This is a genomic window from Litoribacter ruber (assembly GCF_018449405.1).
Taxonomy (GTDB): Bacteria; Bacteroidota; Bacteroidia; order Cytophagales; family Cyclobacteriaceae; genus Litoribacter; species Litoribacter ruber.
Genome location: NZ_JAHCMY010000007.1, coordinates 115,344 through 172,267, shown reverse-complemented (window position 1 = coordinate 172,267; position 56,924 = coordinate 115,344). Strand labels below are relative to the sequence as shown.

General features: G+C 44.1%; 59 protein-coding genes, 1 other RNA gene and 1 pseudogene (2 of these 61 cut by a window edge). 33 read left to right on the top strand and 28 right to left on the bottom strand.

The features are described 5' to 3' along the window. Positions 1-61 carry the end of a replication-associated recombination protein A gene (locus KI659_RS13405; protein ID WP_213945860.1) on the top strand. Its footprint begins 1,202 nt before the window's first position, so the window shows 61 of its 1,263 coding nt (coding positions 1,203-1,263); the start codon falls outside the window, past its left edge; its stop codon occupies positions 59-61. A 169-nt stretch (positions 62-230) separates the two neighbouring features. On the opposite strand, the gene KI659_RS13400 is transcribed toward KI659_RS13405, so the two are convergent. Next, the gene (locus KI659_RS13400) at positions 231-1,466 is read right to left on the bottom strand and encodes a hypothetical protein (RefSeq protein ID WP_213945859.1); all 1,236 of its coding nucleotides are present in this window, start codon (positions 1,464-1,466) and stop codon (positions 231-233) included. 159 nt (positions 1,467-1,625) lie between these two features. On the opposite strand from KI659_RS13400, the gene KI659_RS13395 reads away from it, so the two are divergent. From KI659_RS13395 to KI659_RS13380, 4 genes are all read left to right on the top strand, one after another. Next, a complete protein-coding gene (locus KI659_RS13395; protein WP_213945858.1) occupies positions 1,626-3,116 on the top strand; it encodes a DUF5687 family protein in 1,491 nt (496 codons plus the stop codon). Further along, a complete protein-coding gene (locus KI659_RS13390; RefSeq protein WP_213945857.1) occupies positions 3,113-3,805 on the top strand; it encodes an ABC transporter ATP-binding protein in 693 nt (230 codons plus the stop codon). Before KI659_RS13395 ends, KI659_RS13390 begins: the two co-directional genes overlap by 4 nt. A 315-nt stretch (positions 3,806-4,120) precedes the next feature. After that, positions 4,121-4,327, top strand: a complete 207-nt coding sequence (locus KI659_RS13385) for a hypothetical protein (protein WP_143962024.1) — start codon at positions 4,121-4,123, stop codon at positions 4,325-4,327. A gap of 294 nt (positions 4,328-4,621) precedes the next feature. Further along, on the top strand, positions 4,622-5,563 hold the full coding sequence (locus tag KI659_RS13380; RefSeq protein ID WP_246535411.1) for a fasciclin domain-containing protein: 942 nt from the start codon (positions 4,622-4,624) through the stop codon (positions 5,561-5,563). 138 nt (positions 5,564-5,701) lie between these two features. Here the strand turns inward: KI659_RS13380 and ssrA are convergent. Continuing rightward, positions 5,702-6,108: a transfer-messenger RNA gene (gene ssrA, locus KI659_RS13375) on the bottom strand. A 124-nt stretch (positions 6,109-6,232) separates the two neighbouring features. Here ssrA and KI659_RS13370 point away from each other — a divergent pair. From KI659_RS13370 to KI659_RS13355, 4 genes are all read left to right on the top strand, one after another. Then, on the top strand, positions 6,233-7,021 hold the full coding sequence (locus KI659_RS13370) for a DUF481 domain-containing protein (RefSeq protein ID WP_246535410.1): 789 nt from the start codon (positions 6,233-6,235) through the stop codon (positions 7,019-7,021). A 90-nt stretch (positions 7,022-7,111) separates the two neighbouring features. Further along, positions 7,112-8,236 carry a DNA polymerase III subunit gamma/tau gene (locus KI659_RS13365; RefSeq protein ID WP_213945856.1) on the top strand — a complete coding sequence of 375 codons (1,125 nt, stop codon included), beginning with the start codon at positions 7,112-7,114 and terminating at the stop codon, positions 8,234-8,236. A 2-nt stretch (positions 8,237-8,238) separates the two neighbouring features. Then, positions 8,239-8,382 (top strand): hypothetical protein, encoded by a 144-nt coding sequence (locus tag KI659_RS13360; RefSeq protein WP_213945855.1) that lies wholly within the window; start codon positions 8,239-8,241, stop codon positions 8,380-8,382. Between the two features lie 68 nt (positions 8,383-8,450). After that, complete coding sequence (locus tag KI659_RS13355; protein WP_246535409.1) at positions 8,451-8,942, top strand: DNA polymerase III subunit gamma/tau; 492 nt, start codon at positions 8,451-8,453, stop codon at positions 8,940-8,942. A gap of 6 nt (positions 8,943-8,948) precedes the next feature. Here the strand turns inward: KI659_RS13355 and KI659_RS13350 are convergent, their stop codons facing one another. From KI659_RS13350 to KI659_RS13335, 4 genes are all read right to left on the bottom strand, one after another. Next, the gene (locus tag KI659_RS13350; protein ID WP_213945893.1) at positions 8,949-9,899 is read right to left on the bottom strand and encodes a DUF3078 domain-containing protein; all 951 of its coding nucleotides are present in this window, start codon (positions 9,897-9,899) and stop codon (positions 8,949-8,951) included. 88 nt (positions 9,900-9,987) lie between these two features. Beyond that, entirely contained in the window at positions 9,988-11,565 is a 1,578-nt protein-coding gene (locus tag KI659_RS13345) for a LysM peptidoglycan-binding domain-containing protein (RefSeq protein WP_213945854.1), read from the bottom strand. Between the two features lie 4 nt (positions 11,566-11,569). Then, the gene (locus KI659_RS13340) at positions 11,570-12,214 is read right to left on the bottom strand and encodes an O-methyltransferase (RefSeq protein WP_213945853.1); all 645 of its coding nucleotides are present in this window, start codon (positions 12,212-12,214) and stop codon (positions 11,570-11,572) included. Between the two features lie 7 nt (positions 12,215-12,221). Further along, positions 12,222-13,451 carry a M16 family metallopeptidase gene (locus KI659_RS13335; RefSeq protein ID WP_213945852.1) on the bottom strand — a complete coding sequence of 410 codons (1,230 nt, stop codon included), beginning with the start codon at positions 13,449-13,451 and terminating at the stop codon, positions 12,222-12,224. A gap of 162 nt (positions 13,452-13,613) precedes the next feature. Between KI659_RS13335 and KI659_RS13330 the strand changes: the two genes are divergently transcribed. Further along, positions 13,614-14,903: an aminopeptidase P N-terminal domain-containing protein gene (locus KI659_RS13330; RefSeq protein ID WP_213945851.1), complete on the top strand. Its 1,290-nt coding sequence runs from the start codon at positions 13,614-13,616 to the stop codon at positions 14,901-14,903. Between the two features lie 250 nt (positions 14,904-15,153). On the opposite strand, the gene KI659_RS13325 is transcribed toward KI659_RS13330, so the two are convergent. The 3 genes from KI659_RS13325 to KI659_RS13315 all read right to left on the bottom strand — a co-directional run bounded on the left by KI659_RS13325 (position 15,154) and on the right by KI659_RS13315 (position 17,272). Continuing rightward, a complete protein-coding gene (locus tag KI659_RS13325; protein WP_213945850.1) occupies positions 15,154-16,338 on the bottom strand; it encodes a dicarboxylate/amino acid:cation symporter in 1,185 nt (394 codons plus the stop codon). 330 nt (positions 16,339-16,668) lie between these two features. Next, a complete protein-coding gene (locus tag KI659_RS13320) occupies positions 16,669-16,974 on the bottom strand; it encodes a HepT-like ribonuclease domain-containing protein (RefSeq protein ID WP_213945849.1) in 306 nt (101 codons plus the stop codon). Further along, positions 16,964-17,272, bottom strand: coding sequence for a nucleotidyltransferase family protein (locus KI659_RS13315; RefSeq protein ID WP_213945848.1), 309 nt, complete (start codon positions 17,270-17,272; stop codon positions 16,964-16,966). Before KI659_RS13315 ends, KI659_RS13320 begins: the two co-directional genes overlap by 11 nt. Before the next feature lie 459 nt (positions 17,273-17,731). Between KI659_RS13315 and KI659_RS13310 the strand changes: the two genes are divergently transcribed. After that, the gene (locus KI659_RS13310; RefSeq protein ID WP_213945847.1) at positions 17,732-18,385 is read left to right on the top strand and encodes a DUF6266 family protein; all 654 of its coding nucleotides are present in this window, start codon (positions 17,732-17,734) and stop codon (positions 18,383-18,385) included. A gap of 186 nt (positions 18,386-18,571) precedes the next feature. Then, entirely contained in the window at positions 18,572-18,865 is a 294-nt protein-coding gene (locus KI659_RS13305) for a nucleotidyltransferase family protein (RefSeq protein ID WP_213945846.1), read from the top strand. Positions 18,866-19,098: 233 nt separating this feature from the next. Here the strand turns inward: KI659_RS13305 and tsf are convergent, their stop codons facing one another. From tsf to KI659_RS13280, 5 genes are all read right to left on the bottom strand, one after another. Further along, on the bottom strand, positions 19,099-19,923 hold the full coding sequence (gene tsf / locus KI659_RS13300) for a translation elongation factor Ts (RefSeq protein ID WP_213945845.1): 825 nt from the start codon (positions 19,921-19,923) through the stop codon (positions 19,099-19,101). Positions 19,924-20,204: 281 nt separating this feature from the next. Continuing rightward, positions 20,205-20,966, bottom strand: a complete 762-nt coding sequence (gene rpsB / locus KI659_RS13295; RefSeq protein WP_213945844.1) for a 30S ribosomal protein S2 — start codon at positions 20,964-20,966, stop codon at positions 20,205-20,207. 48 nt (positions 20,967-21,014) lie between these two features. Then, positions 21,015-21,401, bottom strand: coding sequence for a 30S ribosomal protein S9 (gene rpsI / locus KI659_RS13290; RefSeq protein ID WP_213945843.1), 387 nt, complete (start codon positions 21,399-21,401; stop codon positions 21,015-21,017). Positions 21,402-21,412: 11 nt separating this feature from the next. After that, positions 21,413-21,856 carry a 50S ribosomal protein L13 gene (gene rplM, locus KI659_RS13285; protein WP_143962008.1) on the bottom strand — a complete coding sequence of 148 codons (444 nt, stop codon included), beginning with the start codon at positions 21,854-21,856 and terminating at the stop codon, positions 21,413-21,415. Between the two features lie 145 nt (positions 21,857-22,001). Then, complete coding sequence (locus KI659_RS13280; protein WP_213945842.1) at positions 22,002-22,715, bottom strand: RluA family pseudouridine synthase; 714 nt, start codon at positions 22,713-22,715, stop codon at positions 22,002-22,004. 47 nt (positions 22,716-22,762) lie between these two features. On the opposite strand from KI659_RS13280, the gene KI659_RS13275 reads away from it, so the two are divergent. The 3 genes from KI659_RS13275 to KI659_RS13265 are packed head-to-tail and all read left to right on the top strand — an operon-like array spanning position 22,763 to position 24,955. After that, positions 22,763-23,626, top strand: a complete 864-nt coding sequence (locus KI659_RS13275) for a hypothetical protein (protein ID WP_213945841.1) — start codon at positions 22,763-22,765, stop codon at positions 23,624-23,626. 2 nt (positions 23,627-23,628) lie between these two features. Further along, positions 23,629-24,411: an outer membrane beta-barrel protein gene (locus KI659_RS13270; protein WP_213945840.1), complete on the top strand. Its 783-nt coding sequence runs from the start codon at positions 23,629-23,631 to the stop codon at positions 24,409-24,411. Next, entirely contained in the window at positions 24,392-24,955 is a 564-nt protein-coding gene (locus KI659_RS13265; protein WP_213945839.1) for a hypothetical protein, read from the top strand. The genes KI659_RS13270 and KI659_RS13265 overlap by 20 nt, the downstream gene beginning before the upstream one ends. 211 nt (positions 24,956-25,166) lie before the next feature. Here the strand turns inward: KI659_RS13265 and KI659_RS13260 are convergent, their stop codons facing one another. The 3 genes from KI659_RS13260 to KI659_RS13250 all read right to left on the bottom strand — a co-directional run bounded on the left by KI659_RS13260 (position 25,167) and on the right by KI659_RS13250 (position 27,871). Further along, the gene (locus KI659_RS13260) at positions 25,167-26,201 is read right to left on the bottom strand and encodes a sensor histidine kinase (RefSeq protein ID WP_213945838.1); all 1,035 of its coding nucleotides are present in this window, start codon (positions 26,199-26,201) and stop codon (positions 25,167-25,169) included. Between the two features lies 1 nt (position 26,202). Continuing rightward, positions 26,203-26,892, bottom strand: a complete 690-nt coding sequence (locus tag KI659_RS13255; protein WP_213945837.1) for a response regulator transcription factor — start codon at positions 26,890-26,892, stop codon at positions 26,203-26,205. A 181-nt stretch (positions 26,893-27,073) separates the two neighbouring features. Further along, on the bottom strand, positions 27,074-27,871 hold the full coding sequence (locus KI659_RS13250) for a DUF3108 domain-containing protein (RefSeq protein ID WP_394369810.1): 798 nt from the start codon (positions 27,869-27,871) through the stop codon (positions 27,074-27,076). Positions 27,872-28,045: 174 nt separating this feature from the next. Here KI659_RS13250 and recA point away from each other — a divergent pair, with 174 nt between their 5' ends. Both recA and KI659_RS13240 read left to right on the top strand, forming a co-directional pair. Next, positions 28,046-29,080 carry a recombinase RecA gene (recA, locus tag KI659_RS13245; RefSeq protein WP_213945835.1) on the top strand — a complete coding sequence of 345 codons (1,035 nt, stop codon included), beginning with the start codon at positions 28,046-28,048 and terminating at the stop codon, positions 29,078-29,080. 226 nt (positions 29,081-29,306) lie between these two features. Further along, positions 29,307-29,999: a PKD domain-containing protein gene (locus tag KI659_RS13240; RefSeq protein ID WP_213945834.1), complete on the top strand. Its 693-nt coding sequence runs from the start codon at positions 29,307-29,309 to the stop codon at positions 29,997-29,999. A 103-nt stretch (positions 30,000-30,102) separates the two neighbouring features. Here KI659_RS13240 and KI659_RS13235 read toward each other — a convergent pair. The 4 genes and pseudogenes from KI659_RS13235 to KI659_RS13220 all read right to left on the bottom strand — a co-directional run. Continuing rightward, positions 30,103-30,285: pseudogene (locus KI659_RS13235) on the bottom strand (type II toxin-antitoxin system RelE/ParE family toxin); the annotation flags it as partial. Positions 30,286-30,323: 38 nt separating this feature from the next. Continuing rightward, positions 30,324-30,557, bottom strand: a complete 234-nt coding sequence (locus tag KI659_RS13230; protein ID WP_213945833.1) for a hypothetical protein — start codon at positions 30,555-30,557, stop codon at positions 30,324-30,326. Positions 30,558-30,650: 93 nt separating this feature from the next. Further along, a complete protein-coding gene (locus KI659_RS13225; RefSeq protein WP_213945832.1) occupies positions 30,651-32,105 on the bottom strand; it encodes an SLC13 family permease in 1,455 nt (484 codons plus the stop codon). An 11-nt stretch (positions 32,106-32,116) separates the two neighbouring features. Beyond that, positions 32,117-33,361, bottom strand: a complete 1,245-nt coding sequence (locus KI659_RS13220) for an ABC transporter permease (protein ID WP_213945831.1) — start codon at positions 33,359-33,361, stop codon at positions 32,117-32,119. A 127-nt stretch (positions 33,362-33,488) separates the two neighbouring features. On the opposite strand from KI659_RS13220, the gene queA reads away from it, so the two are divergent. The 5 genes from queA to KI659_RS13195 all read left to right on the top strand — a co-directional run bounded on the left by queA (position 33,489) and on the right by KI659_RS13195 (position 37,997). After that, on the top strand, positions 33,489-34,538 hold the full coding sequence (gene queA / locus KI659_RS13215; RefSeq protein WP_213945830.1) for a tRNA preQ1(34) S-adenosylmethionine ribosyltransferase-isomerase QueA: 1,050 nt from the start codon (positions 33,489-33,491) through the stop codon (positions 34,536-34,538). Between the two features lie 133 nt (positions 34,539-34,671). After that, positions 34,672-35,361: a 2-C-methyl-D-erythritol 4-phosphate cytidylyltransferase gene (locus KI659_RS13210; RefSeq protein ID WP_213945829.1), complete on the top strand. Its 690-nt coding sequence runs from the start codon at positions 34,672-34,674 to the stop codon at positions 35,359-35,361. A gap of 100 nt (positions 35,362-35,461) precedes the next feature. Beyond that, positions 35,462-36,232, top strand: coding sequence for a LiaF transmembrane domain-containing protein (locus tag KI659_RS13205; protein ID WP_213945828.1), 771 nt, complete (start codon positions 35,462-35,464; stop codon positions 36,230-36,232). Beyond that, complete coding sequence (locus tag KI659_RS13200) at positions 36,232-37,266, top strand: sensor histidine kinase (protein ID WP_213945827.1); 1,035 nt, start codon at positions 36,232-36,234, stop codon at positions 37,264-37,266. The genes KI659_RS13205 and KI659_RS13200 overlap by 1 nt, the downstream gene beginning before the upstream one ends. Then, entirely contained in the window at positions 37,263-37,997 is a 735-nt protein-coding gene (locus tag KI659_RS13195) for a LytR/AlgR family response regulator transcription factor (protein ID WP_213945826.1), read from the top strand. The genes KI659_RS13200 and KI659_RS13195 overlap by 4 nt, the downstream gene beginning before the upstream one ends. A gap of 33 nt (positions 37,998-38,030) precedes the next feature. Here the strand turns inward: KI659_RS13195 and KI659_RS13190 are convergent, their stop codons facing one another. Both KI659_RS13190 and KI659_RS13185 read right to left on the bottom strand, forming a co-directional pair. Continuing rightward, a complete protein-coding gene (locus KI659_RS13190; RefSeq protein WP_010855875.1) occupies positions 38,031-38,252 on the bottom strand; it encodes a DUF2795 domain-containing protein in 222 nt (73 codons plus the stop codon). Positions 38,253-38,339: 87 nt separating this feature from the next. Further along, positions 38,340-39,578: a DUF349 domain-containing protein gene (locus tag KI659_RS13185; RefSeq protein ID WP_213945825.1), complete on the bottom strand. Its 1,239-nt coding sequence runs from the start codon at positions 39,576-39,578 to the stop codon at positions 38,340-38,342. A gap of 145 nt (positions 39,579-39,723) precedes the next feature. On the opposite strand from KI659_RS13185, the gene ettA reads away from it, so the two are divergent. Next, complete coding sequence (gene ettA, locus KI659_RS13180) at positions 39,724-41,403, top strand: energy-dependent translational throttle protein EttA (protein WP_213945824.1); 1,680 nt, start codon at positions 39,724-39,726, stop codon at positions 41,401-41,403. 386 nt (positions 41,404-41,789) lie between these two features. Here the strand turns inward: ettA and KI659_RS13175 are convergent, their stop codons facing one another. Further along, entirely contained in the window at positions 41,790-41,957 is a 168-nt protein-coding gene (locus KI659_RS13175) for a hypothetical protein (RefSeq protein ID WP_213945823.1), read from the bottom strand. A gap of 159 nt (positions 41,958-42,116) precedes the next feature. Between KI659_RS13175 and KI659_RS13170 the strand changes: the two genes are divergently transcribed. Continuing rightward, positions 42,117-42,563 carry a hypothetical protein gene (locus tag KI659_RS13170; protein WP_213945822.1) on the top strand — a complete coding sequence of 149 codons (447 nt, stop codon included), beginning with the start codon at positions 42,117-42,119 and terminating at the stop codon, positions 42,561-42,563. A gap of 6 nt (positions 42,564-42,569) precedes the next feature. Here the strand turns inward: KI659_RS13170 and KI659_RS13165 are convergent, their stop codons facing one another. Beyond that, entirely contained in the window at positions 42,570-43,514 is a 945-nt protein-coding gene (locus KI659_RS13165; protein ID WP_213945821.1) for a zinc dependent phospholipase C family protein, read from the bottom strand. Between the two features lie 240 nt (positions 43,515-43,754). Here KI659_RS13165 and rpsT point away from each other — a divergent pair, with 240 nt between their 5' ends. The 8 genes from rpsT (at position 43,755) to KI659_RS13125 (ending at position 51,076) form a co-directional block, all read left to right on the top strand. Further along, positions 43,755-44,009 (top strand): 30S ribosomal protein S20, encoded by a 255-nt coding sequence (gene rpsT / locus KI659_RS13160; protein ID WP_213945820.1) that lies wholly within the window; start codon positions 43,755-43,757, stop codon positions 44,007-44,009. Between the two features lie 122 nt (positions 44,010-44,131). Continuing rightward, a complete protein-coding gene (gene radC / locus KI659_RS13155) occupies positions 44,132-44,827 on the top strand; it encodes a RadC family protein (protein ID WP_213945819.1) in 696 nt (231 codons plus the stop codon). Between the two features lie 7 nt (positions 44,828-44,834). Next, positions 44,835-45,452, top strand: a complete 618-nt coding sequence (locus KI659_RS13150) for a DUF1684 domain-containing protein (protein WP_213945818.1) — start codon at positions 44,835-44,837, stop codon at positions 45,450-45,452. A 127-nt stretch (positions 45,453-45,579) separates the two neighbouring features. Beyond that, on the top strand, positions 45,580-47,991 hold the full coding sequence (gene pheT / locus KI659_RS13145) for a phenylalanine--tRNA ligase subunit beta (RefSeq protein ID WP_213945817.1): 2,412 nt from the start codon (positions 45,580-45,582) through the stop codon (positions 47,989-47,991). A 2-nt stretch (positions 47,992-47,993) separates the two neighbouring features. Next, positions 47,994-48,278, top strand: a complete 285-nt coding sequence (locus KI659_RS13140; RefSeq protein ID WP_213945816.1) for a hypothetical protein — start codon at positions 47,994-47,996, stop codon at positions 48,276-48,278. Between the two features lies 1 nt (position 48,279). Beyond that, a complete protein-coding gene (locus tag KI659_RS13135) occupies positions 48,280-48,564 on the top strand; it encodes a cell division protein ZapA (RefSeq protein WP_213945815.1) in 285 nt (94 codons plus the stop codon). A gap of 68 nt (positions 48,565-48,632) precedes the next feature. Beyond that, positions 48,633-50,195, top strand: coding sequence for a ribonuclease Y (gene rny, locus KI659_RS13130; RefSeq protein WP_213945814.1), 1,563 nt, complete (start codon positions 48,633-48,635; stop codon positions 50,193-50,195). Between the two features lie 80 nt (positions 50,196-50,275). After that, on the top strand, positions 50,276-51,076 hold the full coding sequence (locus KI659_RS13125; protein ID WP_246535408.1) for a zinc-dependent peptidase: 801 nt from the start codon (positions 50,276-50,278) through the stop codon (positions 51,074-51,076). Positions 51,077-51,084: 8 nt separating this feature from the next. Here the strand turns inward: KI659_RS13125 and KI659_RS13120 are convergent, their stop codons facing one another. From KI659_RS13120 to sucD, 3 genes are all read right to left on the bottom strand, one after another. Next, entirely contained in the window at positions 51,085-52,716 is a 1,632-nt protein-coding gene (locus KI659_RS13120) for an ABC-F family ATP-binding cassette domain-containing protein (RefSeq protein WP_213945813.1), read from the bottom strand. A gap of 140 nt (positions 52,717-52,856) precedes the next feature. After that, positions 52,857-53,666, bottom strand: a complete 810-nt coding sequence (locus tag KI659_RS13115; protein WP_213945812.1) for a glucose 1-dehydrogenase — start codon at positions 53,664-53,666, stop codon at positions 52,857-52,859. Positions 53,667-53,763: 97 nt separating this feature from the next. Further along, positions 53,764-54,648, bottom strand: a complete 885-nt coding sequence (sucD, locus tag KI659_RS13110; protein WP_213945811.1) for a succinate--CoA ligase subunit alpha — start codon at positions 54,646-54,648, stop codon at positions 53,764-53,766. Between the two features lie 127 nt (positions 54,649-54,775). On the opposite strand from sucD, the gene KI659_RS13105 reads away from it, so the two are divergent. Next, a protein-coding gene (locus tag KI659_RS13105; RefSeq protein WP_213945810.1) for a sensor histidine kinase crosses the window boundary here: on the top strand, positions 54,776-56,924 show its 5' portion. The gene runs 1,331 nt beyond the window's last position; only the first 2,149 of its 3,480 coding nucleotides appear in the window; it begins with the start codon at positions 54,776-54,778; its stop codon lies off the right edge, out of view.

Below are 56,924 nucleotides of genomic sequence, written 5' to 3'. Positions count from 1 at the left end.
CCGCGAAAACGAGCTGCGGAGAAACCTGCAGAAGCTCTGGGGGAAGAAATACGGGTATTGATCGTTTAAAAGGGACACGGAGTTGCACAGAGTTAATCCCGATAGCTATCGGGAGAGTTTCACAGAGTTTTTTTATAAAATAGCTGCCGCAAATGAGCTTCCCGATGCTCGGAACAAGTTCTGCGAAACTCTATTTTGAACTCTTAAAAACTCTGTGTCCCATTGCTTTTCTACATCAACCTGAACTCCTCTACCTTCTCGATTTTTTGCTTGAGGTCGGCGATGTTGATGCTGTCCTTGATGCCGTTGTCACGGGAGGTTTTCTTGGCTTTTAGGTTGAAATTGATTTTTTCGTAAACAAACAAAGGGTCTTCCATTTGGCCGTTCACCTTGTTGCCCTGAATAATTCCATTTCGGTGAGCTAGCGCAATGGCCTCCAAAACCTTCACGTGGTAATTGTCCGCTATTTCAAAGAAATTATCGTAGTAGAGGATAAATTTCTTGGACATGTCTACCAAGGAAAAGATGTGGGCATTGTAATGTTTTAGGTTTTGCTCCTGCTGAAGAAGAGTTGCATATTGAATTTCTCCTCGATTATTGCGGTATTTGTTTTCAAGCGATACAATATGCTTTTCTACGTTTTCCTTTGAAAACCCACCGAGTACTCTATTGAAATAGGCATCCAACGTCTCGCTGTTTTTTCTGTCAGGAATGTCAAAGCCTAGTTTCGGGGCTTCCTTCTTAAGTTTGCCTAGCAATTCCAATTGCAGGTTTTCCAGCATCACGATCCGGTCATTCGTGGAGGATTGGTTGGCAATGTTTGCCTTGTCGAGGGCGGTGTAGTAGGTTAAGTATTTATTAAGCTCGTTTTCGAATTTCTTAAGTCTATCGTAATCCGGTTTCTTTTCCCCTAGCATGGAACTGTAGGCGACGTTCAGCAAGGAGTTGGAAGCAAAGACAGCCTGAGAAACAAATGGCACGCCTGCGGTGATGGGGCTGGCGATGATGTTGTTGGTGATTTCAAGGAAGCGGTCCATTTTGGTTTTGCTTTCGAAGAAGGCGGTTTTCTTGGCCGTCTCTATGATCACATCCTGAAAGGAAAACCCCAAAGGTCCCCCTTGAATACTTCCCAGTGTTTTGATGAACCCCTGATAATCCTCGTCGGTTACCCTCGACTTCAGGTTGATAATATCATCACTTAATTTTTTGTAAACAGTGGTGGAATGGAGAATTGATGCTTTTAAGGATAGCCATTTGGTCTCATCGGAGACTTTTTTGTCCCTCACCAAGTCGTTGATCGCGAGATTGGTGATTTCTAGGGTTCCTGAAAGGTTTTCATTATAGTTACGAAGGGATTCAATTTCCCTCTCCAAGCGAAGAATTTTTAAGGAATCCAAATCCTGTTGCCCTTGGGCTGCGAAAATTACCGTCCCCAAAGTAAGGGTCAGTAAAGCTTTTCTTATCATATGATTAGCTGGCTAATAGCATGTAATTTCAAACAAATATAGAGGTAAGCTAGGCATTCCGATTCTTCGATTCTCTCTTAAATTTTGTTAAGAGATTTTTATAGATGGGAGAATTGAATCCTAAGAAAATCTTATATTACAATCCTAAATTTTGTAACCATGGTATTTCAGTTTTTACGTCTGGAAATGTTGAAGCTTTCCAGGTCAAGCAGCTTTGGAAGAAGCTTAGCCGTAGCGCTTTTCTTGGGGTTAGTGGCTTTGCTGCTGTTAAGTTACATTTTCTTACTGGGCATCAGTTTGCCCTATTTGATTGAGAATTTCTTTGAAGGAGAAGAAGCGGTTAATGTTCTTAATCGCTATTTGATTTACTTCTTCCTATTTGAAATTATTTACAGGTATTTTATCCAAAGCCTGCCTGTGTTGGATCTTGAAAATTGGCTGCACCACCCGGTTAAAAAGGGGTTTATTATCAATTTTCTTCTTGTCAAGTCATTTATATCCCCGCTTAATATTGTAGCAATTCTACTCTTTCTACCCATTACGGTAATGAATATCACCCCTTCCTATGGTGCCGGACAGGCGTTTCAATGGTTTGGTTTTTTGGTCATGTTGAGTTGGTCACTGCATTATTTGGTACTTTGGTTTAAGCAGTCTTTTGATGATAGCATCTGGAGTATAGTAATGCTTGCCGTAGTGATGGTGCTGAGTAGTGGGGCGAATTATATGGGCTGGTTTGATATTGGGCAGGTTATTGCGCCCGTATACGAATTTGCGTTGGTGAATTTCTTGCCATTTGCAATTGGGGTGCTGATTTTCATTGCGGCTTATTTGGTTGCCTATAAGTTTTACAGGAAAAATACCTATGTGGAGGACCTGACTTCTGAGGAGCAGGTGAAATTCGGGAACCAGTCTATCGGGTTTTTCAATAGGTTTGGGATGGCTGGCGAATACGCCAATCTGGAATGGAAGCTAATAATCCGACACAAAAAAAGCCGTACCTACCTGAATCTTGCGGGGTTCTTTTTGCTGTACGGTCTTATTTTTTACACCAATGATGCTGGTTATGTGCCTGGCGAAACGTTTCCCTACTTGTGGGTTTTTGTAGGATCCTTTATTACGGGGATATTTATGCTGCAGTACGGGCAACTGTTCCTGAGTTGGAACTCGGCCAATTTTGACTTTTTCCTTTCCCGCAAGAATGGAGTTAAGGAGTTGGTTCAGGGTAAATACTTGCTATTTGCCAGTATCTGTTCTTTGTGCCTGCTTTTGTCAGTTCCATACGTGTATTTTGGATGGGATATTTTGCTAATACATTTAGTGATGTTTGTGTTCAATATCGGGGTGATCATGCATTTGGTTATCTGGCTTTCCCTGTACAAGCCCAAACCCATGGATTTGAATAAAGGGGCAATGTTCAACTATGAAGGAGTTGGGATGGCGCAATTTCTAATGATTATTCCTATGATGGTGGCACCCTACATCTTTTTTCTGCCAATTGCGGCTTTATGGGGTCCGTATGTAGGACTGGCGGTGCTTGGCGTGATTGGAATTGCGGGTATGCTGGCTTTCAATAAGATGGCTGCAATATCGGTACAAAGGATTATTTCAAATAAATATGAGATTTCATCATCTTTTAGACAAGAATTATGATACGTATAGAGAATTTAATAAAGCAATATAAAACCGCGGTGGTGCTGAATATTTCCAGTCTGGAGATCCAGCAGGGAGAATGTTTCGGCTTGGTTGGGAATAACGGGGCGGGTAAAACCACGTTTTTCAGGATGATTCTTGATCTCGTGCGTCCTACTGGGGGTGCTGTGCTCTATGAAGGAACCAATGTATGCGAAAACGAGGACTGGAAACGTGAAGTCGGTGCCTTTCTGGACGAGCACATGCTGCTGGGTTACTTGACCCCGGATGAATATTTCGAGACCCTCAGGAAGGTATATGGGCTTTCAGATGCTGATCTTGCCAACCATCTTGGGAAGTTTACTGATTTTTTCAATGATGAGATCTTAGACAAGAAGAAATACATTAGAGACCTTTCAAAGGGTAATATTAAGAAAGTGGGAATTGCGGCTGCCTTGATCGGCCAGCCTAAGGCGGTTTTATTGGATGAGCCCTTCGAAAATCTGGATCCTACCTCTCAGAATAGGCTGAAAAGGTTGGTGCTTGAGGAAAGCCAAAATGGAGTGACGTTTCTAATTTCCAGTCACGACCTCAACCATGTGACCGAGATCTGTGACAGGATAGTGCTCCTCGAAAAAGGTGAGGTGAAAAAAGACTTGAAGGACAAATTGGAAATGGGGCAGGAACTGGACACTTATTTCAACCACTGAAAAATTTTAAAATTATTTCAGATTTTTTACAAAAGGGCCGAAAGGCCTTTTTTTGTGCCTATAGGCGGTTTTTTGAGGTGTGGAAAAGGATTATTTCAATAAAAAATATATTAAATGCCAGTGATATCTTGTAAAATGTGGCTCATGTTTTGATATGTAGTAAATATATTCTGAAGAAGTTTTGGTTTATTCAAAAACAATCTCTACTTTTGAAATATCAATTCTGTATTTCAGATATAGATAAAAGTATTTTGTAAATAACTTTTCTCTTTGATTAATAAGATATATAATTGTTTAACATTAATTGCAGACACTATGAAATACGTGATTAAACTTGAGATTAACGGGGTTGATTTTGAAATCAATACTGAGGCTTCCAACGAAAGAGAGGCAAAAGACATTATGTGGGAAACCATTAGAAAGAGTACAGCGATTCGCGCAATTGATGTGGAACCTGTGGCTAATGGTAAAACTATGAGTAGCAGATTTGTTGATGGACTTAAAAGTGCATTGCTATTGTAAGAACTTTACTTTTTGACCATACTTTTTAATAGGCGGTATTATTGGATTTTTCGTCACGAGAGAAACTTGCCCGGTATCTATATAGGTACCGGGCATTTTTTTTTGACCTCCTCTAAAATCAGCAAAAAAAATCTCATTTTTTTCACTACAAAAAATGCCCTGGAATGTGTTTTTAGGGGTGTTTTAAAATTTATTTTTAAAAACGTTTAACTTTTTTCGTATTCTTTTAAACAAAATATCCGCGTTTGTGATTTTACCTATACTATCAGAAACAATTTCTAAACATAAGAAATCATGAAAGCACAGACCTTTAAAAATTTGATGTTGGCACCTTTGCTGACCTTCGGATTCGTGGCATGTAACGATACCACACCGACAGACCCGATGCCCGATGTAGAGCGGGATATTGTAGACATTGTATTGGAAAGTAATGACTTCAATACTTTGGAGGCGGCCTTAGTACAGGCTGATTTAGTAGCGACACTGCAGGGACCAGGTCCATTCACTGTTTTTGCACCTAACGACGCAGCTTTTTCAGCATATTTAAGCGATAACAATTTGGAGGCTAATGATCTTTTGAACAGCCCTGCGTTGGGCGATGTGCTTACTTACCATGTGTTGTCAGGAGCGGTGACTTCAGGCCAGCTATCTGCCGGTGCACAGGGAACTGTTAATGGAGCCGATCTTTATTTGAGCGAAGATCCAGAGGGTAACTGGTGGATCAACGGCAATACCAGAATTATCGATGCAGATATTACGGCTTCCAACGGTGTGATTCATGTGTTGGATTATGTGATTGTACCGCCAAGCCAGACCATTGCAGAAATTGCAGTAGATGCAACTGAGGGGGACAGCCCTGAGTTTACACAATTGGTGGGAGCATTGCAGCGTGCAGATTTGGTTGGTGCTGTTAATGATAGTGAAGCTAACTACACTGTATTTGCTCCTACCGATGCAGCTTTCCAGGCACTATATGATGCACTAGGTGTTAACGGGTATGAAGATATTCCTCTAGAAACACTTACGGCAGTATTGACAGCCCACGTAGTTCCATCCAGAGCATTCTCGCAAGACCTTCGTCAAGGTGCTGAATTGCCAACTCTGAATTCTGATGCGACCTTGACTGTCGACTTGAGCGCATTGACTGTAGGTGGAGCAAACCTGAACGCTGATATGCTAAATATCTTGGCAACCAACGGTGTGATACACGTGATCAACGATGTAATTGTCCCATAATAATATATAAGTGGTAAAAGATTAAAGTAGGTTAAGGGAAAGTAAAAAGGCTGCCGGAGCGTTTCGGTAGTCTTTTTTTTGTTCTAGTCCATAAAAAAAACCTTGTAAATTGCTTTACAAGGTTTTTTATATTCATTTCCGTGGAGCTGGCGAGAGTCGAACTCGCGTCCAGATAGGGAAACACCGTACCGTCTACATGCTTAGTTGCCTATTGAATTTTCGACACCGGACCGCTGGGCAACACACCTATCCTAGTGCTTAGCTATTGAATTTCGCGACTATTTAATAGCATCATAGCCGCTAGTCTTGTCTTATCGACACCTCATATACTGCTCCGACAAGGCGAAAAGCAGCGAGATGATGGCCGGGGAGCTCTCTTGAGCTCAACCCTAGAGCCCAAAATCAATCTTTTAAGGGATTAATTAGGCAGCCATGGCGTAATTAGATTCGCCAAGTATAGTTTGTATGAATTATTCAAGGGCGTACATACTCCACCCTGCATGCGAGCCCAATCTTCACACCTACTGTCAAAACCGGTCAGCCCCAAATCATATAATAGACAAAGATAGGGGAATAAATGTTCCCATAAAAGGTCAAAAGGACTGTGGACTTGCCTTTTTTCTCAAGTCAATGTTTGTTAATTTCGCTTTAAACTAAACCAAGCCTGTTTTGAAGAAAGCCATTTTACTGTTTTTATTTCTTTGTCCCCTTTTTGCAAATGCCCAAATATTGAATATCGAACGACTGCGGATGGAGAAAGACACCGCCCGCTCATTTATGGTAAAGACCACCTTTGGGTTGAATGTCTTTAATCGGAGTGCCGCCGCTGATGAACCAGTCAACCTTTTTGGTTATAATTTGGACGTTAATGCAATCTATTACCCCTCGAAGCATGCGACCATACTGGTTTCAAAATTCGATTACTTAAGAATTAATGATTCTGACTTTTTGAATTTTGGGTTTCTGCACGGGCGGGTCAACTGGTATCGTGACCGCAAGTTGAATTACGAAACCTATGCTCAATATTCATTTGATAATTTCCGAAGGCTAGATCCGCGCTGGGTGTTTGGAGGAGGTATCCGAAACAGGCTGGTGGATTCCAATAAGCTAACCTTAACGCTCGGGATTGGAGCTCTGTATGAATACGAACGTTGGCAGCACCCGGAGACGGAGCAGTTTGTGGAGGTTGATTTTGTAAAAAGCTCCAATTACGTTTCCTTGCGCTATACCATTAATCAATATGTTGACATCAACACGGTGAATTACTATCAGGTGGGCTATGACCAGACGATTAGCCGATTGAGGAACCGCGTGAGTAGCTCCACCATCTTGAATACAAAATTTACCGACAAGTTATCCTTCACCAATTCATTTGATATCTCCTACGAAGACCGGCCAATCATTCCCATTACGAATGTGATCTTCTCCTTCAGGACAGGATTGTCTTTGGATTTTTAAACACTCAGATAATCAGTGAAATAAAAGTCAAAGGGAAGGAATTTGAAATTCTTTGCTCCCTGTGTTAGAATAATTTTATATCTTGCGGTGATGGAAAATTTCGTAGTTTCTGCCAGAAAATATAGGCCTTCCAATTTCAAAAGTGTAGTCGGACAACAGCACATCACGACCACTCTCAAAAACGCCATTAAAAACAACCATTTAGCGCAAGCTTTTTTGTTTTGTGGCCCTAGAGGGGTGGGTAAGACTACTTGTGCCCGTATTTTGGCTAAAACCATCAACTGCGAAAACATTACTTCCGACTTTGAAGCCTGCAATGAATGTGATTCCTGCAAGGCCTTCAATTCCAGCGCCTCGTTCAATGTTCATGAGCTTGATGCGGCCTCCAACAACTCGGTGGAGGATATCCGTAACCTTGTCGAGCAGGTGAGGTACGCACCCCAAAAAGGGAATTATAAAATCTACATCATTGATGAGGTTCACATGCTTTCCACTGCGGCATTCAATGCGTTTTTGAAAACCCTGGAAGAGCCGCCAAAGTATGCCATTTTTATTCTGGCTACTACGGAAAAGCATAAGATCATCCCTACCATTCTGTCCCGTTGCCAAATCTTTGACTTCAACAGGATTCAGATACAAGATATTGGCGAACACCTTAAATACATCGCATCCGAAGAATCCATCGATTATGAAGATGAGGCCTTGAGGCTGATTGCCACAAAGGCGGATGGAGCATTAAGGGATGCCCTTTCCATTTTTGACCTGATCGTAACGTATTCAGCAGGCAACAAGCTGACTTATCAGGAGACCATCGACAATCTCCACATCCTTGATTACGATTATTATTTCAAGGTGACGGATGCTTTGCTGAATGAGAGCATTTCAGAAACCCTCCTTATTTTCAATGAGATCTTGAAAAAAGGATTCGATGGACACAATTTCATTGTGGGGCTGAGTGAGCATTTCAGGAATTTGATGGTGTGTAAAGACCCCGCTACGGTATCCTTACTCCAAGTATCTGAAAGTGCCCAAGAGCGCTATGTGCAGCAAAGTGAGGCTTCAAACCTTTCTTTCATTCTTTCTGCCTTGAATGTGTTGAACCAATGTGATATCAACTACAAATCAAGTAAAAACCAACGCTTGCACGTAGAGCTGGCTTTGATGAAGCTGGCCAAATTGCCACAGGCGNCCTTTCTTTCATTCTTTCTGCCTTGAATGTGTTGAACCAATGTGATATCAACTACAAATCAAGTAAAAACCAACGCTTGCACGTAGAGCTGGCTTTGATGAAGCTGGCCAAATTGCCACAGGCGATCAACCTAGCAGCAGTGGCCCACGAGGAGGCAAAAAAAAAAGACTGAGTAAGTCTGCCCCAAGCGCCCCAACCAAATCTGCTTCAGAAATCCAGTCTTCCGGTAACAAAATACCGGTGAAGAAAACTATTGCCATTCCTACAAGTTTATCGGCTGTCAAAAAGTCCATCAAAGACCGACCCGTTGAGGTGAAAACCACCAAAACCCAGACGGCCGTCCAAGAGACTGCAAATCTTCGAAATCCATTTGATAAACCCACCTTGCAGGGCGTGATCAATGATATCATTGAGGAATTCAAGCAAAGCGGGAAATCCATGGAAGTGGCAGTGCTCAGGCAGCCCATTGAGCTTGTAGATGAGGAAGTGACCTTTTTGCTGAGCGGAGATCTCCAAAATGACATTTTTCAGAAGGTAAAGCCGGAGTTGACTGGTCTTTTGAGAAAGAGGCTGGAAAATTATAAAGTGGATGTGTTTTCGGTAATCAAGGAAGACGCCGTGAGCTCAGGATCCAAGCTTTATACCTCTACGGACAAGCTTAATTACCTGCGGGAAAAATCTCCTGCCCTCAAAGAGCTGCAGAAAAGGTTCGGTCTGGAAACGGATTTTTAAGATGACTTAAAAGTCAATCCCTATCCCGAAGTTAATCAGGTTTTGTAGCTGAATGGCCCTCGACGAGGTGCCGTCCTCCATTTCTATAAATACATTTTCATCATAGATCAAAACGGTCTCTATTCTGGTAGTGATATACCTATTGACCCTCATGGAAAGGATCGAGTTAAAGTTTACCACGGTGTTTCCCAAGGTTTCATAATTGGAGAAGAGGTTGAGGTCAGCTTTCCAATTGATGTTTTCCATCAGGGTCAAATTTGCAGAGGAGCTGAAGGATATACCGGCCTCAGCTCTGACCCGCTCCCCAGGAATAACCCCAAAAGCACCGGCACGACTGAGTGAATCATCCAGCACCACTGTGAAACGACCCGTAAAGGGAGAGATAATAGCTGAAAACCTGTCTTTTTCCCTGAAGGTTTTCTGGTAGTTAAGACCGGTGGAGGACTGTATGTATCCCGGGCTAAGCAGGTCGGATATCACGTTTCTTTGCTCTCTTTCAGAGCCAGCTGGCCGGAAATATCGGTAACCCTTTAAAAGCTGGGTACGGGCATCTATCTGGGTAGAAAGGTAAAGTTTGGGGGTCAGTTCCCGACCGTATTTACTTATAAAAATAAAGTTATCGTTTGTTTTTCTGGTTGCAAATGCCCTGTCGGACTGCCGCATGAAACCGTAATTGATCGTCAGTTTGGTGTCCCAAATGCGGTTGTCCTTTTCATAGTTGGCAAATAGGGTCAGGCCGGTGTTTAAAGCCAATGAGCTTTGTCCCCCCGCCGCCCAATTGGTAAGGCTTACCTGCTGAATGGAAAGGTTGAAATTCCCTCCTTGTTGCCAATATATTGGCTTTTCCTCGGGGGTAATGATCAAGGAATCACCCAAAACAATCAAGGTGTCCCCATCAATAAAAACCGTGTCGGCTTTAATATCCTGGCCCCACACAGCTTGAGTGCCTAAAAGCATAAAGAAAACCAATATGCCAAAGGCTTTCCCGATAATCTTATGATCTATTCGCGTCAAGGTTCAATTGTTGGTTTGCGGGGCAAAGTTATTATTTTCTAATGATTAAATCCTGTCCAATACTCAAAATGCTTTCCACACCAAGATTATTCCAGTTTCTCAATTCGTCCACCGTGACCTCATACTTTCTGCTGATGGCATAGAGAGTTTCACCAGGACTTACTTTGTGCACAGTGGTGTTCGTCCGGGATTCTGCCGGCTTGGCCGGAAAAATCTGCGCAGCAGGCTGGCTTGGCGCATTTTGCCTAGCTGGGGCTGTTTGTGTTTCCTGTTGGGCCACTTGCCTTGCAGGCGGATTTTGTGGTTTAGGAGTTGATGGCCGGGCCATTTCTATTTCCTCATTCCTTTTTCTGTAATCCTGAAGTTTTAAAACCATTCCTGGCCTCAAGTCCTTGTCTTTATAAATTCTGTTTTTAGCCTTCAGGGAATTCAGCCGAATGCCGTGCAACTGGGAGATTTCCCATAAAGTTTCCCCGGCTTTCACCACGTGCTCCTCTGCATGTTTGGCTTTTGCTTTTTTTCTTTTGGTATAATAATAACTGCCAGCTTCAATTCTGTCTTTCTTCTTCAAGTCGTTGACCCGTCTGATCTTGCGCTCATTTTTGCCAATCCTGTCAGCAAAGGCTTCAATGCTGGAATTCTGGGCGGCCTGTACAGCTTTGATGTTATTCACTTTGATCTGGCCAGGCTGTGTAGCCCGGCTGGTATTTCCAGTTACTCTAGGGTAAGCGCTTTGGTTATTTCTATAGATCTCCACGTCAGTTTGTGGCTGATTGCTGGCCAATGCAGGTCGGGGAGGGGTGCTGCCATCTCTCACATACACCACTGTGTAGGTCCTGTCCCCAGGGATCTTTCCGTTTGACGACCATTTGTTGTATTCACGTAGGTGGGCTTCTGTCACCCCCAGTTGTCTAGCTACGGTACCAAAATCTGTGGGGCCATTCACCCGGAATTCTTCCAGGTAAGTGCCGTTGCTCACCAGTTTGCCCACTTGGTTTTCGAAGGCAATTTTGTGGGCCAAGAATTTCTTGAAATACCAATGGGTGTTTTTGTCAATATCGACCACTTTCTTGCCATGCATGGAGGTGCCGTAGTACCCTTTAGCTCCACCCAGCCCCATCAGGTATGATACCACCGTGGTCATCCAGTTATCTAGATGGCCGTGGTGCTTTTTTAAATAGCGGGCCGCACCCCTGGTGGAGCTCACCACGTTTTTTCTTTCGTCTATTTGGTTGTCAACTCTTAAATAAACCTCCTCGGCAGTCCCTTTTTTGAACTGCCAAAACCCAACAGCATTGGAGGTGGAAACAGCGTCCGGAATAAGGCTGCTTTCCTGAATCACCATGTATTTCACATCCATCGGCACGCCCTCTTCCCTCAAAACCCTTTCGATGGTAGGCATATATAGGTTTACCCGATCCAGTTTCATCTGAAAATACTGGGGGCTCCGATAAAGTGCGTCCACGTCCTGCTGGATCTCACGTTGGGCGTGAGCATTCAGACGCAGTGTCATGTCTGCAAACTTTATTTCCCTTGGGACCTGAGGGACTTGGGCGAAAGCCAAGTGGCTGAAAAGAATGAATGCAAAAAGTAAAGGTGTTACTCTCATAATCTTAAAGTTTTCTGGCCATCATGATGCCGTCACGAATGGGCAAAAGTACGTTTTCTACTCTAGGATCCTCTTGGACCATTTTATTGAAATTAATTAATGCTTGGGTGTCCTTATCTATCTTTTTTTCGGTATTCCCCAAAATTTTACCTGACCATAATACATTGTCGGCCAAAATAATGCCGCCCTTGTTCATGCGGTCTATCACCAAATCATAATACTTGCCATAATTGATCTTATCGGCATCGATAAAAACCATATCGAAATTGCCCTCCAGCCCAGGGATAAGCTCCAGCGCATTGCCTAGCCTGTAATCAATTTTTTCAGTAAGTCCAGCTTTGGCAAAAAAGCCCCTTACCATTTCCTCTAGCTCATCATTGATGTCTAAGGTAATCAACTTGCCGCCCCGGGACAAGCCTCTGGCCATACACACTGCCGAATACCCGGTATAGGTGCCGATTTCCAGAATAACGCTGGGATTGAGCATTTTGGTGAAAAGTTCCAGGGTTTTTCCCTGCAATTGGCCGGAAAGCATCCTAGGCATCATGACCCGCGCATGGGTTTCCCTATCGATGTGCTTCAAAATGTCATCTTCAGGAGAGGTGTGGTCCTGACAATAGGCTAGTAGGGCTGGATCTATAAATTCCATTCGTTGATTATTTTGGTAAATAAGTTAGATAGCTGAATTCGTCGGCCGCAAGTTGTTCGTTTGCCAGATCCTGAAGTTGTTCAGCTGTGGTTTGTTGGATTATTCCGAATATGGTGTCCAAGTCATCTATTTTGCCTTTGTCCAACAAGGTTTTTCCCAACACCAGCATCAGCGCCGCGTGGTTTTCCTCAGCCATAGCCATTTGACCGATGGCTTGTTCTTTGGCCATATGGAGCTGCATGGTACCCAGTTTTTGGGTTCTCAGCTTTTCCATTTCTTTCAAGACCAGCTTTTTAGCCTTATTGGCATTCTTGGGCTCAGTTCCATAAAAGATCCCCAGAAATCCCGTGTCTGTATAGGATTGATAGGTACTTTCCACGGAATATACATAGCCATGTTTTTCCCGTAGGGCCAAATTCAACCGGCTATTCATACTTGGCCCCCCCAGGATGTTGTTTAGCAGGTGCAGCTTGAAACGGTTCTCATGGTAAAGGTCAAGAGAAGGCTTGCCGATCGCACAAAGGGATTGGGAGATGTCCTTCTCAATAGTTTTCACAGTGGGCTTATAGGATGAAAATGAACTCCTTATATAAAGCCTTTTTTTGACCGGAATTTCCAACAGATATTTTTCAACCTGTTTAAGTACCTTGCTGAAACTGATATTTCCCACCACCGAAAAGATGATTCTTGAGGTATCAAGTCTGGTGGAGAGAAAGTCAAAGAAATCCTGCTGGGCAAAGGAACTTACTGTTTCCTCGCGACCCAAAATATTTCTTCCCAAAGCATGGTTTTCGAAAATCTGTGCATCAAAGTCATCTTGGATGGCGTCCTCCGGACTGTCTCGGTACATGGCCATTTCTTCCAAAATCACATGCCTTTCCCGCTCGATTTGCTTTTCGGGGAACACACTGTTGAAAGTAATGTCGCAGAGCAGTTCCGCCGCTTTGTTGAAATGTTCCTTCAATATGGTGCTGTAAAAGCAGATTTTCTCCTTGGTGGTGTACGCATTGAGTTCCCCGCCCACGGAATCCAGGCGGTTGAGGATATGAAAAGCCTTACGTTTTTTGGTGCCCTTGAAAGCCATATGTTCCCAGAAGTGCGCAATGCCTTCCTGCTCCTTGGTCTCGTCCCGGCTTCCGATGTCCAAGATAAATCCGCAATGGATCAATCTGGTGTGGGTGACTTCCTGATGGACTATCCGGATGCCGTTGGGCAATTCTTTTATGTTATATGACATTTTATACTTCTTACCACGATCAATCTACAAAAATAACAGACTTTCGCGGGATATTTTCTAATTTAGAATTTAGATTGAAATTAGGCCTTTGCCATGTGGAAAGGCTTTTTTGGGTCAATCTGGAATCTTTTATTCAATATAAAAACTAAAACCAGAATATTTATGAGATACCGTCCTTTAGACAAATCTTTATATATACGCAATCGCGAAAAATTAGTCGATTTGCTTAAGCCCAATTCCCTGGCTATCTTCCATTCCAACGATATTATGCCCACCAATGCGGATGGCACGATGCCTTTTAGGCAAAATAACGACCTGCTTTACCTTTCGGGTATTGATCAAGAAGAAACGGTATTGGTAATCTGTCCTGATTTTCCAAATGAGGATATGAGGGAAATCCTGTTTATCCGAGAGACAAACGAACATATCGCCATTTGGGAAGGCCATAAATACACCAAGGAAGAAGCCTTTGAGGCCTCAGGGATTAAAAATATCCAATGGGTTCAGAATTTTGATGGAGTGGTAAATACTTTGGCTGCTCTTTCTGAAAACATCTATCTCAATACCAATGAACATCTTCGGGCAGACGCCCAGGTGGAGAGCAGGGATGCTAGGCAAATGAAGGCGATCAGGGAAAAATACCCCCTACACCATTACCACAGGGCAGCCCCTTTGATGCATCAATTGAGGGCGATAAAAGAGGATCTTGAAATCACACAGATGCAAGTAGCTTGTGACATTACGGAGAAGGCTTTCCGAAGGGTGCTAAGCTTTGTGAAACCTGGAGTGATGGAATACGAAATTGAGGCTGAATACATGCATGAATTCCTGCGCAATGGTAGCCGTGGATTTGCCTATACCCCCATCATTGCTTCAGGAGCCAATGCCTGCGTGTTGCATTACATTGAAAATAGCCGCCCCTGCAATGAAGGTGACCTTATTCTTTTCGATGTCGGTGCGGAATATGGCAATTACAATGCTGACATGAGCCGTACGATTCCGGTAAATGGCAGGTTTACCAAAAGACAGCGTGAGGTATATGATGCCGTGTTGAGGGTTCAAAGGGGGGCTTTTGATATTTTAAGGCCAGGAACCAATGTCCAGGAATACCACAAAGAGGTGGGGCGGATCATGGAAAGTGAACTGATAGGCCTTGGCTTGCTGGATAGGACTGATGTCAAAAACCAGGATCCCAAGCAGCCTCTCTATAAAAAGTATTTTATGCATGGCACCAGCCATCATATCGGTTTGGATGTGCACGATGTAGGCACCATGTATGAACCTATCCGTCCGGGAATGGTCTTCACCGTAGAGCCTGGGATTTATATCCAAGAAGAAGGATTAGGTATACGTTTAGAAAATGACATCGTGATTGAGGAAGATGGTTTCTTTGACCTCATGCGCAACATCCCGATAGAAGCTGAAGAGATCGAGGGTTTGATGAATAAGTAGGATTTAGGACTTTAAAGGGACACAGAGGAGTTTCACTGAGTTTAGAAAAGAGTTTCACAGAATCCACATCTTAAACAAATTGGGCTACAAAGTCCTCTAAGTAAAAAAGAAGTCGCACAAAGTATTTGTTCGACTTCTTTAATTTTGAAAAGTAAGAAATGGGTCTAAATTTATTTTTAAACTTTTTTATCCGCGAAGCAGCTCTGTGGAACTCCATTTAAAACTCCGCGAAACTCCGTGTCCCTTTGTTTTACGCCGTCACAGCCTCTTTTTTCTCCTTCTTTGTCAGCTTGTCCATGATGACAGCAATCGCCCCGTCTCCGGTGATGTTGGTGGCCGTGCCGAAGCTGTCCTGGGCCAGGTAGAGGGCGATCATGAGGGAAATCAATACGTCATTGAAGCCCAGCATGGTCTGCAGCAAGCCCAAGGCTGCCATTACCGCACCACCGGGTACGCCCGGGGCTGCAATCATCGTCACGCCCAAAGCAAGAATAAACGGTAGGAAGTCCATCATTTGCACATCCATGCCATTGACCACCATGATAGCCAGGGCGCAAGCGGTGATGGTGATGGTGGAACCTGATAGGTGGATAGTCGCACAAAGCGGCACCACAAAATCAGCCACAAACCCCCTTACCCCATTCTTTTTCGATTGCCCCAAAGTTACCGGAATGGTGGCGGCAGAGGACTGCGTTCCCAAGGCGGTGAAATAGGCGGTCATCATGTTTCTGATCATGGAAAAAGGATTCTTTCTGGAGACGGTGCCTGCTATGAGGTATTGGGAAACAATAACCGTAAACTGCAATAGGATGATGACGATAAAGACTTTGAAAAACACGCCCATGATCTCGCCTACCTGTCCTGCAAAGGCAATGTTGGCGAATATCCCCATCACATGGAAAGGCAGCAGCGGGATGATGATGGCCGTGATCATCTTGGTGATGATCTGCTGGAATTCATTCATGGCTTTTTTGAGTCCATTTCCCTCAATAGCGGCAATACCGATTCCCAGGGTAAAGGCAATCAACAAGGCGGTCATCACACCCATAACTGGGGCCATTTCCACCACAAAGAGCGGTTCGACCAACGAGTGCTCCGGATTATCCACGTTGCCGATGGAAAGGGAGCCTGGGGTGAGGATGTATTTGAAAATATTTGAGCCTACCCCAAAGGTCAACAGTCCTGAAAAAACCGTAAAGCCATAGGCCAGCATGGCGGTCAAAGCCAAGGTCCTGCCTGCACCCCTGCCAAGGTCTCCGATACCGGGGACAATGAAGCCGATGATGATGAGCGGGATGGCAAAGCCGAGGAAGTTTCCGAAGATGCCGTTGAAGGTCGCCAGGACGGCGGTGAACATTTCAGGGAGGTAGGAACCGATGAGAATACCAATGATGATGGCAATGATCAGGCGGGGCAATAGGCCTATTTTCTTCATGAAGTCAAATAGTTGATTTGTAATGAATTGGTAAAAATAAGGGAAGTGGGGGAGGGGAGAAAGGAAAAGTTGATAAAAGACCGAAGAGGGAAGACAGCCACCAAGGCGCAAAGGCGCAAAGAGAGTTTTTTCACTCTAAATTCTTTGCGTCTTCGGGTCTTTGGGGCATTTAAAAATTGATTTGATATCAAATCAAATAAAGATAAATTGATTTGTATTTAGATCAAAAATATATGGTCTGCCACAAATTGGGGGGATGGGTCAGTGACTACTGACCCGGTGGGAATTGCCATATATGCACGAACTTAAATGGGGTAAGGGACTTCTACCTCAGGGTTCCAAGTCAGAGAACTGGAACAACGGCAATAAATCCATTTTTATTGGTTTATCATATCCATGGATTACCCAATTCCTTGCATCCACAATTCTCCTTGCATTTTCGATTTGCAAGTTTGGGTCAATTTTGAGTGCTCGATTAATGGCCTCTCCAATAATTTCGATTTCCCTCTCAATAGCCCTGCGCAAAAGCTTGTTACTCAAATAATCTGAAAAATCCTTCTTTTCTCCTAAATATGTATAAATAGAGGTTATGGAAACCTCTACGTCATAGAGATGTTTTTTAATATCAGGATTCATAAAGAAGGATTTTATGCTTATTGATACTCTCAATAAAGTATGGATTGGAAAGCGACCTTTCTGTGACGATATCCAATTCCCGCTTGAAAAGATTCCGCAACTTGTATTGAAGTTGAAAGTAATTATCTGAATATTCCTCGGGGGTTAACTCCTCTTCAAAAGAAATCAAAAAGTCAATATCGCTGTTATCCCTAAATTTATCAAGGTCAATAGCAGAGCCGAATGCGTACAGCCTTTTGATTCTAGTAGCCTGTAGACGCGGAAAGTTGCCCCGAAAACCGGAAAAAATGATTTGCAAAGAGGCAAAGGTTTCTGAATCCAGACAAGCCGAATTGCCGAATGCACTAATTAATTATGCCGCCAGAGACTCCCTAAATCGCAGTTCCAGGTCAGAGAACTGAAATAATATTCAGGATTCGAGTTTCTGTGCCATGAAAAAAAGTCAAATTGCTACAAATGCACGAATGTATAATGGAGTCAGAGACTCCTACCTCAGGATTCCAGGTCAGAGGTCAGGAACGACCAAGAGTTATATTAATAGTGGAGGATTATAATATTGGGTAATATCCCATATGATTTTCGGATTTTCTTCGGATTTTTATCGGAAGGGAACTGAAGAGGTAATGAAATGGGATGCTGATTTGTGCAATTTTATGCAAATTGTGTCGGATAGTGCATGTTCATTTGTAAGTGGTCGGGTGGAAGATTATTTTCGGTTGTATTTATTCTATAACCAAAATAAACTAAAACACTTTATATGGGGAAAAATATAGGTTTCACTGCAGGCTTTCAGGGCAAGGTCGATGGGTTTGTTTATTACAAAGTAAATAGTGTCAGTTACGTAAGAGCTAAACCAAATAAGAGTGGAGGGAAGCGACCTTCCTCCCAGGTTCAGAAAATCAATCAAAGCAAATTTGGAGTTGCATCAACTTTTATGAAAAAATTTGCTCCGATAGTTCGGTTTGGGTTTCAGAATGAGGTGCTGGGCATGCGCTCTGCGATAAATGTGGCTGTGGGGTATGCCCAAAGCAATGCCATAATTGGATTGACAAGTTCCTATAGGATAGACCCACATAGGGTCTTGATAAGTAAGGGGAATCTGGAAGGGCCAATGGAAGCCAAAGTGGTTTGGAAGGATGATGCTACCGTCCTGTTTACCTGGAAAAATAATTCTTTTATGGGCTCAGCCAAACCTTATGATAGGGTGATGGTGGCATTGGTACACGAGAAGGAAAACTGGCAGGAGTATGTCTTGGAGGGAAAGGGAAGGCTTGAAGGTGCCCAAGAACTCAAACTTCCTTATCCCGGCAAGTGGCAAGGTCAGACTTATGCCTATATTGCTTTCAGTAGGTACAGTCCGGGAAAAAAAAGGTACTGGATTTCAAATAGCGAATATTTGGGGATGATATAGAAGAAGAGAAAAGAGAAAGGGGGGGTAAAAGCCACGAATGCACGAATTTATAATGAAGTCTGAGACTCCTAACTCAGCAGTTCCAGGTCAGAGACCTGGAATAACCAGAACTTGAAGGTAATCAGGATGTAATTAGCCCCAACCATTTTTTCTCGTAATCTGTTAAATAAGTAAAATTAAAATGCGATGATTTCTGAAACTCAGAGAGATGCTATCATTAGGGTGCTGCAACCGCTGGACCCTAAATCCATCAGTGTTTTTGGTTCCTGCGCCAGGAATGAAAATCACAGTGGAAGTGATCTTGATGTTTTGGTTGAATTTCAAGGCACTGTAAATCTTTTGGATATCATCGGTGCTGAAATGGAATTGACGGAAGTACTAGGTGTGAAGGTGGACCTCTTGACCAAGCAGGCTATTTCTCCTAGACTTATGGGCCATATTAATGAGAGCATCCACGAAATTTTTTATGCAGAAAAATGATTTGGTTTTTTTATACCACGTCCAATTCTGGGTCAAATTGTCACGAATGCACTAAAGTTTAAAGGGAGTCAGAGACTCCTGACTCAGCGGTTCCAGGTCAGAGACCTGGAACAACGGGAATCCCTCTCTTTGCGCCTTAGAGTCTTTGTGGCTATTTTAAAACTCAACCAAAAAAACAAAACCCCGGACTTTGCAGCCCGGGGTTTTTGATTATGAAAGTTTCCTTCAGGAAATTACCCGATTGAGATTCTCTTGAAGTCTACTACGGTCAATCCTTTGGATACGCTGTCCAAATACTGGGAGATGGTTTTGCTGTTGTCTTTTACAAAAGCCTGGCTCAACAGGGTGTTCTCTTTGTAGAACTTGTTAAGTTTACCCAAAGCGATTTTCTCAAGCATTTCTTCAGGTTTGCCTTCTTGTCTCGCTTGCTCCTTACCTACTTCGATTTCTCTTTCAACAACTGTAGAATCTACATCGTCTTTGTCAACAGCTACAGGGTTCATGGCAGCAATCTGCATGGCCACGTCCTTACCTGCTTCCTCTACGTCAGTACCGTTTACGTTTTTCAAGGCTACCAATACACCCAATTTACCGTTGGAGTGGATGTAAGGAACTACTGCCTCGCCGTTTACGATTTCAAAGTGGCTGATGTCGATTTTCTCGCCGATTTTGCCGGTCATCTCGATGATTTTTTCACCTACAGTGATGGATTCATAAGGAAGGGCTAGGATTTCTTCTTTAGTAGATACGTTATTCTGCTCAGCTAGGTCAGCGATGGAATTGGCGAAAGCGCCGAATTCTTCATTTTTAGCAACAAAGTCAGTTTCGCAGGTCAAAGAAAGGATAAGGCCTTTCTCACCGCTCACTTTAGTCACTACTACACCCTCTTTGGTTTCACGGTCAGCTCTGGAAGCAGACACTTTTTGACCTTTTTTTCTAAGGATATCTACAGCTTTGTCGAAATCGCCTTCAGCTTCGGTAAGGGCCTTCTTACAGTCCATCATACCGGCTCCGGTCATTTGTCTTAGTTTGTTTACCTCTTGTGCAGTAATAGCCATTTTTATAGGAGTTAAAATGTGTTATTAAATTTTTATATAGGCCGCTTGTTGCTATTATTCCTGATGTCCTTTTTAGAAGAGGAAGACGGAAGACCGAAGACGGAAGAGGGTTTGAAAGTAGATTTCAACCACCTTTTCAATAGTCAGCGATGCTTACCTGCACTCAAGCGGGTTTTAGTATTTCTGTGGGGCAGGGCCGCCACAGGGGGCAATAACGAAAAATTGAACATAGGTATGATTACCGTATGTTCAATTTTTCATTATCAAATAATCATAGTGGATTACTCTTTGGTGTCAGCGTCAACGGCTCTTTTTGCCTCTTCTTCTTCGGCAAGTTTAGAATCGTCCTTGTCTTTCTTTCTTTCAGATAGACCTTCTTCGATTGCAGAACCGATAGCTTTCACTAGCAAAGAGATGGATTTATACGCATCGTCATTGGCTGGGATAGGGAAATCCACCTCGTTAGGGTTGGAGTTTGTATCTACCAATGCGAATACAGGGATACCAAGCTTTTTTGCTTCTGAGATAGCGATGTGTTCTCTTTTGATGTCCACTACAAAAAGGGCTGCAGGAAGACGGGTAAGGTCAGCGATACCGCCCAATACGTTTTCAAGCTTTTCTCTTTGTCTGGAGATCATCAAACGCTCCTTCTTAGCCAGGTTTTTATAAGAGTCTTCCTTCGTCATTTTGTCGATGGTAGACATCTTCTTCAAAGACTTACGGATAGTAGCAAAGTTGGTCATCATACCGCCCAACCATCTTTCGGTGATGAATGGCATGTTGAGTCTTTTTGCTTCTTCAGCTACTAAGTCTTTCGCCTGCTTTTTGGTAGCAACGAACATGATTTTCTTTCCTGATCTTACGATCTGCTTGATTGCGTTGGATGCTTCATCAAGGCAAACGAGCGTTTTGTTAAGGTCTATGATATGGATACCATTCTTCTCCATGAAGATGTATGGCGCCATTCTAGGATCCCACTTTCTTGTTAAGTGTCCAAAGTGAACACCAGCATCCAGTAAGTCTTTATATTCTATATTAGCCATTATTGATATATATGTATCTTAAAATATATGTTTGAAAAAGCTCCCGGATTAACGCTTGGAGAACTGGAATCTTCTTCTTGCTTTTCTTCTTCCTGGCTTCTTACGTTCTACCATTCTAGGGTCACGAGTAAGGAAACCTTCTTTTTTCAACGGGCTTCTGTGCTCTTCGTTGAATTGGCATAGGGCTCTGGAGATAGCCATACGTACTGCTTCAGCCTGGCCTTTGATACCACCACCGTCTACGGTGATTTTGATGTCATAAGCGTCGTTCTCGTTTACTAGAGCAAGAGGCTGCTTTACAACAATTTGATGCAGGTCGAAAGGGAAGTAAACTTCAAGAGCTCTGTTGTTGACAGTGATCTCGCCTTTACCCGGCTGCATGTAAATTCTTGCTACAGACGTTTTTCTTCTACCGATTGTATTGATAACTTCCATTAGGTGCAGAATTAAAATTTAACTTCTTTAGGTTGTTGCGCTTCATGAGGGTGCTCGCTTCCGGCATACACGTGCAGGTTGCCGTAAAGCTTTCTGCCCAATCTGTTTTTAGGCAACATACCTCTTACTGCTTTTTCTACTAAGATGATTGGAGATTTCTCCATCAACATCTTTGGAGTAGCAATACGCTGACCTCCTGGATAGCCAGTGTGACGAACGTATACTTTCTCGTTCCACTTTCTTCCGGTTAGTCTAACTTTGTCTGCATTGATGACAATCACATTGTCGCCGCAGTCTACGTGAGGGGTAAAGTTTGGTTTGTGCTTACCTCTCAAGATTTTTGCTACCTCACTTGCAAATCTACCAAGTACTTGGGACTGGGCATCCACTACGATCCAGCCTTTCTGTACAGTAGCGTCGTTTGCCGATATGGTCTTATAACTTAAAGTATCCACTGTGTAAATGTTTAATAATTAGCTTGTTAAATACATTTTTCCCTCAAAAAGGGACACAAAGATAGAAGCTTTTCAATTCTAATGCAAAAGAATTGGAAGTTTACTGCCTAATTTTCACCGAAATAGCTAAAAAAAGCCATCAGTTCTATCGGGCGGTTTTTTCCAACTGCTTGACCAATACTGCGAAATCCTTGGGGTAGGGGGCCGTCACCTCTATTCGGGTGCCGTCTGTGCCATCAAACCCAATGGCGTACGCATGTAAGGACACTCTCTGCATGATTGGAAGCTCATCGGTGCCTTTTTTAAGATTGAATCGCCTTTTCAGATCTGAAAGATAAAGGTTCTTGCCCCCATATGTTTCATCACCACAAATCGGGCTCTTCAGATGGGCAAGATGCACCCTGATCTGATGGAGTCTCCCGGTGACCGGCCTGCACTCAATTAAAGTGTGCGCATAGTAGGTCTTTAGGGTGTTGAAATAAGTGGTGGCCTGCTTGCCTTCCTTATTTATCTTGGCGATTCCTTTATTGGTGGCAACCAGATTGCGGTCCACGAGTAGGTTTTCATACTCATGTATGCCCTCTGCCACGGCATGGTAGATTTTGTCGACTTTCCTGTTTTCAAACTGTATCGCAATGTTTCTGTAAGCCTCCTGGTTTTTGGCTATTACCAGGCATCCCGAAGTTTCCTTGTCTAATCGATGACACACCTGGGCATCAGGGGTGTACATCTTGGCCAAATGCAGGATGTTTTGCGCTTCATGTCTATCGTCTAAGGTCGATAGATAGGGAGGCTTGTTGATTATAATATAATCAGCGTTTTCAAACAGGATAAGGTCCTCAAAATCTATTTTCTTCATGCAGCTCGCGCCATTCCAATTAAGGCGCAAAATTAAGCTTAAAAGAATTGGAATCAAAATATTATTTTGGGGGCAATGGGACACAGAGGTACGCAGAGTTTAAAAAGGAGTTTCACAGAGCTCCTTCGCGGATTTCTCTCGCAAACCCGCTTGCCGGAGGGCAGGTTCCACGGATTTCGCAGAAAAATGGGGTCGCAAACCGAGGCGATGCGGTAATTGATGCTTCAAATGAATTTATCCGTGGAATCTTCGAAATCCGTGAGAGAAACCTTGTCTGTCCAAACTATTTTCTTAATATTATGGGGTCAAACTATTTAATTCTGACTTTTGAATTTATGAAAAACTCTAAATCCTTTTCCTTTAAAGTTATTTTCTTTGCCCTTTTGCTTTCAAGTATGGCCTGCACGGATCTCCTGGCCCAAAAGAGCAACAACCAGCTGGCCATAGGTGCGGAGCTGGGGCCCGTAATAACGGATAGGTTTCACGGTTATGAATTTCAGGTGGGTCTGCCTGTTAAAGTTTATTACGGAATAGGCAATCATAGTCAGTTGTTGCTCAGAACTGGAATCCATCACCTTTGGGTGCCTTCGGAGAGCCTTTACGAACCTACCATAAGCGTAACGGCTTACCTGGTCCCGCTTGCAGTGGGTTATAGAAGGAGCTTACGGAATTTTTATGCTGAGGGGAGTATCGGAGTTGCCTATGAGAAAAGCCGGGCCGAGTTTGAAAATCCATATAGTGTAAGTGCACAGGGTGACTCCTACCCGCTGAATTACGGGATTGAGGTGGGTTATCAGCTACATAGGTTTGATTTTGGCTTTTCCTTACAGAACAACACCATCAACCATCATCATGGTTTTATACATACCGGAATGGTGGGGCTGAAGGCGATGTATAAGATTGATTTCTAAGCATGATTAGAATTATAACCCTGCTGTTCTTTGCTTTGTCCGCTGCATTGCCTGCCCATTCACAGGGCAGGCTTGCAATTGGTTTTGATGTGGCCAACAGAAAAGAACTCAGAAATTACATTGACCCTCAGGGGTACCTGCACAACCGCTATACCCCATTGTTTGCTTTGGGTGGTGTATTGAATTACCGCATTTCGGACAGGTGGGAAATAGAATCCGGGATCTATGAAACATCTTTTCATGAAACCATTAGTTATTACTACAAGGAGCCGGGTTATCGGCCCCTGAATGCCACGGGTTGGCAGGTTAACGGACTGCGGACTTTGCAGATCCCGTTGAGGGCTGTCTATGATCTAAACCTTGGATTCAAAAGATTGTCTTTTAATGTTGTAGGGGGAGTAAGCCTGTATAACCTCACTTCCAACATCAACCGATGGGGTGAAACTGGTCTTAGTCCCATTCCCGTTTATCCAAGACCTCCGGTCAATCTGGATCTGTATTATCAAAGCTATCCGCTCCGAAAAAGGAGCCTGGCCTTTGAAGGAGGGGTGGAGTTAAGGTATCAGCTCTCCAACAGGCTGGATTTCATTTACCGGTACACCAGGCTTGTCGGGACCCGGGAGATGAACAAGATGGAAGGCTACTATTCCATAGACAATCCTCCTACCCAATATGAATTTGAAGTCACATCCATGGGCTCAGCTGTTCACAATACCTTTTCGCTGAGATACAATTTTGGCAAAAATTCTAAAAACATCCCCAAGTATGAAAAATTTGAATATTGATTGGTTATTGAAGTCAAGTACAGCATTGCTTTTTCTGTTTTTGCTCAACGGCCCCCTGATGGCCCAATCGGGCAGAAATCACATCGCCATCGGTTTGGAGGCGGGACCTTCTTTGGGTTTTGGAGCGGAGGATTTCCCTTATCATCTGGGCCTACCGGTGAAGGCATACCTTGGCACCGGTCAACATGGGCAATGGATGTTCCGGACGGGAGGGCATCTGTTTCCGGTTTCTTCACAAAACCTGCACGAATCCGTCCGCAGGGCCTACCGTTATATCGTACCTTTGGCTTTGGGTTACAGGTATAACCTGGAGAACTGGTATGCCGAGGGTAGCTTGGGGTTAGGACTAAGCACATTCGTTCAGGTGCCCACAGATGCCCAATTTCAACGCCAAGCCTGGACCAGCCGGGAGCTCAATTACGGAGTGGAATTCGGGTATCAGCTGGAGCATTTTGACCTAGGAGTATCCCTCAACAATAACGGTCCGATTCCACACAATACCATGTTTCTTGGATTAAAGGCGATGTATAAGATAAGACTTTGATGCATGGCTATGCCTAGTCTCCGTATTTGTTGATAATGGTGTGCTAGGTGGCAGGGCAATGGTTGAAAGCAAAATAGCTCCGGATACCTCCGGAGCCATTTTTTTTAAACCATACAAACAAATGAGTACTTTATTTAAGTCTATGGTTATTAAAAGCTTTGATGGGGTGAAATGTTTAAATGAAATAAGATTTTTTATAAATAATTAGTTGTCACGCCACAGGCAGCGAAAAACTAAAAGTCGATCCCTTGCCAATCGTACTTTCCACTTTGATCCTGCTTTTGTGACCTTCTAGGATATGCTTGACGATGGCTAGGCCCAGTCCTGTGCCCCCGCCTTCCCGGCTTCTGGATTTTTCTACCCGGTAGAATCTTTCAAAGATGCGCTTTAGATCTTCCTCAGGGATGCCCTTGCCATTGTCCCTCACGCTCACATGAAGCTTGTTTTTCTTCTTCTCTAGCCGAATCACGACTTCCCCGCCGTCATTATTGTACTTGATGGCATTAGAGATGAGGTTTTGGCAGACGCGGTAGATCTTGTCTTTATCGGCGTGGGTGTCAAAGGTGTCGTTTTTGTCAAAATAGAACCTGACCAACACATCCCGTCTATCGGCTTTGTGTTCCAGTTGCTCGATTACTTCCAAGATCATATCCTTGATATCAAAGTTCTCGAAATGAAACTTGACCACCCCATTTTCCATCCGGTTTAGAGTGAGTAGGTCTTGTACAAGCTTGTCTAGATTATTGAGGCTTTTGGCGGCCCTTTTTAGGAATTTATACCTTACTTCTTCGTCTTCCACGGCCCCATCCAGCAAGGTGTGTACATACCCTTGCGCGGCAAAAATAGGCGTTTTCAATTCGTGGGAAATGTCCGCAATAAATTCCTTTCGGAAAACGGCGTTTTTCTGCAGCGTTTCGATTTCCTTGTTTTTGGCTATCGCGTAGCTGTTGATCGTCTGGTTGATCTTCCTGAGTGGGGAAATGGAGGTGCGGTAGCTGTGTTCGGAAATGTCGGAAAGGTCCTTTTTCTGAACCTTTTCCAGCAACTGGTAGATATTGCTGATCTCCTTAAAGATCAAAAATTCCAGCGTGACATTGGTCAGTATATAAGAAAGGGAAAAGGAAAGCACGCCCGCCACTACCAAAAGGGTGGGAGTGGCGTCGTCCAGTAAAGATAGAAAGGCAACCGTGAGGGCTGCAATGGCCATGGCCAACAGGAAGGAAATCCCCCTGGATGTGGTCAGCATTTTAATTCATGTCAAATTTGTACCCTACTCCTTTTACAGTAGTGATGTATTCGTCACCGATTTTCTCCCTTACTTTTCGGATGTGCACATCCACTGTCCTTGCCAAGACAAAGACATCGGCGCCCCAGATATTTTGCAAGAGGTCATCTCTACTAAATACCATATTAGGGTTTTTGGCAAGAAAATACAATAATTCGAATTCTTTTTTGGGCAGGGTGATGGTTTTGCCGCTTTGATCGATGGTGTAACTGGTGCGGTCGATGACCAGGTCCTTGATCTTGATCTGGGACACTTCCTTTTCCTTCTTCGACTCTCTTCGGAAGAGAGCAGTTATCCGGCTGAGGAGTGCACGGGGTTTAATAGGTTTGGTAATATAATCATCAGCCCCCACATCAAAGGCCGCCACTTCGGAATATTCTTCCGACCGGGCGGTTAGGAAGATGATAAAGGTGCTCTTCAGTTCTGGTATCTCCCTGATCTGTCGGCAGGTCTCCACTCCGTCCTGCAGGGGCATCATGATATCGAGAAGGATGACTTCAGGTTTGAAGCGGATGGCGGTTTTGACTGCTTTTACCCCATCAGAGGCTGTTTCCACTTCGTAACCTTCTTTTTCTAAATTGTACTTCAATAAATCAATGATATCAGGTTCGTCATCTACGACTAAGACTCTGACCTTACTTTTTTCGCTCATTGGAGATTGATTAGTGTGTCATGTTAAACCTGCCAGTTTTGGAAACCTGGCAGGTTTCCAGGTTTGAATACAATGCTAATTTAGAAAAAAGAATGGCAATTTTAATACTAATCGCTTTGGAGGGAAACCAATCCTTAATAGTCGGCAGGCTAATGTTAAAGGATTGTTAATGGATTTTGAATTAATTATTACGTAATCCCCGTGCTTCGGTGATTTCCATATCAAGTGCACCCACTACCAGGTTGGCTTTTATCTTCACCGGAATTTTGTTTTTGTCGTCTGTGATCCAGACTTTGATGGGATTGTCTCCGCTGAAGAGTTTGTTGTTTGGCATTATGGGCGAAAACTTGAAGGTTTCATATGAACCGATGCGCGTGTCTACTTTTTCTTTCCCTTCGTATATTAATTTTAGGTTATATATTTCCTTATCGAAAAAACCCTTGATATTAATTGTCTCCCCGGGCTTCACGCGGGTTAGGTCCATAGTCCTGAGCTGGTAAAAGCCGCTGACCATGTCCTGTACGTTTGGCGGGATTTCGTAGGATTGGGTCTCCACCACATTCCTGTTTTCACGGTCAAACAGTCTTACATTGGCCTTTTTGCCCATGTGGTCAAAGTCCACAATTTCATGTTTTCGGTAGTTTCCCTCTTCTATATGGCGGTAGGAGCGATGCGGGATGAGCTTGGCGGTATCCAGGAGCGTACCCCAATTATCCTTTACTTTAAAGATTTTGAATATGCTCAGCGTTTTGCCGTACACGTCAATTTTGTACGCCGGTCGGTTGTTGATTTGCTGGATTTCGGGACTGGTGACCATTTTGGCTTCAGCGGCATTAAAGAAGAGGTACTTCACCTTGAAGGTGAGCTCCTCCCCATGCGAAAAAGCCTCATTTCTGGCCAAGTGCTTGGTATCCGCTCCCATCAGCATGATCAAAGAAATAAAAAAGAGAAGTGTTAATCTTATTTGCATGTTTTTTATTTCAATTGCCTCTTCTAACTCCAATGTTAATGGAAATGGTTCGCAATGTCACCTATCTCAATGTTAAAATTACTAAATAAGTTTCGTTCAACAATGCTTATTTTCTGTTGATAATCCCCTCGCGAATGTTTACTTTCACATAATATTTATACGTCAAAAACTACATTATCATATATGAGCGCAAACGCAGAAAAATTAAAAGCTCTCCAACTTACCATTGACAAGTTAGAAAAAACCTACGGCAAGGGTACGGTGATGAAACTTAGTGATAATCACGTACAAGATGTGCCTGCTATCTCTACCGGTTCCCTTGGCCTTGATATGGCGTTGGGTGTTGGGGGGATTCCTAGAGGTAGGATCATCGAGATCTATGGTCCGGAATCTTCCGGTAAAACGACCCTTTCCATGCACTGCATCGCTGAGGCGCAAAAGGCAGGCGGTCTGGCCGCATTTATCGATGCCGAACATGCTTTCGACAAGTCTTATGCCGAAAAGCTTGGAATCGATACTGAGAACCTCCTGATTTCCCAACCGGACAGTGGGGAACAGGCGTTGGAAATCGCCGAACACCTTATCAGGTCGGGTGCGATTGATATCATCGTGATCGATTCCGTGGCGGCTTTGGTGCCAAAAGGGGAATTGGAAGGTGAAATGGGAGACAGCAAGATGGGACTTCAGGCACGTTTGATGTCTCAAGCCCTAAGAAAGCTTACCGGTGCCATTCATAAAACCGGTTGTTCTTGTATCTTCATCAACCAGCTGAGAGAAAAGATCGGGGTGATGTTTGGTAATCCGGAGACGACTACCGGTGGTAATGCCTTGAAATTCTATGCCTCAGTAAGGTTGGATATCAGAAGAATCGGCCAGATCAAGGAAAGCGCTGACAACATCTTGGGTAACCGTACCAAGGTGAAGGTGGTGAAAAACAAAGTTGCGCCTCCGTTCAAAGTGGTGGAATTTGACATTATGTATGGAGAGGGTGTTTCCAAAGTAGGAGAGATCATCGATTTAGGGGTGGAGTTTGAAATCGTGAAGAAAGCCGGTTCTTGGTTCTCTTACGAAGGCACCAAGCTTGGCCAAGGCCGCGATGCGGTGAAAAACCTCTTGCTGGACAATCCTGACCTGATGGAAGAATTGGAAAGAAAGATTAAAGAAAAGGCTGGAATTCTGGCCGGAAAAGAAGATAAAGAGGCACCTGTAGAGGGCTGATTTTGATTTTTGCAATTGGGAAAAGGCACAGGGATAATCGGGAGACCGGTTGTTCTGTGCCTTTTTTTATTTACAACTACAAAGGAGGTGTTTATTGGGTAAAGCAGATATTGTTAGTTAATCCTTTTATTTTAGTTATTTTTTAGTAACTTCATTGGCTTAAAGTATTTTAGCATGCTTGGGAGATAAAGAATGCCCCCTGGTTTGGTCATTTAAATTTAAGCGCATGAAATTAAGACTACTTTTTACAACAGCCTTGGCAGCTGCAGTTTTCTCCTGTGATACAGGAGAAAATGTCCCTTCTTCACCTGCAGATTTTGAGTTTTCTCAAGAGATGTTCATGGTCAGACAAGAGGTTCAGTTTTCTGATGTTCCTTCAGGGGCAGCAAAATATGAGTGGAAGTTTGGTGAGGGAGGGGTCTCAGATGCCAGAACTCCACGCTTTTCTTTTAACAACCCCGGGGTGTATCCGGTAACCTTACAGGTGACTACTGCAGGTCCAGAAACCCATTCTGCAACCAAAGAAATTAGGATTGGCCAATACTATATTAATCAGTTGTCACTAGAAGGTGTGCAAAATGATTATGAAGTCAAAGATGGTCTGACAGAGCTCTACGTTGTTGTTTCCCGACGGATGGAAGATTTGGAGGAAGTAGACCGTGTAGATGGTCTCTCTGCTGACCTGAATAATCTCCCCGCTACATTCGATTTGGATGAAGTGATGTTTGATGCAGGGCCAGAGTATTCCGTATTAAGGGTATATGATGCTTCTGATGATTCACTCGTAGCCATACATGATCAATTTGAGGCCGCTTCGGCTTTTGGGGATGTGCAGCCCACTGGAGAATATGACCATGAGATAAGGTCTTCCAGCAGCCTAGGGTCCAGAATGGTGCTAAGGTATAATGAAGGGGAGTAATTGACATATCCACCATAAACCCACTTTACCAAGGTAAAAGTCATTAAACAAATAATCACCACAGTAATAAGGTTATGCAGTATTCCTACTCGGATCATGTATATCAGGGTAGAAGCTTAAAGATTTTTTCAAGTTCCTTATCAGAAATACTATTTTTTTGGGATTTGTCGAAAATTGAAGCTAGGTAAACTGTTTCCCGAGAGACTTTTAAATAAGTTATTATTCTTGCGCCTCCCGATTTACCTTTTCCTTTGGAATTGATGGCGAGTCTAATTTTATAGAAACCATTTCCAAGAGTAGTGCTTTGATCTGGCTTTTAAAACACTATAGCTCATCCAAAAGCTGTTTTGCTGACCGGGCTTTTAATTTACCTTCTTCTATAAGCTTTAATTCCTGAACAGCCTCTATTAGCTCTTCCAAGATTTGCGATTTGGAGGAGTCCTCAAGTTCTAAGGCTTCTAATTCTTTATATTTCTTTTTAAGTAATTTCCATTCCTTGATAGGAATGTAAACCCCGGTAGTCTCGCCCTCACTATCTTGAATTATCTGGAGTTTCATGTTTATATTTTTTGATATGTTTTACGATTCAGCTTTTTCAAGCTAAAAATTATTCATGTAAATATAACAAGAAAGTTGCTGACCTTGTTGCGGTTACCCTCCATAAACCCACTTTACCAAGGTAAAAGTCATTAAACAAATAATCACCACAGCAATAAGGTTGAGCAATATTCCTGCCCGGATCATGTCTCTCATTCTGATGAAACCGCTTGAAAACACAATGGCGTTTGGTGGGGTGGCGATAGGGAGCATAAAGGCAAAGCTGGCCGCTAGGGTAACCGGTATCACCAGCAGGTGCGGCGGAAGGTCCAGCCCCGAAGATATGCCTATCACCACTGGGATAAACAGGGTGGTCAGGGCAACATTGCTCATCAATTCAGTCAAAAACAGGGAAAGTAAAGTGAGTCCAATTACCAATACCCAAAGGTTTAATTTGTCAAAGCTGCTGACCCAAGTGCCCACCTGTTCCACCAGCCCAGAAGACTCCATGGCTTTGGCCAAGGATAGCCCCCCTCCAAAAAGCAATAAAATGCCCCATGGCAGTTTATCCATTTGCTTCCAAGTGATGAGTTTTTGGGCTCCATCCCCGTCAGCGGGAACCATAAACATCAAAAGCCCCCCTATTAAAGCGATGTTGGTGTCATTTAAAAAGGTAATGCCCAAATGTTGGTTAAGGATGCCTCGAAAAATCCAGGCAGAAGCAGTAAGCAGTACGATGAGGCTTACCCTTTTTTCGGCCTTTCTCATCGGCCCGAGATCCTGAAGTTGCTTGCTGATCATTTCACTGGAGCCCGCTAGGCTGGCTATGCGGTTAGGGAAAAGAAGATAATTCATCAAGATGAACATGATGGCCAGCATCACCACCCCAAGAGGTACTCCAATCAATAGCCATTGGTTGAACCCCATTTCCACCTGCAGAAATTGGCGCATCATCCCAACCATCACCACGTTGGGCGGAGTGCCGATGATGGTCATCACGCCGCCAATGTTAGCAGCGTAAGCGATGCCGAGTAGTAGGCTGAGGCAAAAGTTCTTAAACCCCTTATCTTCCATGATGAAAGGATTTTGGCTTTTCATAAGCTGAATGATGGAAAGGGCTACCGGCAGCATCATCACCGCCGTGGCGGTATTGCTGATCCACATACTCAATATGAAAGTGGCAAGGTAGAAACCTAGGATTATGCCATTGGGCCTAGTGCCTGTAAGGCTAATAAGCTTCAAGGCAATTCGCTTGTGGAGCTGGTTGTGCTCCATGGCCAAGGCAATGATAAAGCCACCCATAAAAAGGAAAATAACCGGGTCGGCATAGGGCACCGCCGCACTGGCAATGTTAAAAATGCCTATGGCTGGGAAAAGGATTATGGGCAGGAGTGAGGTTGCCGGTATGGGTACCGCTTCGGTAATCCACCAGCTCACCATCCAGGCAGCCACTCCGAGCACCCGGAGCATATCTGGCTCCTGTACCTGTAGGCTGAAAGCATAGAAAAGCAGAAATAGGGCAGGTCCCAGAAGGAGCAGGGCGGTTCTTGTGATTCTCGTCCGATCCATTCGATCTTGCCTTAAGCTGACCGTATTGCCTCTACGGGGTCAAGCTGCGCCGCCAATGTGGCTGGTACAATTCCCGATACAATTCCGATTGCCGAGGAAAGCCCCACCCCGAGCATGATGTTTTTGAATGACATGGTTACCTCCAAGCTTCCCAGCGGCACAAAGGTGAACAGGAACACTATTAATATTCCAGCAAGCCCTCCAAATAGGCTAAGGAAAGTGGCTTCAAATAAGAACTGTAGAAGTATAAAGTAATTTTTTGCTCCAAGGGATTTTTGGATTCCGATGATATTGGTTCTCTCCTTTACAGATACAAACATGATGTTGGCAATACCAAAGCCGCCTACCAAAATAGAAAAGCCTCCGATAACCCATCCTGCGATTCCGATGACGTCAAAGATAGATCCAATGGCATTTTGGATAAATTCCGATTTATTAAGGGCAAAATTGTCTTCTTGAGTGGGTTTGAGGCCCCTTTTACTTCTCATCAAGCCGCTCATCTCATTTTCCAAGGCGATCAGTCCTATATCATCATCCCGCCCCTTGGCGGCAATAGTAGGCTCAATACCAAACTGGCCCACATTATATAATTTGGTAAATGCCCCAAATGGAACCAGGATGGCTTCGTCCTTGGAGGGCATATCAAATAGGCCTTCCCCTTCTTCTTTGAAGAGGCCCACTATGACGAACTTGTTCCCTTTGATTTTGAGTTCCTTGCCAAGGGCTTCCTGTCCAGGAAATAGGGCTCTGGCGATTTTGACCCCAACCAAAGCTACATTTCTGGCCGAATTGATTTCCAACTCGGTAAAGAAGCGGCCGTTTTCCACGGGGACTTCATATACATCTTTGTAGTCAAATACTACACCTTCCAGGTTGGCGCCCTGGTAAGAATTGCTGGCCGCCTTTATGGTTGCACTTGTGGAGGCGGAGATGGTCACGCCATCCGCATTTCTCAAGCGCTGCTTTAGGAATTGGTATTCCTGAAAGTTGGCCGTTGGGCGTTGGAAATATTTCCACCAGGGATATTCCCCTCCGCCTCCGAAGGGAAAACGGTCCACCCGGATTACATTGGTGCCAAGGAACGAAAAACTGGATTTAATGTTTTTCTCTAATGAGTCTACCAGTGTGAAAACTGCAATGATTGCAAAAATGCCTATGGTTACCCCCAATAGGGACAAAACCGTACGGGTTAGATTGGACTTCAGGGCTTGGATCGCAAACCTGAAACTCTCCCATATAAGTTTGATTATTATCACCTTAAATTACTTTACTTGAAAAACTATTTGCCAAGATAAGTAGAAATGGGCATAAATCTTATTATATTTGCAGTTTTTACGGCAATTGTGCTCTAAAGAAAAATCACGAAAACATTCAATCCTATATATGAAATTATCAGATTTCAAATTCGACGTTCCGAAGAAGCTAATATCCTTATATCCTACCGAAAACCGAGACGAGTGCAGACTAATGGTAGTCCACAGAAAGACCGGTGAAATCGAACATAAGCTGTTTAAAGATATAATTGATTATTTTGAAGAAGGGGACGTATTTGTAACTAATAATACGAAAGTTTTCCCAGCCAGATTGTATGGTAACAAAGAAAAAACCGGTGCCAAAATCGAGGTTTTTCTTTTAAGAGAACTTAATCAGGAATTGAGGTTATGGGATGTGTTGGTGGATCCTGCAAGGAAAATAAGAGTGGGCAACAAGCTTTATTTCGGGGACAGTGATCTTGTCGCTGAAGTAATCGACAATACCACTTCTAGAGGTAGAACAATCCGTTTCCTTTTTGACGGAACCGATGAGGAGTTCTACAAGGCAATTGATGAACTTGGTGAGACACCGATTTTGAAGGATCATATTGAGCGTGCGGTGGAGCCAGAGGATAGAGAGCGTTATCAGACGATCTATGCCCAGCATGTGGGTGCGGTAGCAGCCCCTACTGCAGGAATGCATTTTACCCATCACTTGTTGAAGAAACTTGAAATCAAAGGCGTTGAGGTAAGCCCGATCACGCTCCATATCGGTTTGGGGACTTTCAGGTCTGTGGATGTGGAGGATCTTACCAAACATAAAATGGACTCGGAAAACTATGATATTCCCGAGCAAACTGTTGAGTTGGTTAACAAGGCTTTGGACAGCAAAAAAAGAGTTGTTTCAATTGGAACCACATCCTTGAAAACTGTTGAGTCATCTGTGACTGCCAACGGAAGGTTGAAGAAAAGCTCGGGATGGACGGATAAGTTTATCATTCCTCCTTATGAATTCAAAATTGCAAATGCATTGGTGACCAATTTCCATCTACCTGAGTCTACGCTTTTGATGACAACTGCGGCATTTGGTGGTTATGATTTGATCATGAAAGCCTATCAGGAAGCTATCAAGGAGAAGTATAAGTTCTTCTCTTATGGTGATGCGATGTTGATTTTGTAAGGATGTTCGATGGCCGATGTCCGATGTCGGATGTTAATGAATATGGAAAGAGCTCTTAGGGGCTCTTTCTTTTTTTAGGGTGAGGGCGAGATAAAAGGGTAGACTTCCCTTATATTATTTCTATTTTTAGACCATGAAAAGATTTGCCGTAATTGTGGCGGGAGGGAGTGGTACCCGTATGGGCGCACCAGTAGCCAAACAATATCTGTCTATAGGAGGAATGCCTATTCTAATGCATACTTTGCGGAAGTTTCAAGTGGCCGACCCGAATATCAAGCTTGTTTTGGTTTTGCCTCAAAGTGATCATGGTTTTTGGAAAAAGATCTGTGAGGAACATAGCTTTTCAATTCCCCATTCCTTGGTGGCGGGCGGAAGTAGCAGGTTCCTGTCTGTGAAAAACGGCCTTGATGCTATTGGTGAGAAGGAAGGATTGGTGGCCATCCATGATGGGGTGAGGCCATTTGTAAGCAAAGAGATTATTGAAGCTAGTTTTGAAATGGCCGCTTCACGGGGGAGTGGTATAGTGGTTGTGCCATTAAAGGATTCCATTAGGAAAGTGGATGCCAATGGCGCCTCAAAATTCGAAAAGCGGGACCAGTTCCGCCTGGTTCAAACTCCCCAAACTTTTCAACTGGCCAAAATTAAAGTGGCGTTCGAAGTGGAGGAGTCTTCTGATTTCACCGATGATGCCACTGTGTACGAACATCAGGGTTGGCAGGTGGCTTTGGTGGAAGGGGATCCATCCAACATAAAAATTACCACTCCCGAAGATATGGATTTTGCAGAGTTTCTTTTGAGCAGGTCAAAACCATTTACCGAATAATTACCACCGTTTACCGATTTTGGCTACGCATTGGCGGCTGGGCTGTAGGGTGTGATAGGCTTCTTCTGTAATTTTGATCCATAATCTTAAGCCAAAAACTATGAAAAGGACAAATAGAAGTAACAGCAACCTGACCCTGGGCATGATATTTTTAATTATCGGGCTGGTTTTGCTTTTGAAAACGATGGGATTCCTCTTTCCATCCTGGCTACTTACCTGGCCGATGATCCTAATTGTGATCGGGGTGATCAACCTTGTAAGACATGAACTGCAAAGCTGGTTTGGTTTTGCCATGGTGCTTCTCGGAGGCTTTTTCCTTATCAAAAGAGAAGTGGGGATACCCGTCGAGGTAGAGCCCTACATTTTACCGGCGGTATTTATTCTTTTGGGCTTCTTTTTTATCCTCAACCAAAGCAGAAGGGGTTCATTACCATTGTATGATTTTGAAAACTTTGGAAAAACAAAAAATGCGGGTTTTGAAGAAGCTACTTATGCCAAACCACAGCCTGATAATATAAGCGGTAGAACCATGGACGATTACATCAATGCCCAGGCGCTGTTTTCAGGAGTGGAGAAAAGATGCTTCACCAAAAACTTCCAAGGCGGTAAGATTTCGGCCATTTTCGGTGGGGTGGACATCGATTTTTCCAACGCTGATCTGGAAGGGGAGGCCGTGATGAATGTGGAGATAGCTTTTGGAGGGGTAAAGTTGATTATTCCCCCTCATTGGGATGTGGATATCAATGTAAGTAATATCGCGGCTGGGATTGAAGACAAGCGCTCATTTCCACACACCAAGCCTGACCCGACCAAGGTGCTTCGGATCAACGGATCCATGATTTTCGGAGGGTTAGAACTTAGGTCCTTCTGATGATGATGCGACTGATGCCAAAAGACTGGGGTGGGTGGTTGACCTTCTCCGGTTTTTTGATTTTAACATGGGCCGGGTTGGCCTATCTACTCCAATTTTATGGGTTGGACTGGAAGTTTGCCATCTATGATGTGCTTTTGCACTTGGCCCTTTTGGCTGTTTCTACTATCGTGTTAGAAAATATTTTCAGGTTTTACCGCCCCCAGCAAGGCAACAAATGGCTGGTCGTTGTCATCCCATTGGTTTTAGGAGTTGTGGGGCTGTTTTTTGGGACTTGGGTTTTGAAGTGGGTTTTTCAAAATGAAGACGCCCGGCAGTTTTGGGAGTTTATTCTTCCAGTGAGGGGCTTGGTAATGCTTGTAGTTTTGATTTTTGTCAGCAGGATGTTGATCATGGGCGGGCGAATAATGGAGCAGCAGGCCCTACAAGAACATGAAACTTGGCTGGAGAAAACCGCCAAGGAAGCTGAACTGTATCATTTGCGCCAGCAACTCCAGCCCCATTTTCTTTTCAACAGCCTCAACTCCATCAATGCCATGCTGAAATCCCAACCGGAAAAGGCCAGGGCAATGATTCTGCAGTTATCTGATTTTTTAAGACAGACTGTCAAAAAAGACCACAAGCTATGGGGAACGATAGAGGAGGAAATGGCCTACTTGCAGCAGTATTTGGAAATTGAGAAAGTGAGGTTTGGCCACCGCCTGAGCGTACAAGTAAAAGTGGACCCGGCAGCCAAGGATACCCAGTTGCCACAATTGCTGGTGCAACCCCTGATCGAAAACGCCGTCAAACATGGGCTGTATGGGATGGTGGAGGAAGTAGCTATTGAGGTGACCGCCAACAGGGAAGGTCATTATTTGGCTATTTCTGTCTCCAATCCTTTTGATTCCTCTCAAAAGAATGGGAAAGGTACAGGATTCGGTCTCGAAGGCTTGAAAAGAAGGATGTTTTTGATTTTTGGGAGGCACGACCTATTGCAAACGCAAATCGCTGGAGATAACTTTATTGTTACATTGAAAATACCCCAACCATGAAGGTAATAATTGTCGATGATGAGCCCTTGGCCATTTCACTGATGAAGGAATATCTGGAGGCATTTCCGGAAATTGAAGTTATCCAGACCTGCCAAAATGGTTTTGAAGCTTTGAAAGCCATTCAGGAAAGTAAACCAGATCTGGTTTTTTTGGATATTCAGATGCCCAAAATCACTGGACTGGAAATGTTGGAGCTTTTGGACAACCCTCCGGCTATAGTCTTTACGACCGCTTTCGATGAATATGCCGTGAAGGCATTTGAGGTGAATGCGGTGGATTATCTTTTGAAGCCATTTTCGCAGGACAGGCTTGCCGTGGCCATTGAAAAGGCAAAGGCAAAAATGGGGAATGGGACTAAAGGACAGGAGCTAAAAGAGCTAGTGGACCAGTCTTTTGAGGAGAAAATATCCAGAATTGTGGTCAAAACCGGCAGCCATATCAAAGTCATCCCAATTGGGGAGGTGCAGTATGTGGAGGCTTCTGATGATTATATCTGCATCCATACGGCTGAAGGCCAGTTTATGAAAACCCAAACGTTGAAGTCCCTGGAAAAACGGCTGGATGAAAAGCAGTTTGTCAGAACCCACCGTTCCTTTCTGGTAAATGTACAGGAAGTCACCAAGCTGGAGCAGTATGAGAAAGAGGGGTATTTGGTGATATTAAAAAGTGGCGCCAAGATCCCGGTCAGCAAAAGTGGTTACACCAGATTGAGGTTAGTGTTGGGGGGATGAAAAAAACTGTCCCGGGAGTCCAGGACAGTTTGCTTAATATTCGTCTTCGTTGAAGAAGAAGTCATCTTTGGTAGGATAATCAGGCCAGATTTCCTCAATATTTTCATAAGGCTCACCGTCGTCTTCAAGCTCTTGAAGATTTTCCACTACTTCAAGAGGAGCGCCAGAGCGGATCGCGAAGTCAATCAATTCATCTTTGGTAGCCGGCCATGGAGCATCTTCCAAATAAGACGCTAATTCTAATGTCCAATACATAGTCTTAATAATTTAATGTTGTCCGCCTTAACGGATTGCAAAAATATAAATTCTTTTAAGATTTTAAACTTTAACGGATAAATAGTTTTAAAGGTCTCTAAGGATATAGTTTTTCACGTCCACCTTGCGCTTGTAAGAGGCGATTTTGCGCTGCAACATCACATCAAACTTATCCTCAGAAGTGCGGAAATTCTCCGAATTTCCCTTGATGGTGTCAAGCTCACGCTGGTCCCTGCTGATCAAGTCTTTCAAGAGGTGACTTTTGAGTCTGTTTTGTTCAGCTAGGTCCTTGCCTTCAAAATTATCGTGCTTGGAGCGGATAAGCCTTTCCAGAAATGCCTTTTCAAATACCACGTCTGCAAAAAAGACGAAGCTTTTGGCGGATTGTTGCGCATCCCTAGGTTTTTTTATGGGTAGTTTTTTCCAGTCGGCTTGAAGCTGCTTTGCCGCTTCCAGGTTTTCTTTGCTGGTTGGGGCCTTGGCAAGTTTTTTCATTGCACTAGCCATGGTATCTACCTTTTGGATGACCTCCCTAGGCGGCATATAGGACTCGGCTTGCGCTACCCTTTTGTATTTGCTGAAAATACGGTTGTTCAATTTTGAAAACTCATCCCATAGGGGTTGGCGTTTTTCTGCAGGTACTTTTCCGGCAGCCTTCCACTCTTTTTGGATGCGTTTGCTTATTTCAAATGCCTGCTTCACATCCCGAAGCTCAAAAGCTTCCCGGGCCTGGTTGAGCAGGGCTTCGTAATCCTTGATGTTTTCCTCCGCCTGAAGCGCCAACCCGTCAAAGTAGTCCTTTCTGTTGGCAAAGAAATGCTCAACAGCTTCATTAAACTCACTTTCAATCTCCTCTTCGTGCTCTTTGGCAACGGGGCCGGTTTTGATCCAGCGCAGTTTCAGGTTTTTAAAAGCCTCAGTGGTTTCCTTCCAATCGGTATTGTTTTTCATGGCTTCAGCCTCAAGAATCAATCCTTTTTTGATTTCAAGGTTTCTGGCACGGTTTGACTGGATGATTTCCTCCAGGTAAACTTCCAATTGGTTGAGTTCTTCGATTAGGGGAACAAAATTGCCTAATGCGTCATATTGCATGAGCGCATCTCTCAGGTGGATGAGTTTCATCAGGAAGGAACCTTTGTTTTGGTTCTCTTCAATATCCTTTTTAAGATTGGCGACCTTTTCTTTGACAAGTTCAAAGCGGTCCTCAAAATATTTGATAGTGGAGGCCTCGTCTTCTTTCACCTCGCCGATGATCCTATCTTCCTGATTTAAAAAGCCCTTAAGGTAGACTTTGCCGTCTTTTATGTATCCGTATGGATGCTCCATTGTGATCTAATAGGTTGGTGGTTAGTTTTAACTCCAAAGGTGGATTTCCTGCAAATTAATTAATTCAAAAGCATTTATCCTAAGAAAGCGCTATTTTTGCCATCTTTGTTAGAATTAATTGAAACATAAGATAAAAATAAATTCTATGAGTTCAGAAAAAATCATCTTTTCAATGGCCGGGGTATCCAAGATTTACCCCCCTCAAAAAAGAGTTCTAAAAGATATATACCTGTCTTTCTTCTACGGCGCCAAAATTGGTGTGCTGGGTCTGAATGGATCGGGTAAAAGCTCCCTGTTGCGTATCATTGCGGGTACGGATAAGGAGTTTCAGGGTGAGGTGGTGTGGTCACAGGGCTATTCCGTGGGCATGCTTGAGCAGGAACCCCAGCTTGATCCTGACAAAACCGTCAAAGAAATAGTGGAAGAGGCTGTTTCTGAAACAGTTAATCTTCTGAAGGAATTTGAGGCCATCAACGAAAAATTCATGGATCCGGCCGTGCTTGAGGACGCAGATGCGATGGAAAAGCTGATAGAGCAGCAGGGAGAAGTGCAGCAAAAACTGGATGCCGCCAATGCTTGGGAACTGGATGTGATGTTGGATAAGGCCATGGATGCCTTGAGGCTTCCCCCAAGTGATGCGATCGTAAAGAACCTTTCCGGTGGTGAAAAAAGAAGAGTGGCCCTTTGCCGACTCTTGCTTCAGGAACCCGATGTCCTATTGCTGGATGAGCCTACCAACCACTTGGATGCTGAATCAGTGCACTGGTTGGAGCAACATTTGAAAAATTATAAGGGAACTGTGATTGCAGTAACCCACGATAGATATTTCCTTGACAACGTTGCCGGTTGGATTTTGGAGCTGGATAGGGGTGAGGGTATTCCTTGGAAAGGCAACTACTCAAGCTGGCTTGACCAAAAGCAACAGCGCTTGAAGCAAGAGGAAAAAACCGAATCCAAGCGCCAAAAGACGCTAGAAAGGGAATTGGAGTGGATCAGGATGTCGCCTAAAGCCAAGCAGTCCAAAGGTAAGGCTCGTTTGAATGCCTATGACAAACTTGTTGGAGAGGAAGCAAAGGAAAGAGAAGCGAAGCTAGAGCTTTACATCCCGCCAGGGCCGCGTTTGGGATCCAAGGTAATCGAGGTGAACAACGTTTCTAAAGCCTATGGGGACAAGTTGCTGTTTGATGATTTGTCTTTCAACCTGCCTCAAGGGGGTATTGTGGGGGTTATCGGACCAAACGGTGCGGGTAAATCCACTTTGTTTAAACTGATCACGGGTCAGGAAAAACCTGATGCTGGTCATTTTGAGGTTGGAGAAACGGTGCAATTAGCCTATGTGGATCAGGAGCACGACACCTTGGATCCAAATAAAACTGTTTACCAGCTTATTTCTGATGGTAATGAGTTTGTGAAGTTGGGTAACAAGGAGATGAATGCAAGGGCTTATGTAAGTAAGTTCAACTTTGGTGGAGGAGATCAAGAAAAGAAAGTAGGCGTACTTTCCGGAGGGGAAAGGAACCGCGTGCATTTGGCGATGACCTTGAAAGAAGGTGGCAACCTGCTTCTTTTGGATGAACCTACCAATGATCTTGACGTGAACACCCTGAGGGCACTGGAAGAGGCGCTGGAAAATTTCGGTGGCTGTGCGGTGGTCATCTCTCACGACAGGTGGTTCCTGGATAGGGTCTGTACACACATCCTTGCTTTTGAAGGTGATTCCCAAGTGTATTGGTTTGAGGGTAACTTCTCGGATTATGAGGAGAACAAAAAGAAGCGCCTAGGTGATGTGACGCCGAAAAGAATCAGGTATAAAAATCTGAAGTAGAGAAGACGGGAGACCGAAGATCGAAAAGTAAGAAAATGGCCACAAAGGCCACAAAGTTTTCACGAAGTCTCACAAAGGCCACTTCGCGGAGAAAAGTTAAAGGTTATAAATTGATCCATTTAAGTTATGACGTAACATGATTTAAATGTTATCCCACCCTCAATTCTTGGAGTTGGGGGTGGTTTGTTTTATGAGCAAAAATTATGAGTGATAGATTGAGCAAGAATTTTATGCGTGGGGTCAGCATGTTGATCTGGTTATATTTGATTAATAAATACTGGTGGGAAATTGAGTTACCTAGATTTGTGTTGCCAGTATTAATAGGTTTGGCGGTCGCTTCTTGTTTTAACAGAATGTATATTGGCCGTAGAGAAATGAAGAAGAAGTTATCCAATAAAGTTTAAAGCGATGGGCTCCAAAAAACTCATTTCCTTTTTGATGTATTTCTTTTCCGTGCTGATTTGGCTGGTGTTGCTGAACAAAATTTTTGGGGTGGTAAGCCTGCCGGATTTTCTCTTGCCATTGGGTATTATCATTGGCGTTATTCTTTTCATAATTAAAGCCATGATGGTTCGAAAAGAAATGAATGAATAGTAATATCCGTAGTTTTTTCTTTTTTATTTCCAGAGGAAAATTTGTAAATTTTAGGGTTGAGAAAAAAGGGATTTCGGACTTTTTGCTCCACAATGCTTTTTACCCTAAAGTTATTTTTTATGAAAACTTATTTTCTTCCAATTGCCCTGCTTACCCTAATTCTTGGTTCCTGCTCCTTAGGTGAACCTAAATGCGATGAGGTTTTTGTGACCACCGTCCCGCTGGACTACCTGAGGCGCAGTTGTGATCTGGCTGGAGTGGATAAGAATGCCGATGAGGTCGTGGTGGCGATCCGCAACCAGGCCGATCTTAACCGCCACATCCAATGCGAAAGCCTCCGGATCAACATCAATTTTGAGGAGAGCTTTCTGATTGCCGGGAAAATCAGGTCCTACGACTGTGGGTACTTGGCTGAGCAAAACACAGTGCTGGACTGTGGCAGGCTGGTTCACAAAGTTCTGGTTCAGTCAGAAGACTGCCAGGCAATAACTGAAGTCCCCTTTTTGGTAGTCATTCCTAGGTCCTTGGTCGATTATGAAGTGAGCCTGGAGGTGGATTACCTTTAAACACTATCAACTTTCATGTTCACGTGTTTTTATGGCCTTTTGGGAGGGGTTTTCTTCTGGAAGTTCAGGAACGGGTTGAGTCATTCCATCCAGGTCCGGCTGACCTGCATCAATCCAGGCCGTGTACCAAAAGTCCGCAATCATCTTAATAGACCTTTTCATGTGTCTTTCCACCTGTCCGTCCAGCATGTCATGGTAGGCTTTGGTGAATTCTTTGGAATACACCCTTGTGGATATGCCGCCTCGATCCTCGTAACTGTATTTTTTGTGTGAGGGGAATTTACGGGTCAGTTCTTTTTCAAATCTCAAAACACTGTCCAGCGCCTCGTGGGCATAGATGACGGCCTGCCAGGCGGTCAGTTGGGGTTGGGGAAGGTATTCGGCTTTGCCAATGAACAGATCATAGTCATCCGAAAGGAGTTCTGGAATCCGGCTTTCCCAAAAAGCATGGATGCCCACCTGGTCGGTGAGTTGGCCATTATAGTTTTTGGTGGTATGGAGGGGCACGTTGATGTCGGCAATATAATGGCCTAAGTCAGCGGCAATGCGGAGGATGGCTGCCTTGTTTTTGGCTCGGAAGGCTTCGGTCAGTTGAAGCTTGACCCGGTAAGCATTCCAAGGCCCAATACCGTATTTTCTCAAGGAATCCTCAGTAAATGTTTCCACGGCTTGCTGCCAGTGACGGGGGAGTTTGTAAACCGCGCTGTCCCCAAAGGCGTCCGCATCGATAAAGTGCTTTTCGGCCTCTCCGATCACCGCATATCGCCTCCTGTCGGGGTTAACGGCATTTTCGGTGATAAACTGGATATTGGCCTTGAAAAAGCCGATCATTTCCGGAGGCAGGGAAAAGACTGCCAGGCGGTTGATTCTTTTATGGGCAAAAAATCCCCATGCGCCCGATTGCTGCAGGCTGATCAGGAGAAAAATCAAAAGGAAGAAGGTTTTTTTCATCAAAAAGTTGAGGCTAAAAAGTTAACGCTATTAAAAATACCTAGAATAAAGCAGATTTAAAAGGTTTTATTCCGTACATTTGCATCCGTTACGACGGGTAAATATTTATAACTCCATGATTTCAAATTAATACGAGGTATTAGTTTTTGAAATCCTTTTGTATTTAAAAATTAATCAGTTAAATTTGCACTCCGATTACACATAGGGACTGTAAACAAGAAATAAGTAATAATATAAGATATGGCAAATCACAAATCCGCTCTTAAAAGAATTCGTGCCAACGAAGCTAAGCGATTGAGAAACAGATACCAGGCCAAGACGACAAGAACGTTTATCAAAAGGCTAAAAAGCACTACTGATAAGGCTGAGGCGCAAGAACTTTTCCAGAAGGTTTCTGGTATGATTGACAAATTGGCTAAGAAGAACATTATTCACAGAAATAATGCTTCCAACAAGAAGTCTAAATTGGCTAAGTTTGTAAACAGCATTGCCTAAGATATTGAAAGCAATTCGCTTTTGAAGAAAGCTCCATGAAAATGGGGCTTTTTTTTGTGCCCAATAATTTTTATTTTCATGGACTTTTCGATTTGCAAACAAGAACATTTTTCGAAATATCCATGGAACAATACTCCTCTATCAAGATTTCCGCGCTAGCGGAAGACGAACGGCCCCGTGAAAAATTATTGCTAAAGGGCAGAGCTGCACTTTCTGACGCTGAACTGATTGCCATCCTAATTGGGTCTGGAACCCGTTTTATGAGCGCAGTAGATCTTTCCAGGGTCATTCTGTCCAATGTCGACAATGACTTAGCACGATTGGCTAGGATGAGCATCAAGGATCTTCAGAAGTTTAAAGGAATAGGAGAGGCCAAGGCGATCAGCATTGTGAGCGCCATGGAGCTGGGGCGGAGGAGAAAACAGCTGGAGCAGGGCAAGAGACCCAAGATTCATTCTTCTGCAGATGTATATGAGTTGCTGAAGCCCGACCTGCAGGATGAGCCCATTGAGCATTTTTACATATTGCTGCTCAACCGGGCAAATGCGGTTATAGGTAAGCATAAGATTAGCCACGGAGGGACTAGCGCCACTATCGCCGATCCCAAGGTGATTTTTAAGTTGGCATTGGAGCACATGGCCAATTCCATCATCCTCATCCATAACCACCCTTCCGGAAGCCTCAAGCCTTCCCAAACCGATGTCAACCTGACCAAGAAACTAGTCGCGGTGGGCAAAAATTTAGAATTAAACATTATGGATCACGTTATTTTCACTGATGTTGGTTATTTTAGCTTTGCAGATGAAGCAATGCTCTGAATAGTCTATGAATACAAGGAATATCATACTAGCTGTCGTGGCCGTGGTGCTGCTGGCAGCGGTTTTTTATGCCCTCTCCGGGGGCGAAACACCCGAACAGTACCAGTCAAAAATTGAAAAGGAGAGAGAGCGGCAGTTCAAGTATCTAAAGTATAATGCCGATTCACCTCTGACCACGGAGCAAAAAAATGAACTGATTGAACTTGATTATTATCCCATTGACCAAAAGTATAGGGTGAAGGGGAGGATGGTGCCGGTGGAAAACCGCAAGATGCTCGAAATCCCCCTCACAGATGGGAATGTGGAAAAGTACATCAAGCATTCCTATGTGGAGTTTGAGCTTGACGGCAAGCCCCAACGCCTGCTGCTGCTTCAGTCTCCGCGTGAACCGGATCTAAGGAAGTTCTTTCTGGCTTTTGCCGATGATACCAGTGCTGAAGAAACTTACGGTGGAGGCAGGTATCTGGATGTCAAGCAAGAGGGGCAGCACACCGTCCTTATGGACTTCAATCTGGCCTATAATCCATATTGTGCTTATAATCCTGAATACGCCTGTCCGATCCCTCCAAAGGAAAACTTACTGGAAGTGCCGGTGAGGGCGGGGGAGAAAAATTACATCAAATAAGCTTTCTGCCACCGGCAATTATCTTAAATTTGTCAGTTATTGGAATGGGTAGCCCCATTTTCATAACCAAAATCAAGTAGCTAATGGCCTCAATTATCTTGAGAGGCTCAAAATATTTTATTCTTCAATGAAAATTTCAATCAATAGGTTAAAAGATTTCATACTGCTGAATCAGTCTTCTGAAGAGATTGCCGATATGCTTACCCAGTCGGGTTTGGAGGTTGAAGGAATCGAGAGGTTTGAATCTGTGCCGGGCGGCCTGGAGGGCATTGTGATCGGTGAGGTATTGACCTGCGAGCCGCACCCCAACGCCGACAAGCTCACTCTTACTACTGTGGACACCGGCAGTGGAGTCGTGCCGATCGTGTGTGGTGCTCCTAATGTGGCCCAAGGGCAAAAAGTCGCAGTAGCGACTGTTGGAGCTACTCTTTACCCAAAAGGAGGTGATTCATTTGTGATAAAGAAGGCCAAAATCAGAGGTGAGGCTTCCCAGGGGATGATTTGTGCCGAAGATGAACTTGGACTGGGTGAAAGCCATGCCGGTATCATGGTACTGGACACGGACCTGCCAAACGGGACGCCTGCAGCGGAGTTTTTCAACATCAAGCATGATGACGTGCTTGAGATTGGCCTTACTCCTAATCGGGCCGATGCCGCCTCGCATCTTGGGGTTGCCAGAGACTTGAAGGCTATCCTTCGGTCTGAAGTTTGTCTGCCATCAGTAAAAGAGTTCAGCGTGGACAATACTTCCCGTAGCATTGCAGTGGAAGTGGAAAATGCCGAAGACTGCCCTCGCTATGCTGGTTTGACGATCAGCAATATCAAAGTCGGTCCTTCTCCGGAGTGGCTTCAGAACTATCTGAAAGCCCTGGATCTGGATCCGATCAACAATGTGGTGGATATCACCAACTATATTTTGCACGACCTTGGACAGCCTTTGCACGCTTTTGATGCGGACAAATTGGCCGGAGAGAAGATCGTGGTAAAAAAACTAGCTGCTGGGACGGAATTTATTACTTTGGATGAAAAAGAGAGAAAGCTTACCGGCGATGAACTGATGATCTGTGATGCGGAGAAAGGGCTCTGCATGGCGGGAATCTTTGGAGGACTGGGGTCAGGTGTGTCTGATCAAACCACCTCCATTTTCTTGGAAAGTGCCTATTTTTCTCCTGATGTAATCCGTAAAGGCAGCCAGCATCACGGATTGAAAACCGATGCATCTTTCCGGTTTGAAAGGGGAACCGATCCCAACATGCCGATTTATGCGCTTAAGCGGGCAGCCCTTTTGATTAAGGAAATTGCCGGAGGGGAAATCAGTTCGGAAATCGTGGACCTTTATCCCAATCCGATTGCTGATTTTGAGGTAGCAGTAAAGTATAGAAACATTACCCGCTTAATCGGTAAGCACATCGAAAAAGAGGAAATTAAGGCTATTTTGACCCATCTCGACATTAAGGTTGTGGATGAGACGGAAGAGGGCTTTAGGGCTATTGTAAAGCCATACCGGGTGGATGTGACCAGAGAGGCAGACATCATTGAGGAAATTCTGAGAATTTACGGTTTCGAAAAAGTTGAGTTGACGGAGCATTATAGCTCTGATTTCTTGGCCGAACATCCCGCCAAGGATGGCAATAAACTTCAGTACAGACTTTCTGAGCTTTTGGGAGGCTTTGGCTATCAGGAGATCGTTACCAACTCGCTTACCAAACCGCAATATGTGGAGAAGGCGGGCTACCTGAAGATGGAGGATAATGTCGAGATCCTAAACAAGCTGAGTGAAGATCTAGGGGTGATGAGGCAGACCATGCTTTTTACAGGTTTGGAAGTTTTGGCTCACAACATCAACAGGAGGCAAAAGGACCTGAAGTTTTTTGAGTTTGGAACCACTTACAAAAAAACTGCCGAAGGGTATCAGGAAGATCAGGTATTGGCGCTGTTCCTGACGGGAGACAAGGGCTCAGAGAGCTGGATGGAGCCATCTAAGAAGGTAGCGTTCCCTGATCTTTACAGCGTGGTGGAAAGGCTTATCGAAAAGCTAAACCTTCCTGAATTGCATATGGAAATAATCCATGATGCTCCTTTTGACTATGCATTGGCTTTGACTTTGGGCAAAAATCCTGTGGGTAAGATCGGGTTGATTTCCGCAAAGGTTTGTAAATTGGCCGAGGTGAAGCAGGAAGTTTTCTATGCGGAGCTCAATTGGGACTATCTGCTGAAGAAAGCTGCGGGATTGAAGAAGTATGAAGAAATATCCAAGTTTCCAGAGGTGAGAAGGGACCTTTCGCTGGTGATTTCCAAGGAAGTCACTTTCGATCATATCAAGCAGCTGGCCGTGAAGGCTGGCGGAAAACTTCTCAAGCGCATCGGGGTGTTTGATGTGTACCAAGGGGACAAGATTGATTCCGACAAGAAGGCTTATGCGTTGAGTTTTTATCTTCAGGATAACGAGAAGACTTTGACCGATAAGGTGATTGATAAGACTATGGGTAGATTGATGCAGTCTTTTGAGAATGAGATTAATGCTTTGATTAGAAAATAAAAATGATCCACGAAGAACTTGACCGGCTAGAGCGGCTTGCCTACCAGGTGAGCAAGAAAATCAACCAACTTGAGGAGGAGAAATCCCTACTTGAGGAAAGGCTTTCCATGGCCGAGTCCAAGTTGAAGGAGAAAGATGATGCTTTGGATCATTTTAAAAATCAAATTAAAATTAGTAAAATTGTAAATAACATACCGGTGGAAAATATGGAGTCCGCCGAATTGAGAGAACGCATCAATAATTATATAAAAGAAATTGATAAGATAATTACCTATTTGTCTGAATAATATGAACACACTTTCCATTAAAATAAAAATAGGAGATAGGGAATATCCTATGAAAGTCAAGGTGGAAGATGAGGCCAGGATCAGACGCGCAGGGAAGCTTATCAACGATAAATTGAAAAGATACAGAGAAGAATTTGGTCTGGATGATAGGCAGGATCTGCTAGCCATGGTGGCCTTTGACTGCATGGTGGAGTCCATGGAGCTTGGTGAAATGAATGCCGAAGGCAGCGAAAAGATCGAGTCTACTTTGTCCCAAATCAATGAACATTTGACATCCTTGATATAATTGTTGAAAATTCGCTCCGTTCGGGACTTTTTGAAAAGCCGGTAGGTCTATAAATCTAAAATATACCTATGGGAGTAACATACATTATTATAGCGGGAGTGGTCGGCCTCATAGTAGGCGGATTGCTGGCAGGTTTTTTTATTAAGAGCAACAATAAAAAGATCGAAGAAGAGGCCCGGGAAAAAGCCAAAAGCACCATCCGTGAGGCTGAGCTTACCGGAGAGTCTATTAAGAAAGACAAAATCCTTGAAGCCAAGGAAAAATACCTACGTCTTAAATCCGAATTTGAAGAGGAAGTAAGTAAGAAGAAGAACATTCTCATCACCAATGAGGGCAAGCTAAAGCAGCGTGAGCAGATCCTTTCCAAGGAAATGGAGCAACTCAAGCGGAAGGAAGCCGAATTGGACAGCAAAAAGGAGAACCTGAATGCCCAGCTACATGCCGTACAGGTGAAAAAAGAAGAACTGGATAGGGTTACCAATCAAAGAATTTCAGATTTGGAGAAAATTGCTCTGCTGACCAGAGATGAGGCTAGGGAGCAGATCATCGAGATGCTGAAAGACGAAGCCCAAACCAAGGCATCTTCCCAAATCAAAGATATCCTAGATCAGGCGAAATTGACGGCTACTAAGCAGGCGAAGAAAATCGTATTGGATACTATCCAGCGAACTGCTACTGAGCATGCAATCGAAAACTGCGTGTCTGTTTTCAACATCGAAAGCGACGATATCAAGGGTAAGATCATCGGTCGTGAGGGTAGAAATATCCGAGCCTTGGAATCTGCCACAGGTGTGGAGATTGTGGTGGATGATACGCCTGAGGCGATTATCATTTCAGGCTTTGATCCTGTAAGGAGGGAGGTTGCCAGATTGTCCCTTCACCGATTGGTACAGGATGGCAGAATCCACCCGGCTAGAATTGAAGAGGTAGTAGCCAAAACCGAGAAAAACATTGAAGAGGAGATTGTAGAAATAGGGGAAAGAACCTGTATTGAGCTAGGAGTTCACGGCCTACACCCTGAGTTGATCAGAATGGTGGGTAGAATGAGATTCCGTTCTTCATATGGACAGAACCTTCTGCAACACTCTAAGGAAGTAGCCAAGCTTTGTGCTACCATGGCTGCGGAAATGGGCTTGAATGCCAAACTGGCTAAGAGAGCTGGATTGCTTCACGATATCGGAAAGGTGTATCCAGAGGAGGCCGAGCTTCCACATGCAATCTTGGGTATGGAGCTTGCCAAGAAATATAAAGAGCATCCGGAAGTCGTAAACGCCATCGGGGCTCACCACGATGAGATTGAGATGACTTCCATGATATCGCCTATTGTTCAGGCCTCCGATGCAATCTCGGGTTCTAGACCTGGTGCCAGACGTGAAATCATGGACAGCTACATCAAGAGGCTAAAGGATCTGGAAGACCTTGCGTTGAGCTTTGATGGAGTGAACAAGTGCTTTGCCATGCAGGCAGGTAGAGAGTTGAGAGTTTTGGTGGATGCCGAAAACGTGGACGATAACACTGCAGGCAAGTTGTCCTTTGATATCTCACAAAAGATAGAAAAAGAGATGCAATATCCTGGTCAAATAAAAATCACGGTTATCCGTGAAATGAGGGCCGTAAATTACGCCAAGTAATAACAGCTCAAAAACAAAAGCCTCCTGTTGTAAGTTTTCAATAGGAGGTTTTTTTGTTTTACACTTTTAGCATCAGCTGTATGGCATTACTTCTAAGCAAAAGGAATTCATTGAGTTTGCTCTGGTACCAGTTTGCAGTAATGTCAGGACTGAAGGGGTTGAGCAGGGAAGAAACCAAAATTCTGGAGGAATATTTTCCCTATTACCAGCAGCTCCCGGAGGGTTTTCAAAAGGAATTCCGCCAACGCTTAGCTTTATTTATCTGCAACAAATGTTTTTATGCGAGGGGCGACCTCAGGGGCGTAACTTTAGAGATGAAGGTTCTCATTAGTGCCACCGCCGTAAAACTGCTTTTTGGATTTCCCAAGCATATATTACTTCGCCATTTTGATAAGATACTCATCTATCCCGACCGCTACCTTTCTACCCAAACCAATAAATACCATAACGGAGAAGTAAATCCCCGCTATGGTGTGATCGTAATTTCCTGGAAGAGCTTTATGAAGGGGTTCGCCCTTCCCAATGATGGGGTGAATCTGGGTATTCATGAATTTGCCCATGCCCTCAAGATTGAAAACCAGATCAAATATAATGGGGAACATAGCTTTTTGGACAAAGTCTGGTGGAAGCGGTATATTGAACTTGCAGCAGAGGAAATTCAAAAAGTAAAGGAGGGTGGAAATTCCTTTTTCAGGTTGCAGGCCAGTGAAAATATCCACGAATTTTTCGCTGTATCTGTGGAGGCCTTTTTTGAAAAAGCATCCGAATTCAAGATCTACAATCCGGATTTATATGAAAGCCTGGTGAATTTGCTTCACCAGGATCCCATAGTGCTTTTCGCTGGGGGCATCGTCAAAGAGTTTGCCTTGGCGAAAGCTTGATTTTTCTGTTATTTCTCCACCTCTCTGAGGTTTTCCATCTTTTTATAAGCCAAGAAGCCATTGATGTCTTCAAAGTGTTCACGCACTCTCTTGTTGCCAAATTCGTAAACCTTGGTCACTAGGCCGTCTAGGAAGTCCCTATCGTGAGAAACCAGGATGAGTGTACCGTCAAATGCCTTCAATGCGTCCTTGATGATATCCTTGGTTTTCATGTCCAAGTGGTTGGTAGGCTCATCGAGGATAAGTAGGTTAACTGGCTCAAGGAGAAGCTTGATCATGGCCAATCGGGTTTTTTCCCCTCCGGAAAGGACCTTCACCTTCTTCATGGAATTGTCTCCGCCAAACATAAAGGCCCCCAAAAGGTCTTTGATTTTCGATCGGATCTCTCCCACCGCAATACGGTCGATGGTGTCAAATACGGTCAGGTTTTCATCCAAAAGCGAGGCTTGGTTTTGGGCAAAATAGCCGATTTGGGTGTTGTGGCCCAGCTCAAGTCTGCCTTCAAATTCAATTTCTCCCATTAGGGCCTTGATCATCGTGGACTTGCCTTCTCCGTTTTTACCTACAAAGGCAATTTTTTGCCCTCTTTCGATGGTCATGGAGGCGTTTTTGAAAACCACATGGTCATCATAAGACTTTGAAAGCTCCTCTACGATCACTGGATATTTTCCGGATCTTGGGGATGGAGGAAAGCGTAGTTTTAGTGCAGAGTTGTCCACCTCGTCCACTTCCACGATTTCCAATTTCTCGAGCATTTTCACCCGGGACTGTACCTGTAGGGTCTTGGAGTAGGTGCCTTTGAAGCGTTCTATGAACTGCATATTGTCAGCGATCATTTTTTGCTGCTCCTCGTAGGCCTTTTGCTGGTGCTCGCGGCGTTCCTTTCTTAATTCAAGGTAATGGCTGTATTTGGCTTTGTAATCGTAGATTCGGCCCATTGTAACCTCTATGGTTCTGGTGGTGATGTTATCTACAAATGCCCGGTCGTGAGAGATTACGATCACAGCTTTGGCCTTTTCGGTCAGGAACTCCTCCAGCCACTGAATGGACTCGATGTCCAAGTGGTTGGTAGGCTCATCCAGAAGAATAAGATCAGGCTTTTGAAGCAGGATTTTGGCCAATTCAATACGCATTCTCCAGCCCCCGCTGAACTCCGAAGTCGGTCTTTGGAAATCAGCTCTTTCAAAACCCAGTCCCAGTAACACTTTTTCCACCTCAGCTTCATAGTTGACTTCCTCGATGGAGTAAAACTTTTCGCTTAGCTCTGATACCTTTTCAATGATTTTGTAATATTCCTCAGAATCGTAGTCAGTCCTTACGGTGAGCTCCTCATTTAGGGCTTCAATTTCAGTCTTCATATCCAAGTAGCTGGCAAAAGCCTTGGAAGTTTCCTCAAACACCGTGGCGTCATCTTTTGTGAGAAGGTGCTGGGGAAGGTAAGAAATCACGAAATCCTTTGGTGCAGACACTCCGCCTGAAGATGGTTTGCCCACCCCGGCAATGATTTTCAGCAGCGTGGATTTACCCGCTCCGTTTTTACCCATTAGGGCGATTTTGTCATTCTCGTTGATGCTGAAGGAAATGTTGCTGAAAAGGGCCGAGCCGCCATGCTGCACGGTTAAGGAATCTACTGAAATCATATCTTTGAATTTGAAGGCGCAAAGATAGTAAGCCTTTGGAAATAAACAGCAAAGGCGAACTTAGCAAAAGGCCACAAAGTCTCACCAAGTCTAAATTAAGTTACACAAAGGCAGGGTTAATTTAGACTTGGAAGTTTCTTTTATTTCTCTTGAAAAGAAGGATAAAGGGTCATGCCGCCATCTATGTAGAGGCTCGTGCCAGTAATATAGTCTGCTTGGTCGGAACTCAGCCATACTGCTGCTTGGGCAATATCTTCAGTGTCGCCGATACGTCCGTAGGGGATTTTTTTGAGCATGTTCTTCTTACCTTCCTCATCTTTCCACTCATGTTCGTTGATGGGGGTTTTGATGGCACCGGGTGAAATGCTGTTGACGCGGATTTTCTTTGGTGCCAATTCTTGGGCGATGGATTTCATCATCATTTTGAGGCCACCCTTGGCTGTGGCGTAGTTGACCCTTCCAGACCAAGGGATGGTGTCGTGAACGGAGCTGATGAAGATGATTTTGCCACAGGCTTTGGATACTTCTTCCTTGATGCCCTGTTCCTGAAAAACCTTGGCAGCACGCTGGGCGCAAAGAAAAGCACCTGTCAGATTTGTCTGAATTACCTTTTGCCAATCCTCTAGAGACATTTCCAAAAATGGTTTGTCTTCCTGTATGCCTGCATTGTTAACCAAAATGTGGAGCTCTCCGAAGGTTTTTTTGGTTTCTTCAAAGATCATTTTCACATCCTCTTCCTTGCCTACATCCCCTTTCACGATGATGGCTTTGCTGCCTTTGTCCACTACAGCTTGTTGGGTTTTCTTGGCTCCTTCTTCATCGCCATGAAAATTGATGACAACATTGGCTCCCGCGGCTCCCAGGGCAATGGCGATGCCCTGCCCAATGCCTGAGCTTCCTCCAGTGACTATGGCCGTTTGGTTTCTTAGAAGTAGGTTTTGATCAATCATGTTCCTGAAGTTTTGGTGGTTAATGTGAACTTGCTTTAGGAACATAAAAAAAGGGGAACTGTTTGGTTCCCCTTTTCTAAATCTGTGCATTATATGCTTATTGAGCTTCTACGCCCAAAGCTTTTGCCATTACTGCACCTATTTCTGCAGGAGAGTCGGCTACGTGGATGCCGTTTTCTCTCATGATTCTCATTTTAGCTTCAGCAGTATCATCAGCTCCACCGATGATGGCACCAGCGTGGCCCATTCTTCGGCCTGGAGGCGCTGTCTGGCCGGCGATGAAACCTACAACTGGCTTCTGGTTGCCGTTTTCTTTGATCCACTTAGCAGCTTCAGCTTCATAGTTACCACCGATTTCACCGATCATTACGATGGCGTCAGTTTCTGGGTCGTTCATCAAAAGTTGAACAGCTTCTTTGGTAGAAGTACCGATGATCGGGTCCCCACCGATACCGATGGCAGTAGATACGCCCAAACCTGCCTTAGCAACCTGGTCAGCAGCTTCGTAAGTCAAGGTTCCTGATTTGGAAACAATACCGATACGGCCTTGCTTGAAGACGAAACCAGGCATGATGCCCACTTTTGCCTCACCTGGAGTGATCACACCTGGACAGTTTGGTCCGATAAGTGTAGCTCCTCTCTGCTGGATGTAAGGTTTTGCTCTCATCATGTCCTTAACAGGAATTCCTTCAGTAATGGCAATGATAACCTTGATACCGGCATCAGCTGCTTCCATGATGGCATCAGCTGCAAATGCAGGGGGAACAAAAATAATGGAGGTATCCGCTCCTGTTTTTTGCACCGCTTCTTCAACAGAGTTGAAAACTGGTCTTTCCAAATGGGTGCTTCCTCCTTTACCTGGAGTGACGCCGCCCACTACATTGGTGCCGTAATCAATCATCTGCTGGGCATGGAATGACCCCTCAGAGCCGGTAAACCCTTGCACAATTACTTTTGAATTCTTATTTACTAAAACACTCATGTCGCGATTTTTAAAGTTTGATACAAAAATAAGACATTAAGACCTTTCACAAAAGAATTATCAAACATTCTCAATTTAATTTATTCTAATCATTGTTTTTTATAAATTAGTAGAATACTACAATTTTATGCGAAAGCTTTTTCTTTCTTTTGTTTTATGTTTGCTTGCATTTGTAGGTGTTTCCCAGTCTTTTCAGCAGAATAGGAAAATAAAAGGCTTGGAATTACCCACAAATAGGGTGTTTAATATTCTGCAGGATGGGCAGGGGAAAGTATGGCTGGCTACTGATAGGGGGGCATTTTATACCAATGGGCTGGTCACTCATTACCTTCCTGATTCCATTCACCAAAAATTAAATCGCCGGGTAAATCTTTTTCAGACTCCCCAAAATGATATCTTCATCCATAAGGCATCCTCTCCGAATGAAATTTGGAGGCTGTCTGGAAACAGCTGGTCTATCATAGAGTTGCCCAAAGAAATTACAGAGGGAAACAGATACCGGGGCCATAGTAAAGCTCAGCCGGCGAGTACATCTTCAGGGGAGAAAGTTTTTTTTATGGAACCCGGGCTTATAGCCGTGCTAGACATCAATACACTTAACTGGGAAGTGGATAACGTGGATTATGACGAATACGGAGATTTTCTTTCAGTGTTTTGCGAGGGGGAATCTTGCAGGATATTTTTTAAAAACGTGGTCGTAGACTACCAAGACGGTCTATTGGATGTCCAGCCCAATCACAATGATGTACTGGAAGGGCCTATATATAAGGTGACCAAAAATGCTGAAACGGGTGAATACTTCTTTTTAGGTCAAAATGTACTGGCCAAAGGGGAAGCGTTAGACGAAGTAGAAAACCGCCTTCATTCAGGCTTTAGCGACAGGCCTTTTGGAAGTATCGATTATTTTGACCTCAAAGTCCAAAATGGGTACGCCTTTTACTTCTTCAACTCACAACTTTTTAGAATAGGGCTAAACGCCAACAGGTCGCTGGAAAGCTTGCCGCTCAGGATCTCAGTGGAGGAAGGGATGCGTACCTATTTTATCCACGGTTTTATGCAGGACCGGGAAGGAGCCCTTTGGCTGGGGAGCAGAAGGGGGGTGACGCAGATCCCTTCATTGGCATTTCAGAATTTCAATACCAGCCACGGCTTGCTTGATGATGAGGTCACGGCTATTCAAAGGCTGGGCAGTGGGAATTACCTTATAGGTTTTCCAAGCGGTGTGCAGTATTATACCGAAGGGCAGCTAAAAACCCTGAGCACTTTCCCGAAGCTAAGAGGGGGGACGGTAAACCGTGTCAACAATTTCACGCAGTTGGATGGGTATTACTATTTCTCGGCAGGTGGTCAGGGCGTGGGAAGAGTAAATCCTAAAACATGGGAAGTGACTTATTTTAAGCCTCCAACAGGCGAGCCTGTTCAATACATCAAAGTGGTAGACGGAGAGCTGTATGTGCTTGCCGGTGCCAGCCTTTTCAGAGCCGATGCCAGTGGGAATCAATTGAATTACACCGATATTTTTGCTTCCGTTTTTCAGGATATTATTGATACTAGGTTTTATGTACGTAAAATTGGGGAACTGGCGGATGGCCGGGTGGTTTATCTTCAGAGTAGGGATGAAGGAATACAGGAGGGGTTGGTAGATCGACAGCATTATATAAGAGTAGGAGGGTATGATTACCTGGAGACCCCCGAAGGCTTATTGATTGGTACGGATGAAGGGATAAAGGTTTATAAAGATGGCCGATTGGAGATGTATCGTTATCAAGGCGATCAGACCTTTGACAGGCCTGCTTACTCCATTTTGAAGGATTCTAGAGGAGGCCTTTGGGTCGGAAGTGACCGTGGGGTATTTCTTATCGATTCGCATAAGGTCCTGAATTTTGACCATACGAGTGGTTTGGCCGGTGATGAAATCAATAGGGGGGCTTTTGTGAAAGGCTATGACGGTAGGATTTTGGTAGGGACAGAAAATGGCCTATCCATTATTTTTCCCAATGAAATCAAAGAAGTAGAGAGCCCAAAGGTTACTTTGGGGGAGACAGTCGTATTGGCATCCAATGCTCAGGACATCGATTTGGAGAGTATACCTTACAATTTAAATAACGTCCAGATTTTCTATGAAGCCATATCATTTATGCCCCAAATGAATATGGAAGTGCATTACAGGCTAAGGGGGCTAACCGATGAGTGGACGGTAATAAAGGATCCCAAAACTTCTTATATTTCATTTAACAATCTGCCGGGAGGTACCTACTACTTGGAATTGAAAGCTA

Excerpts from the sequence above, each read along its gene's own strand:
- KI659_RS13400 (WP_213945859.1), bottom strand. The coding sequence starts at position 1,466 with ATGATAAGAAAAGCTTTACTGACCCTTACTTTGGGGACGGTAATTTTC.
- KI659_RS13395 (WP_213945858.1), top strand. The coding sequence starts at position 1,626 with ATGGTATTTCAGTTTTTACGTCTGGAAATGTTGAAGCTTTCCAGGTCA.
- KI659_RS13390 (WP_213945857.1), top strand. The coding sequence starts at position 3,113 with ATGATACGTATAGAGAATTTAATAAAGCAATATAAAACCGCGGTGGTG.
- KI659_RS13385 (WP_143962024.1), top strand. The coding sequence starts at position 4,121 with ATGAAATACGTGATTAAACTTGAGATTAACGGGGTTGATTTTGAAATC.
- KI659_RS13380 (WP_246535411.1), top strand. The coding sequence starts at position 4,622 with ATGAAAGCACAGACCTTTAAAAATTTGATGTTGGCACCTTTGCTGACC.
- KI659_RS13350 (WP_213945893.1), bottom strand. The coding sequence starts at position 9,899 with ATGCTTTTAGGCACTCAAGCTGTGTGGGGCCAGGATATTAAAGCCGAC.
- KI659_RS13345 (WP_213945854.1), bottom strand. The coding sequence starts at position 11,565 with ATGAGAGTAACACCTTTACTTTTTGCATTCATTCTTTTCAGCCACTTG.
- KI659_RS13340 (WP_213945853.1), bottom strand. The coding sequence starts at position 12,214 with ATGGAATTTATAGATCCAGCCCTACTAGCCTATTGTCAGGACCACACC.
- KI659_RS13335 (WP_213945852.1), bottom strand. The coding sequence starts at position 13,451 with ATGTCATATAACATAAAAGAATTGCCCAACGGCATCCGGATAGTCCAT.
- KI659_RS13330 (WP_213945851.1), top strand. The coding sequence starts at position 13,614 with ATGAGATACCGTCCTTTAGACAAATCTTTATATATACGCAATCGCGAA.
- KI659_RS13325 (WP_213945850.1), bottom strand. The coding sequence starts at position 16,338 with ATGAAGAAAATAGGCCTATTGCCCCGCCTGATCATTGCCATCATCATT.
- KI659_RS13320 (WP_213945849.1), bottom strand. The coding sequence starts at position 16,974 with ATGAATCCTGATATTAAAAAACATCTCTATGACGTAGAGGTTTCCATA.
- KI659_RS13310 (WP_213945847.1), top strand. The coding sequence starts at position 17,732 with ATGGGGAAAAATATAGGTTTCACTGCAGGCTTTCAGGGCAAGGTCGAT.
- KI659_RS13305 (WP_213945846.1), top strand. The coding sequence starts at position 18,572 with ATGATTTCTGAAACTCAGAGAGATGCTATCATTAGGGTGCTGCAACCG.
- tsf (WP_213945845.1), bottom strand. The coding sequence starts at position 19,923 with ATGGCTATTACTGCACAAGAGGTAAACAAACTAAGACAAATGACCGGA.
- rpsB (WP_213945844.1), bottom strand. The coding sequence starts at position 20,966 with ATGGCTAATATAGAATATAAAGACTTACTGGATGCTGGTGTTCACTTT.
- rpsI (WP_213945843.1), bottom strand. The coding sequence starts at position 21,401 with ATGGAAGTTATCAATACAATCGGTAGAAGAAAAACGTCTGTAGCAAGA.
- KI659_RS13280 (WP_213945842.1), bottom strand. The coding sequence starts at position 22,715 with ATGAAGAAAATAGATTTTGAGGACCTTATCCTGTTTGAAAACGCTGAT.
- KI659_RS13270 (WP_213945840.1), top strand. The coding sequence starts at position 23,629 with ATGATTAGAATTATAACCCTGCTGTTCTTTGCTTTGTCCGCTGCATTG.
- KI659_RS13265 (WP_213945839.1), top strand. The coding sequence starts at position 24,392 with ATGAAAAATTTGAATATTGATTGGTTATTGAAGTCAAGTACAGCATTG.
- KI659_RS13260 (WP_213945838.1), bottom strand. The coding sequence starts at position 26,201 with ATGCTGACCACATCCAGGGGGATTTCCTTCCTGTTGGCCATGGCCATT.
- KI659_RS13255 (WP_213945837.1), bottom strand. The coding sequence starts at position 26,892 with ATGAGCGAAAAAAGTAAGGTCAGAGTCTTAGTCGTAGATGACGAACCT.
- recA (WP_213945835.1), top strand. The coding sequence starts at position 28,046 with ATGAGCGCAAACGCAGAAAAATTAAAAGCTCTCCAACTTACCATTGAC.
- KI659_RS13240 (WP_213945834.1), top strand. The coding sequence starts at position 29,307 with ATGAAATTAAGACTACTTTTTACAACAGCCTTGGCAGCTGCAGTTTTC.
- KI659_RS13230 (WP_213945833.1), bottom strand. The coding sequence starts at position 30,557 with ATGAAACTCCAGATAATTCAAGATAGTGAGGGCGAGACTACCGGGGTT.
- KI659_RS13225 (WP_213945832.1), bottom strand. The coding sequence starts at position 32,105 with ATGGATCGGACGAGAATCACAAGAACCGCCCTGCTCCTTCTGGGACCT.
- queA (WP_213945830.1), top strand. The coding sequence starts at position 33,489 with ATGAAATTATCAGATTTCAAATTCGACGTTCCGAAGAAGCTAATATCC.
- KI659_RS13210 (WP_213945829.1), top strand. The coding sequence starts at position 34,672 with ATGAAAAGATTTGCCGTAATTGTGGCGGGAGGGAGTGGTACCCGTATG.
- KI659_RS13205 (WP_213945828.1), top strand. The coding sequence starts at position 35,462 with ATGAAAAGGACAAATAGAAGTAACAGCAACCTGACCCTGGGCATGATA.
- KI659_RS13200 (WP_213945827.1), top strand. The coding sequence starts at position 36,232 with ATGATGATGCGACTGATGCCAAAAGACTGGGGTGGGTGGTTGACCTTC.
- KI659_RS13195 (WP_213945826.1), top strand. The coding sequence starts at position 37,263 with ATGAAGGTAATAATTGTCGATGATGAGCCCTTGGCCATTTCACTGATG.
- KI659_RS13190 (WP_010855875.1), bottom strand. The coding sequence starts at position 38,252 with ATGTATTGGACATTAGAATTAGCGTCTTATTTGGAAGATGCTCCATGG.
- KI659_RS13185 (WP_213945825.1), bottom strand. The coding sequence starts at position 39,578 with ATGGAGCATCCATACGGATACATAAAAGACGGCAAAGTCTACCTTAAG.
- ettA (WP_213945824.1), top strand. The coding sequence starts at position 39,724 with ATGAGTTCAGAAAAAATCATCTTTTCAATGGCCGGGGTATCCAAGATT.
- KI659_RS13175 (WP_213945823.1), bottom strand. The coding sequence starts at position 41,957 with ATGAAAAGAATAACGCCAATGATAATACCCAATGGCAAGAGAAAATCC.
- KI659_RS13170 (WP_213945822.1), top strand. The coding sequence starts at position 42,117 with ATGAAAACTTATTTTCTTCCAATTGCCCTGCTTACCCTAATTCTTGGT.
- KI659_RS13165 (WP_213945821.1), bottom strand. The coding sequence starts at position 43,514 with ATGAAAAAAACCTTCTTCCTTTTGATTTTTCTCCTGATCAGCCTGCAG.
- rpsT (WP_213945820.1), top strand. The coding sequence starts at position 43,755 with ATGGCAAATCACAAATCCGCTCTTAAAAGAATTCGTGCCAACGAAGCT.
- radC (WP_213945819.1), top strand. The coding sequence starts at position 44,132 with ATGGAACAATACTCCTCTATCAAGATTTCCGCGCTAGCGGAAGACGAA.
- KI659_RS13150 (WP_213945818.1), top strand. The coding sequence starts at position 44,835 with ATGAATACAAGGAATATCATACTAGCTGTCGTGGCCGTGGTGCTGCTG.
- pheT (WP_213945817.1), top strand. The coding sequence starts at position 45,580 with ATGAAAATTTCAATCAATAGGTTAAAAGATTTCATACTGCTGAATCAG.
- KI659_RS13140 (WP_213945816.1), top strand. The coding sequence starts at position 47,994 with ATGATCCACGAAGAACTTGACCGGCTAGAGCGGCTTGCCTACCAGGTG.
- KI659_RS13135 (WP_213945815.1), top strand. The coding sequence starts at position 48,280 with ATGAACACACTTTCCATTAAAATAAAAATAGGAGATAGGGAATATCCT.
- rny (WP_213945814.1), top strand. The coding sequence starts at position 48,633 with ATGGGAGTAACATACATTATTATAGCGGGAGTGGTCGGCCTCATAGTA.
- KI659_RS13125 (WP_246535408.1), top strand. The coding sequence starts at position 50,276 with ATGGCATTACTTCTAAGCAAAAGGAATTCATTGAGTTTGCTCTGGTAC.
- KI659_RS13120 (WP_213945813.1), bottom strand. The coding sequence starts at position 52,716 with ATGATTTCAGTAGATTCCTTAACCGTGCAGCATGGCGGCTCGGCCCTT.
- KI659_RS13115 (WP_213945812.1), bottom strand. The coding sequence starts at position 53,666 with ATGATTGATCAAAACCTACTTCTAAGAAACCAAACGGCCATAGTCACT.
- sucD (WP_213945811.1), bottom strand. The coding sequence starts at position 54,648 with ATGAGTGTTTTAGTAAATAAGAATTCAAAAGTAATTGTGCAAGGGTTT.